Raw genomic sequence first — 57,671 nt, 5'->3', positions numbered from 1 at the left:
GACCTGGAACTTCACGGCCGTGCAGGTGCGCGGGGTGGTCGACAAGGTGGAGTCCGCCGAGGAGACGCTGTCCGTTGTGCGGTCCACCGTTTCGGTCCTCGAGTCCGATTTCGGATGCGGCTGGGACATGTCCGGGTCGATCGACTACTTCCGCAAGATCCTGCCCGCGGTGGGGGCCTTCCGGTTCACGGTCACCCACGCCAGGGCGATGTTCAAGCTCAGCCAGGAGCAGAGCAGCGAGGTGCGGGACCAGGTATGCAGCCACTTCACCCAGGGGGAATCCGGCAGGCAGCGGGAGACCGCGGAGTACATGAACAGGCTGACGGAAGTGAAGCGGCAGTGATCGCCGCCCCGGGGCCCGGCCGGGCGATCGGCACACGCCCTGGCGAACGCTCCGGTGGGCATACGACGGGTGCGAGGGGCGTCCTGTGAGAACCGTGAGCAGATTCCACGCGGGGTCGGCGGGGACCGGTGGTGAGCCCGTGCAGCGCGATGTGGTGCTGTCCTTCGTCGGGAATCAGGCACAGGTGCAGAAGTCGGGGATGATCTTCCCGCAGAACCTGCCGGAACGGTCCTGGGAGCAGATCGGGGCCAGCCTGCGCGAGCTCACGAAGTCCTCGGCATGGTGGCTCGCCGACTGGTTGATCTTCGGGGAGACCACCTACGGGCTGCGGCGTTACCGCGAGGCGATCGAGAGGACCGGGCTCGACTACCAGACCCTGCGCAACTACGCGTGGGTGGCTCGGCGGTTCGAGCACCGCCGCAGGCGGGACAGCCTCAGCTTCGCCCACCACGCCGAGGTGACCCGCTTGTCACCACCGGAGCAGGACTACTGGCTGCGCAAGGCCGAACAGCAGAAGTGGTCGCGCAACGAACTCCGCAGGACGGTGCGCGCCAGCCTGGCCGAGCAGCGCGCGACGACCGCGGTCTTCCCGGGCACCGGTGACGCGAAGCACGAGGTAGCCGATCCGGCCGGGACGGAGGCCACCGACAAGCGAATGCGGAAAGGCACCACACTCACCATCGAGTTGTCCGCCGGCCAACTCGACCACTACGCGAAAGTGGCCGCCGCGCACGGTCTGCCCGTCGACAAGTGGGTGGCCCAGGTGCTCGACGCCGCCGATGACCGGCGGACCGCCGAGAAGCACACCGCCAAGTGATGCCGGGCAGCCCCGCTTCCCGCAGTCACGTCGGCGGCCCGGCCGACCGGACACCATCTGTATCGGAGTCAGTTGATGATCCTTCAGGGTAAGCAGGTCGCGCTGCCCTCGGCACCCGTCGTCCACAAGCAGTTCGAGGGGCACGTGGCAGCCACCCCCGACGCCGTCGCCGTGTTCTGGGCCGGACAGCGGGTGACGTATGCGGAGCTGGACGGGAAGGCGAACAGGTTCGCGCACTTCCTCGCCCGGCGCGGACATGGCCGGGGTGCGAAGGTCGGCATCTGTCTCGACTACTCGATCGACATGCTCGTCGCCATCCTCGGCACACTGAAGGCAGGCGCGGCCTACGTGCCGCTCGATCCGGCCTACCCCGCGGCGAGGCTCGAACTGCTGTTGGGCCAGATCCCCGGTCTCGCTCTGATCGTGGCCTCCCGGGCGACAGCCGGGCTGGTCGGGCCGGCGGCCGCAGAGGTCATCGATATCGAGCGGCTGCCCGATCAGCCGGCCGGTCTTCCGTCGGCCGCCGGACCCGACGTGCCGGTCACAGGGGACGACGTGTGCTACGCGGTCTTCACGTCCGGGTCGACCGGTACGCCGAAACTGACCGCGGTGCGGCACGAGGGCTGGTTCAACCTGATGAACTGGCTGACGCTCGAGTACGGCCTGCACCGCGGGTCGCACCATCTGGTCGTCAGCGCCTTCGGGTTCGACTTGTCCCAACGCGCTTTGATGACACCGCTGTTCTGCGGCGCCACCCAGTACCTGATGGCGAGCCGGAGCTTCGACGCCATGATGGCCTACCGCATGCTGAACGAGCACGAGGTACGCGTCGTGCACTGTGCATCGAGCACGCTGTACCTGCTGGTGGACTGGGAGACCGCACGGGGCGGTGACGCGCTCACCCGGCTCGACTACCTGCTGTTCGGCGGTGAGCCGCTGAAGGCCGAACGGATCGCGGACTGGGCGCGGCGCGAGGGCAACACATGCACTCTCCTGCACCAGTACGGCGTCGCCGAGTGCACGGATGTCGCGACGTCGTACGACCTCGCCGGGCACCGGCCCGGCGATGAGGACATCGCACCGGTCGGCAGGCCGGCGTACAACACCGGGATCCACCTCCTTGACGAGCAGTTGCGCGGTGTCGGGGCGGGGGAGGAAGGCGAGATCTGCATCTCCGGGGCCGGCGTCGGCGCCGGCTACCTCAACGGCGCAGGCCCTGAATCCGAGAAGTTCACGACAGTCCTGGTCGACGGTGCGCCCCGCAGGCTGTACCGCACGGGAGACCGCGGCTACGTGACCGAGACCGGGGACCTCGTCGTCCTCGGCCGGATCGACGCCCAGGTGAAGGTGCGGGGCATGCGCATCGATCCCACGGACATCGAGCGCGCGCTCGGCAGGCTGGCCGGGGTCCGGGAGGCCGCCGTGGTCGTGACGTACGCCGACTCCGGAGAGGCAGAGCTGACCGCGTTCACCGTCCCTGAGGGGGACGGTCCCGCCGGGGACGACCTGCGCACGCGCCTCTCGGAGACGCTGCCGCGGAACATGGTGCCGGCCAGGTTCCTGAGCATTCCGCGAATTCCATTGAGCCCGCACGGGAAAGTGGACCGCGCGGCGCTGGCCGACGTATGCCGCAGCCAGTTCACCGGCAGTGGCACGGCGGCGTAGCCGAGGGAGCTTGATGACAATCGAGAGGACTGTGATGATCACCGACAGCGTGCAAAGCATCTGGTGCCGGGAACTCCAGCGCGAAGACATAGCGATGGACGATGACTTCTTCGCCCTCGGGGGCCAGTCCGTGATCATGGCCAGGATTCAATCCGCCTATATCGAAGAGTTGGGCGTCGAGGTCCCCATGGATCAGATGTTCCGTAACCCGACGGTGGCGTCGATCTCTGCATACATTGCATCCCTGGATTCGGTGGCCCCATAGCGTCGGACGCGGTTCCCGCAGTGTCCGGCCGTGGTCGCGGAGGATCCAAGAAACCATGAGTAGGAGAGGCGCCATGTACGACGTCATTGTCATAGGTGCCCGTTGTGCGGGTTCGCCGACGGCCATGCTGTTCGCGCGGCAGGGCTATCGCGTCCTGCTCCTGGAGAAAGCGCGGTTCCCGCAGGACACGCTGTCCTCGCACTACATCCACCAGCCGGGCGTGGCACTGCTCCATCAGTGGGGGCTGCTCGACAAACTCCGCGACGCGGGTTGCCGGCCCATCAGCCACCAGAGCTACGAGGCTCTCGGTGTCCGCCTTGACGGCTTCTCCCTGCCGGTCGACGGCCAGCGGACCACGTACGCTCCGAGGCGTTACGTGCTCGACCCGATCCTCGCGGACGGTGCCGTTGCGGCCGGTGTGGAGTTCCGGGATTCCTGCGCCGTCACCGACCTGATGTTCGAGGACGACCGGGTCGTCGGGGTGCGGTACACGACGGCCGGTGGTGCCCAGGCGACGGACCGGGCGCGGCTCGTGGTCGGCGCGGACGGCATGCGGTCCCTGGTGGCCCGCAAGGTCGGCGCGCAGAACGTCATCGAGCACCCGCGGATGACCTGCACCTACTACAGCTACTGGTCCGGGGTTCCCGCGCACTTCGAGCTGTACGAGCGGCCGGGGCGCTGGATCGGTGTCATCCCCACCAACGACGACCTCACGCTGCTCATGGCCTACTTTCCGCAGGACGAGTTCTCCGGCGTCCGCACCGCAGTGGAACCCGGCTACCTCGACGCCTTCCGCACGACGGCGCCCCAGCTGTACGAGCGGATGCAGGCGGGCGAGCGTGTGGAGCAGCTGTACGGCACGGGGCACCAGGAGAATTACTTCCGCAAGGCATTCGGACCCGGCTGGGCACTCGTCGGTGACGCGGTGAACCACAAGGACTCCATCACCGCACGCGGAATCAGCGACGCTTTCATCCAGGCCCGGACCCTCACCGAGCACATCGGAGCGCAATTGCACGACGACGCGGCGCTCGACGCGGCGCTGGAGTGCTACGAGGACGACCTGGAGGAGAACCACTTCAGCTTCTACCAGGCCGCGCTCAACGTGGCCGAGCTCAAACCCGAGGGGCGGACCGATCTCCTGCAGAAATTGGTCGGGAATCAGGAGCTGATCGACCGGTACTTCTCGACGCTCTCGGGTGCGTGCTCCATCGACGACTTCTACAACGCCGAACTCCTGACGCTGCTCGACCAGAGCTGAGTGGCGGCCCGCCCCGTGGTTCTGCCGATTTTGGAGAAACAATGATTCCGTTGTCGTTCGCGCAGCGCCGGCTGTGGTTCGTGGACCAGTTCGAAGGCCCTTCACCGACCTACAACGGCGCATTCGCCCTGCGGCTGACCGGTGAACTGAACGTGCGCGCGCTGGAGTCGGCGTTCCGCGACGTCATCCGCAGGCACGAGGTCCTTCGCACGGTGATCGTCGAGGACGACGAGGGCGTCCCGCATCAGCGAGTGCTGCCCTCGGCGGAGCATCCGTTCGTCCTGTCGGTCGTCGAGGTCACGGAGGAGGAGGAGCGGGCGGCGGCAATCGACGAGGTGGCCACCGGGGCTTTCGACCTGGCCGCCGACGTGCCGATCCGCTCCAGGCTGGTGCGGTGCGGACCGCGCGAGCACACCCTCGTCGTTGTGGCGCACCATATCGCTGTGGACGGGGAGTCCTTCGGGCCGCTGTTCCGCGATCTCACCAGGGCCTACGCGGCCCGCACCGAGGGCAGAGCCCCGGCCTGGGAGCCGCTCCCGGTGCAGTACGCGGACTACACGCTGTGGCAGCGGGACGTGCTCGGTGACGAGTCCGATCCGGACAGCGTGTCAGCCAGGCAGCTGGAGTACTGGCGCGAGGCCTTGGCCGACCTCCCGCAGCCGCTGGCCATGCCGACGGATCGCCCGCGCCCGAGGGCGATGAGCCAGGACGGCGACCGGGTCCAGTTCTCGATCGCCCCGGACCTGCTCGGTGCCGTGGAGAAGCTGGCCGCAGAACAGGACACCACGGTGTCGATGGTCATGCACTCGGCGCTGGCGGTGCTCCTGCACCACCTCGGGTGCGGTGACGATGTGCCGATCGGCGCGCCGATCACGGACCGCACCGACGAGGAGCTGCGGGACCTCGTCGGGTTCTTCGTCAACACCTGGGTGCTGCGCGTCGACCTTTCCGGAAACCCGACCTTCCGCCAGCTGCTCCAGCGGGTGCGGGACCGTTCCCTCGCCGCGTACGACAACCAGGACATGCCGTTCGAGCGGCTGGTGGAGCTGCTGAACCCGGACCGCTCCACCGCCTACCACCCGTTCTTCCAGGTGATGCTCTCCTGGCAGCCGCCCGTACCGGGTCTGGACCTCCCCGGCCTCGACGTCCGGGCGGAGAGGCTCGAAACCGGGACAGCCAAGTTCGACCTCTTCTTCGACCTGCTGCCGGACGGCTCAGGCGGTGCTCAATGCCGCCTGGAATACGCCACTTACCTGTTCGACAGGGACACGGCGGAGGGCATCGCGGACCGGTTCGTCCGCGTGCTGAAGCGTCTCGTGGCTGACTCCGGACGCGGCATCGGCAGCATCGACGTGCTCGACGCGGCCGAACGGGACCGGGTGCTGACCCAGTTCAACGACACTGCCACAGCGCTGTCCGAGCTGACCGTTCCGGAACTGTTCGAACGCCAGGCCGCCAGGACGCCGGACGCGCCGGCGGTGGTGTGCGAGGACCGGACGCTGACGTACCGGGAGCTCGACGACCGGGCGAACAGCGTCGCGTGGGAGCTGGTCCGGCGTGGTGCCGGGCCGGAAGATCTGGTGGTCCTCGCGCTGCCGCGCACCGAGGGCCTGGTGGCCGGGCTGCTCGGGATCCTCAAGTCCGGTGCCGGGTACCTGCCGATGGACCCGCAGTATCTCGGCGGACGGGCTCAGAGTGTGCTGTCCGAAGCACGCCCGCGCTTCGTGGTCACCGACACCGCGACGCGGAAGGACCTTCCGCAGAACGACATGTCGAGCATCAACCTCGACCACCACGCGGAATGGGAGCCGGTCAAGGGGGCGCCGGCCGCCGCGGGCCGGATCGCGCCGCCCAGGCCGGACAACCTGGCGTACGTGATGTACACCTCCGGTTCCACGGGCAAGCCGAAGGGGGCGGCGATCACCCACCGCAACGTCGTCAACGGGGTGCAGGAACTGGTGCGTGTGCTCGACGCGCCCCCCGGGTGGCGGATGCTGGCCGGTACCTCGGTGAACTTCGACGTCTCGGTATTCGAGCTGCTGACCACACTGTCCACCGGCGGCATCGCCGAGGTGGTGCCGAGCGCACTGGCCCTCGCCGAGCGGGACGGCTGGGACGGTCACGTGATCAGCGCGGTTCCGTCCGTGCTCGGGGAACTGGTGGGCCACCTGGACAGGACGACGAACCTGCGCACCGTCGTGCTCGCGGGCGATGTGCTCCCCGCCCGACTGGTGCGGCAGGTGCGCGAAGCCCTGCCCGGTGTGCAGGTCGTGAACTCCTACGGGCAGAGCGAGAGCTTCTACGCCACCACCTTCTCCCTCGAACCGTTCGAGGAATGGGCGGAGAGCGACGTCTCGCCCATCGGTACCCCGCTGGGGAACATGCGTGCCTACGTCCTTGGTCCGGGACTCGCCCCGGTGCCGCAGGGCGTGGTCGGTGAGCTGTACGTGGTCGGTACCTGCCTGGGCCGTGGCTACCACGGCCGCCCGGGCATGACCGCCGAGCGCTACGTGGCCAACCCGTTCGGCCCCGCGGGCGAGCGGATGTACCGCACCGGTGACCTGGCCCGCTGGAACGCGCGTGGCGAACTGGAGTGCGTCGGCAGGGCCGACGGCCAGGTGAAAGTGCGCGGCTTCCGCATCGAAACCGCGGAGGTCGAAGCAGCGTGCACGCAACACCCCGGGATCAGCCAGGCGGTGGTGATCAGCCGGGAGATGCCCTCGGGCGGGCGGCGGCTCGTCGCGTACGTGGTGCACACCGGTGACGGAGCCGTCGGCGACGACGGCCTCGGCGGTATCGGCGATGTGGACGTGCTGGCCGGAGCCTCGGCCGCCGAACTGCGCAAGTTCGTCGCGGCCCGGCTGCCCGACTACATGGTGCCGTCGGCCTTCGTCGCCCTCGGCCGGCTGCCGCTCGGACCGACCGGCAAGCTGGACCGCTCAGCGCTGCCCGAGCCGGAGTTCGTGGGCGAGGCCTACCGGGAGCCGCGTACCGAGGCCGAGACGATCATCACCGCGGCGTACGCCGACGTGCTCGGCGTGGAGCGGGTCGGTGTCGACGACGACTTCTTCGCGGTGGGCGGGGACAGCCTGCGGTCGATCCAGGTGGTCGCGCGGGCCCGGGCCCGGGGCCTGAAGCTCACCACGCGGGAGATCTTCGAGGGCCGCACGGCCGCCCGCCTCGCCGAGGCGGCCTCCGCCCGCCAGGACCGGGTGCCGGCTCTCGCCGAGGACGACAGCGGTGGTGTCGGCCCGATGCCGTTGCAGCCGGTGGCCCGGCACGTGTTCGAGCACGGTGGCGGGACGGACCGGTTCGCGATGGCGATGGCACTGGAGCTCCCTGCGGGCATCGATGCCGACGGACTCGCCGCGACGCTGGACGCCGTGCTCGACAGGCACGACCTGCTGCGCGCTCAGCTGGTGCGCGGCGAGGAGCTCTCCCTCGTCGTCCGTCCGGCGGGCGCCGTACGGGCGGCGGACCTGATCCGCCGGGTTTCCTGCGACGGCCGGTGGGACGAGCCGTCCTCGCTGGAAGCGGCGAAGGCGGAGCTGGACGACGCGGTCGGGCGACTCGCCCCGGAAGCCGGGACCATGGTGGACTGCGTCTGGTTCGCAGCGGAGTCGGGGGCGGGCAGGCTGCTCGTGGTGCTGCACCACCTGGTGGTGGACGGTGTCTCCTGGCGCATCCTCATGTCGGACTTCGCCGAGGCGTGGCAGCAGGTCCGGTCCGGCAAGACGCCCGAGCTGCCCGCGGTCGGGACATCGGCCCGCCGCTGGGCGTCGGCGCTGCAGGCCGAGGCGCTGTCCCCGGAACGGGAAGCGGAACTGGCCTACTGGCGCGACACGCTCGAGGCGCCGAACCCCCCGGTGGGCAGGCGGGCGTTCGACCCGGCGGTCGATGTGATGTCCACGCTCGACACCGTGCGGGTGGAGCTGCCCGCCGAAGTCACCGAGGCGGTGCTGACCAAGCTTCCCGCGGCTTTCAAGGGCACCGGAACCGACGTGCTGCTCGCCGCGCTCGCCCTGGCGGTGAACCGGTGGCACGGTGCGGACCGCCCGACCCTGGTCCGGTTGGAGGGGCACGGCCGTGAGGAGGACGTCGTCCCCGGTGCCGACCTCTCCCGGACCGTCGGATGGTTCACCAGCATGTACCCGGCCCTGGTCGACGTGAGCGGGGTGGACCTGGCTGACGTGCTGGCAGGCCGCCCCGCGGCAGGGAGGGCGATCAAGCTGGTCAAGGAGCAGCTGCGCGGGGTCCCGGACAAGGGCCTGGGGTACGGGCTGCTGCGCCACCTGAACCCGGAGACCGCCGGGCAGCTCGCCGGGCTCCCGGTGCCGCAGATCGGGTTCAACTACCTCGGCCGGATCTCTGACACCGACGTGCCGGAGCACCTGCGCGCGGACGGTTGGGGGCCGGCTTCCTGGGCCACCGAGCTGATCCCGGCGCCCGATCCGGACCTCCCCGCGCTGTCCGCGCTCGAGGTGAACTCGGTCGCCACGGACACCGCCGACGGCACCCGGCTGCAGACGGCTTTCATGTTCCCCACCGGGGTGCTGTCCCGCGAGCGGACCTCCGAGCTGGCCGAGCTGTGGGTCGAGGTGCTGCACGGCATGGCCGCGCACGCCGCACGCCCGCAGACCGGCGGGCTCACGCCCTCGGACGCCCCGCTGGTCGCGGTGCGGCAGGACGAGATCGAGGCATGGGAGGCGCGCTACGGCCGGCTGACCGAGGTGTGGCCGCAGGCCCCGGGGCAGTCCGGCATTCAGTTCCAGGCGGCGCTCGCCGATGGCTCCTTCGACGTCTACCACATGCAGTTCGTGCTGCATCTGTCCGGGGAGGTGGACCCGGAGCGCATGCGGTCGGCCGGGCAGGCGCTCCTCGACCGTTACCCGAACCTGCGCTCCGCGTTCCTCACCGGTGCAGGCGGTGAGCCGGTGCAGGTGGTGGCGGAACACGTCACCGTCCCCTGGCGGCACATCGACCTGACCGGCCGGGACGAGGCCGAGCAGGACGCGGCGCTCGACAAGGCACTTGCCGAGGACCGGGCCGACCAGCTCGATCCCACCCGGCCGCCGTTGCTCCGCCTGGCGCTCCTCACCTGCGGTACGCAGCGGGCGAAACTCATCTTCACGGCGCATCACACGCTGTTCGACGGCTGGTCGTCGCCGCTGGTGATCACGGACCTGGTGCGACTGTACTCCGGGACCTGCGAGCTCTCCCCGGCCCGAAGCTACGGTGACTATCTGGCCTGGCTGGCCACGCAGGACCGGGAGGTGTCGGCCGCTCGCTGGAAAGCTGAACTCGCCGGATTCGACCAGCCGACCCTGGTGGCACCGGACGCTCCGGTCCAGGAGGCGGCGTCCGCCCTCGGGCGGGTCGAGGTACCGCTGTCGATCGACAAGGGACGTGAGCTCGCCCGGCGCGCCGCGGAACTCGGGGTCACCCTGAACACGCTCCTGCAGGGCGCGTGGGCGATCCTGCTCTCGAAGCTGACCGGCCGGCAGGACGTGGTGTTCGGCGCCGTCGTCAACGGTCGCCCGGCGGACGTGGCCGGTTCCGACGAGATGGTCGGTCTGTTCATCAACACCCTGCCGACCAGGGCTCTCTGCCGACCCGAGCACAGCATGGCCGACGTCATCACCACGCTGCAGGAGCGGCAGACCGCGCTGCTCGACCACCACTACTACGGGCTTGCCGACATCCAGCGCGGCGTCGGGCTGCCCGCCCTGTTCGACACGATCGTCGTGTTCGAGAACTACCCGATCGACCGCGAGGGCATGGTCGACGCGAACACCTCCGCCGGGTTCACCATTGACGCCATCCGGCCGTACGCGGGCTCGCACTACCCGCTCACCCTCAACGCCTCCGACCCCTACTTGCGGCTCTCTCTCGACTACCAGAACAACCTCTACGACCGTGAGACGGCTGAGGCGATCGCCGCCCGGCTCGTCCGGGTGCTCGAGCAGCTGCTCGCTGATCCGTTGGTGGCGGTTGGTGGGGTGGAGGTGTTGGCGGAGGATGAGTGGGAGTGGTTGGTGCGGGGGGTGAATGAGACGGCGTGTCCGGTGGGTGGGGGGACGTTGCCGGGTGTGTTCGAGGCTCAGGTGGAGCGGACGCCTGAGTGTGTTGCGGTGGTGGGTGAGCGGGAGAGTCTGTCGTACGGGGAGTTGAACCGGCGTGCGAACCGGTTGGCGCATTGGCTGGTCGAGCGGGGTGCGGGTCCTGAGCGGCTTGTCGCGGTGCGTGTGCCGCGGTCGGTTGAGTTGCTGGTGGCGGTTTATGCGGTGGTGAAGGCGGGTGCGGCGTATGTGCCGTTGGATACCGAGCTGCCTGAGGACCGGGTGCGGCATGTGCTGGAGTGTGCGGAGCCGTTGCTGGTGCTGGATGGGGTGCTTCCGGAGGTGTCCGGGTATCCGGAGACGAATCCGGAGCGTTCGCTGTCGCCGGACAATGCGGCGTATGTGATTTTCACGTCGGGTTCTACTGGTGGGCCGAAGGGTGTGCCGGTGGCGCACCGGTCGATCATGAATCGGTTGCGGTGGGGTCTGGAGCATTTCCGGGTGGGTGCGCAGGACCGGGTGTTGCTGAGTACGTCGGCGAGTTTCGATGTGTCGGTGCCTGAGTTGTTCGCTCCGTTGCAGGTGGGTGCGGGTGTGGTGGTGGCGCGTCCGGACGGGCGGCGGGATCCGGCGTATTTGGCGGGGTTGATACGGCGGGAGCGGGTGACCGGTGCGGACTTTGTGCCTTCTTTGCTGGAGGCGTTCATTGCTGAGCCGGCTGCGAAGGAGTGTGTGAGTCTGCGCTGGATCGAGGTCGCGGGTGAGGCGTTCCCGGCGGCGTTGGCCGGCAGGGTCACCGATGTGCTGCCCGGGTGTGAGGTGCACAACCTGTACGGGCCCACCGAGGCGTCGGTGGAGGTGACGGCGGCGCAGTACGTGCCGGGGGCGGATCGGCTGCCGATCGGCACGCCGATCTGGAACACGCAGGTGTATGTGCTGGACGCGGCGCTGCGTCCGGTCGCGCCCGGGGTCGCCGGTGAGTTGTATCTGGCCGGGGTGGGTCTGGCGCGGGGCTACCTGGGGCAGGCCGGGCTGACCGCGGAACGGTTCGTGGCCTGCCCGTACGGTGCTCCGGGGTCTCGGATGTACCGCACCGGGGACCTGGTGCGATGGGCCAGGGACGGCCAGATCGAGTACCTCGGCCGGACCGACTTCCAAGTCAAGATCCGCGGATTCCGCATCGAACTGGCCGAGGTGGAGTCGGTGCTGACCGCGCATCCGGATGTCGACAGCGCGGTGGTCGTGGTCCGCGAGGACCGCGCCGGTGACCAGCGGCTGGTCGCGTACGTCGTGCCGGGCAACGGCAAGGCGGAGGCGACCGAGCCGGACCTCAAGGCCCTGACGGATCTGGCCCGGGCGCATCTGCCGGAGTACATGGTCCCCTCGGCGATCGTGCCTCTCGCCGAGCTCCCCGCGACACCGAGCGGGAAGCTCGACCGCAATGCGCTCCCCGCACCGGACCACACCGAAGCCGCCACCGGACGAGGGCCGCGCGACCACAACGAGCAGGTCCTCTGCCGGATGTTCGCCGAGCTGCTCGGGGTGGAGGAACCCGGAATCGACATCGACTTCTTCGAGCACGGTGGGCATTCGCTGCTGGCCACCCGACTGATCGGCCGCATACGCAATGAGCTCAACGTCGACGTGAAGGTCACGACCGTGTTCCGCAATCCGACCGTCGCGCAGTTGGCGGCCCGGATCGAGAAGCTGGCCACCAAGTCGAGCCGCCCCCAGCTGCGACAGATGAACGTTTAGGAGTAGCAACGATGATCCCGTTGTCCTTCGCCCAGCGTCGGCTGTGGTTCCTCCACCGTCTGGAAGGCCCGTCCGCGACGTACAACATTCCGTTCGTGCTGCGTCTGGAGGGGCCGCTGGACACAGGTGCTCTGTCCGCGGCGGTGACGGATGTCGTCACCCGGCACGAGAGCCTGCGCACCCTGGTGGTCGAGAACGCGGACGGTACGCCGGAGCAGCAGGTCCTGCCGCCGGAGGACGCGGCCCTCCCCTTCGGGGTGGTCGACGTCGCCGCGGACGCGGTGGATGCCGCACTGGGCGAGGTGGTGTGCGAGGGGTTCGACCTGGAAGCCGAGCTCCCCTTGCGGACCACCGTGTTCCGCGTCTCCCCACAGGAGCACGTGCTGGTGTTCGTGTTCCATCACATCGCGGCGGACGGTGCGTCGATGGCGCCGTTCATGCGGGATCTGCTGACGGCGTACGTGGCTCGCCACCAGGGGCGTGCGCCTGAGTGGACGCCCCTGGCGGTGCAGTACAAGGACTACACGGTGTGGCAGCGGCAGCTGCTGGGTGACGAGGAGGACCCGGAGAGCATCGTTGCGGAGCAACTGGACTACTGGCGCAAGGAGCTGGCCGGAGTGCCGCAGCCGGTGCAGTTGCCGCTCGACCGGCCACGGCCCACGGCGGCCGGCCACCGCGGCGGCCATGTCGACTTCGAGCTGGACCGGGAACTGCTCGCCGGAATCGGCAAGCTGGCCGCAGACCACGGTGCCACAGCGCCGATGGTCGCGCAGGCCGCGCTCGCCGCGCTCCTGCACCACCTCGGCGCCGGCAACGACCTGACGATCGGGAGCCCGATCGAGGGGCGCGCCGATGAGCAGCTCGAGGACCTGGTCGGGTTCTTCGCCAACACCTGGGTGCTGCGCGCCGACCTGTCGGGAAACCCGTCGTTCGGCGACCTGCTGGAGCGGGTGCGCGAGAGGGCTCTTGCCGCTTACGACAATCAGGATGTTCCGTTCGAGCGATTGGTGGAGCTGCTCGGACCGGACCGCACCACCTCCTACCAGCCGCTGTTCCAGGTGATGCTGGCCTGGCAGTTCGCGTGGTCGGAGATCGAGATACCGGGTCTGCGGGTCTCCTTTGTCCCGGCGGGCACCGGTACCGCGAAGTTCGACCTGTTCTTCAACATCGTCCCCGACCCGTCCGGGCATGCCTACGGGAGGCTTGAGTACGCGACGGAGCTGTTCGAGCACGCCACGGCCGAGAGTCTCGTCGACCGCTTCGTGCGGCTGCTGCGGCAGGTGGTGGCCGATCCCGGGGTACGGCTCGGTGGGGTGGACGTGCTCACCGTTTCGGAGCGGGACCGGCTGGCAGAGCTGAACGAGACGACGGTCCCGGTACGGGCCGCGACGGTGCCGGAGCTGGTCGCCGCCCAGGTGACGCGGACGCCGGATGCGACAGCGGTGACGTGCGGGCAAACCACCTTGTCCTACGCAGAGCTGGACGCCCGGTCCGACCGGCTGGCCGCGGTGTTGCGCGAACACGGGGTCGGTCCGGACGTACTGGTGGCGGTGGCTCTGCCGCGATCGGCGGACTTGGTGATCGCACTCCTGGCCGTACTCAAGGCCGACGGCGCCTACCTGCCGATCGATCCCGACTACCCGTCCGCGCGAGTCGGCCTCCTGCTCCGTACCGCCGATCCGGCACTGGTACTGATCGATCACGAAACGGCGGGGACAGCGGCACTGTGCCGGCAGCCGGTGCTTCACCTGGGCGACCTGGACCTCGACGGCCCCGTTCTCGACGCCCCGGATACCGGAGTCGGTCCGGACAATCTGGCCTATGTGATGTTCACTTCCGGATCGACCGGCACTCCCAAGGGTGTGGCCATCACCCACGCCAGCGTGGTCAACGGCGTGCGGGACCTGAGCCGGGCAGCGCGTGTCGATGCGGGATCCCGGATGCTCGCCGCGACCTCGGTGAACTTCGATGTCTCCGTATTCGAGATATTCACCGCGCTCGCTGCCGGGGCGAGTGTCGAGATCGTTCGTGACGTGCTGGAACTCGCCGAACGCCGCAGCTGGTCGGGTACCACGATCAGTGCTGTGCCGACGGTGTTCTCCGCGCTGCTGGACCAGATCGTCACCGAGGACGCGGGCAGCCTCGAGCTCGATGTGGAGACCGTGATCTTCGCCGGTGAGGCACTCTCGGCCGATCTGGTCCGCAAGGTTCGTGACGCCTTGCCCGGGGTTCGCGTCATCAACGCCTATGGGCAGACGGAGAGCTTCTACGCTTCCACGTTCACCCTGCCGCAGCAGTGGGCCGAAGGCGGGGCGATACCGGTCGGAAGGCCGCTGGCGAACATGCGCGCCTACATCCTCGGGCCGGAGCTGACGCCGGTGGCGCCGGGTGTGGTCGGTGAACTGTACGTCGCCGGTCTGCTGGCCCGCGGCTATCACCGGAGCGGTGGCGCTACCGCGGAGCGATTTGTCGCCTGCCCCTTCGGTCCCGCCGGTGCGCGGATGTACCGCACCGGTGACCTGGCGCATTGGGACGAGAACGGGCAACTGAGGTACACGGGACGTGCCGACTCCCAGGTGAAGGTCAACGGCATCCGTATCGACCCGACCGAGATCGAGGCGGTCGTCGCCCAGCATCCCGCGGTCAGCCAGGCGGTGGTCACGCTCTGCGAGGATCAGGCCGGCAGGCCACGGCTCGTGGGCCATGTGGTGCCTGTGGACGGCCGTACCGGAGAAGGCGATGCCAGTGTCCCGGTGCCGGATCTCCGGCGCTTCGTGGCCGAGCGGTTGCCGGACTACATGGTGCCCGCCCAGCTCGTGGTGCTTGACCGGCTGCCGTTGACCGCGAACGGGAAGCTGGACCGGGCCGCGCTGCCGGAGCCGGAGTTCACCGATGCCGCGTACCGCGCGCCGCGCAGCGAGGCGGAGCGGGTGCTGGCCGAGGTGTACGCCGATGTGCTCGACACCCAGCAGGCGGGCATCGACGACGACTTCTTCGCCAGTGGCGGGGACAGCATTCGGTCGATCCAAGTGGTCGCGCGGGCCAAGTCGCGCGGTGTCGCGGTCACGACGCGGGAGGTCTTCGAGCACCGTACGGTCGCCCGGCTCGCGGAGCTGGTCGAGGGCCGGGCCGAGAAGGAGCGGGTGTCCCTGGCCGAGCTGCCGGGAGGCGGCGTCGGCTGGGCGCCACTGACGCCGACCGCCGCGCACGTGCTCGCCCTGGGGGGCGGCATCGGCCGGTTCTGCATGTCCGGGATGCTGACCCTGCCCCGGGACATCGACCGTGCGGGTCTGGTCGCGACGCTGCAGACGCTGCTTGACAGGCACGACGTGCTGCGTGCCCGGCTCGACCGGGCTCATCCGGGCCTGCGGGTGGGGCCGGTGGGCAGCGTGGACGCCGACACGCTGGTGCGCGAAGCCGCCTACGGTGAAGCCGATGTGCAGGCCGAGCTGGATGCGGCTGCGGACCGCCTGGATCCGGACGCGGGCGTGATGGCGCAGTTCGTGTGGCTGACCTCCCCCGCGGAGGGGGACCGGTTGCTGATCGTGTTGCACCACCTGGTCGTCGACGGAGTGTCGTGGCGGATCCTGGTCCCGGACCTGGTGTCCGCCTGGCAGCGGGTCAGAGGCGGCAGCCGCAGCCCGCAACCGGCGAGGACGGGCACGTCGTTGCGGCGGTGGGCGCATGCCCTCGCCGACGAGGCGGCCACTCCCGAGCGGGTGGCGGAACTCCCCGTGTGGCAGGAGATCCTGGCCGGGGACGAGCCGGTGCTCGGGGCGCGGGAGCTGGACCTGACGTGTGATGTCGCGGCCACCGTTGACACGGTCCGCGTCCAGGTGCCGGCGGACGTCACGGAAACGCTGCTGAACACGGTGCCCGCCGTGTTCCGTGGAGGGGGCGACGACGGGCTGCTGGCCGGGCTCGCGCTGGCGCTGGCACGCTGGCGCGAGAAGCGGGGCGACATCGCCCCCTCCACTCTCATCCGGCGTGAAGGACATGGCCGCGAAGAGCACCTGGTGCCCGGCGCGGACCTGTCCGGCACGGTCGGGTGGCTCACCGCGATGTACCCGGTGCGCTTGGACGTATCGGGCATCGACGTGGCGGACGCGTTCGCCGGCGGCAAGGCCGCCGGGAAGGCGATCAAGGCCGTCAAGGAGCAGCTGCGGGCAGTCCCCGACGAGGGCATGGGTTATGGCCTGCTGCGCCACCTCAACCCGCAGACCTCCGCAGCCCTGACCGGGCAGCGGGAACCGCAGATCGGGTTCAACTACCTCGGCAAGTCCTCCGGCGCCGACATCCCCGAGGAACTGCGGGGGCTGGGCTGGGCACCGGACACCACGCACCGGGACCTGGTCGCCGCGCCGGATCAGGACATGCCGGTGCTGTCGGCTCTGGAGATCAACGCGGTGGCCACCCGTACGGCCGACGGGGAGGAGCTGACCGCCTACTTCGGCTTTCCCACCGGCGTCCTCTCCCGGGAGGAGGTGACCGAGCTGGCCGGACTGTGGGTCGACGCGCTGACCGCCCTGGCCCGGCACACCACCGGCCCTGACGCCGGCGGGCTGACTCCCGGCGACGCGCCCCTGGTCGACGTGGACCAGGAGGAGATCGATGCATGGGAGGCCCGCTTCGGCAAGCTGGCCGAGGTATGGCCGACCACCCCTGCGCAGTCCGGGATCCTCTTCCAAGCGATGCTTGCCGGGGCGTCGTTCGACCCCTACCACATACAGCTGGTGTTCCACCTGTCCGGCGAGGTCGACCCGAAACGGATGTCCCGGGCCGGGCAGGCGCTCCTCGACCGTTACCCCAGCCTCCGCGCCGCGTTCGTCGACCGGGCGGACGGTGATCTCGTGCAGGTCGTGCCGGAGGCGCTGACCCTGCCGTGGCAGTACCTCGACCTGACCGCCACCGGCGAGGCGGAAGCGACGTTCGAGCGCTTCCTTCAGCAGGACCGGACGACCTACTTCGACGCGGACGCCCCGCCACTGATGCGGCTGGCACTCGCCGTTCTCGGACCCGACCGGACCGAGCTCGTGCTGACCGCCCACCATGCGCTCTACGACGGCTGGTCCACGCCCCTGCTCATGCAGGACCTGCTTCTGCTCTACGCCTCCGACGGCGACCCGGCCGGTCTGCCCGGCCCCCGTGACTACGGCGACTTCCTCTCCTGGCTCAGCCGGCAGGACCAGGACGAGGCGGCACGTGCGTGGGCGGCCGAACTCGAAGGGGTCGAGGAACCGACCCTGCTCGCACCCGACTCAGCGAGCGCGGACGACGGTGGCCGCGACCAGGTCGACATCGCGCTCCCGCTCGACGAGGCGCGCGAACTCGTCCGGCGGGCGTCCGAACTGGGCGTCACCGTCAACTCCCTGGTCCAAGGCGCCTGGGCGCTGCTGCTCGGCCAGCTGACCGGTCGCCAGGACGTGGTGTTCGGCACCACCGTCTCGGGCCGCCCGCCTGCGGTGACGGGGGTCGAGTCGATGGTGGGCATGTTCATCAACACCCTTCCCGTACGCGTTGCGTACGCGCCCGGTGACACCCTCGCCGAGGTTCTGACCCGGCTTCAGAGCCGGCAGGCCGGCCTGGTGGAGCACCACTACTACGGGCTCGCGGAGATCCAACAGGCCGTCGGTGTGCGGTCTCTCTTCGACACGCTGGTCGTCTTCGAGTCGTACCCGGTCGACCGGAAGGGTCTGGGCGCGGCCAGCGATGCCGCGGACGGAATCGCTTTCACCGGCCTCCGCCCGTTCGCGGGCAACCACTACGCACTGTGTCTGACGGCGGCGGCCGACCCGCACCTCCAACTCGCCATTCAGTACGCGCCGGGTGTCTTCGACCGGGACACGGTGGTGACGTACGCGGCCCGCCTTGTCCGCTTCCTGAAGCAACTGGCGGTCACCCCCGAGCTCAAGGTCGCGCAGGCCGACTCCCTGGAGCCGGCCGAACGCGAGCTGCTGGCCCGGTTGGACGAGACGGTCGGCGCGGCCCGGGACGTCACGATCACCGAGCTCGTCGAGGCACAGGTGGTGCGGACCCCCGACGCGGTCGCCGTGGTCGCCGGGGGCGAGTCACTCACGTACGCCCAGCTGAACGCCCGCGCCGATCGGCTCGCGGCCGAGCTGGCGGGGCACGGGGTCGGCCCGGAGACAGTGGTGTGTCTGCTCCTGCCACGCACCGTGAACATGGTGGTGGCCATCCTGGCTGTGCTCAAGGCGGGCGGGGCCTATCTGCCCGTCGACCCCGCCTACGCCGCTTCCCGCCTTCCGCAGGTCCTCCCCGGGGCCCGGCCCCATCTGCTCCTCGCCGACGCCGACACCCGCACGCTCGTCCCCGCCACGGACATCCCCGTTCTTCTCCTCGACGACATCGATCTCCAGACCACGGCTCGGGTCGCCACGGGCGCCGCGGAAACCGCGTCACGTCCGACGGCCCGCCCCGGGAACCTCGCCTACGTCCTCTACACCTCCGGTTCCACCGGCGTGCCCAAGGGCGTGGGCGTCACCCAGGCCACCGTCGTCAACGCTGTGGACGCCCTGGTCGCGCATGCGGGAATGGAATCGGGCCGGCGGGTGCTGGTCGCCGCCTCGTTCGGCTTCGACGTCGCCACCTTCGAGACGTTCGCCGCGCTCACCACGGGTGGCACCGCCGAAATCGTGCGCGACGTGCTGGAGCTGGCCGAACGCGACACCTGGGACGTCGACGTCATCTGCTCGGTGCCGTCGGCCTTCGCCGAGCTCGTCGACCAGCTCGCCGGCCGCATCAGGCCCACGGCGCTGAACATCTCCGGCGAGGTGCTGACCCCGGTCCTGGCGGAGCGGGTGCGCACGCGCTGGCCCGAAGCCCGTGTCATCAACAGCTACGGCCCCAGCGAGACCTTCTACGCCACCGGCCACCTCCTGGACCCCGACGACCCCTACGCCACCGGGGTGCCCATCGGCCGCCCCTTTCCCGGCGTACGCGCCTACGTCCTCAGCCCCGGCCTGGCGCTGCTGCCCCCGGACACACCGGGCGAGCTCTACCTGGCCGGCGCCGGACGCGGCTACCACCGTCAGCCCGGCATGACCGCCGACCGCTTCGTCCCTGACCCCTACGGGCCTCCCGGCTCCCGGATGTACCGCACCGGCGACCTCGCCCGCATCACTCCCGACGGTGAGCTGCACCACCTGGGCCGCATCGACACCCAGGTCAAGATCCGTGGCTACCGCGTCGAACCCGGCGAAGTCGAAGCCGCCCTGACGGCCCATCCCCACATCGCGCAGGCCGCCGTGGTGACCCGCCGAACCGGCGACACCACCCCCTGCCTGGCCGCCTACTTCGTCCCTGCCCCCGGCGACCCCGTCCCGGACCCGGCTGCTCTGCACGAGTACCTGAGCGAGCGGCTGCCCGACTACATGGTCCCCGCCGCCTGCGTACCGGTCGACCGGCTGCCCCTGTCCCCCAACGGCAAGCTCGACCTCAAGGCCCTGCCTGCCCCTGACCTCACCACCAGAACGCCCTTCCGGGCGCCCCGCACCGCTCGCGAGAAGGCCCTGGCAAAGCTGTTCGCCGAGGTGCTCGGCCTGGAGAGGGTCGGCATCGACGACGGCTTCTTCGAGCTCGGAGGGCACTCTCTGCTCGCCACCCGGCTGATCACCCGGGCCCGCGCAGAGATGCGGACAGAGATTCCCATCCGCAAGCTCTTCGACCTGCCGACGGTGGCCGCGCTCGCCGCGTGGTCGGAGGAATCCGCAGTTCCCCTTCGGCCCAGTCTCCGCAAGATGATCGTAGAGGAGTAACGCCAGTGCTTCCGCTCTCGTTCGCACAACGCCGTATGTGGCTCACGCACCAACTGGAGGACGGGGCAGAGACCTACAACATTTCCCCGGCGTTCCGACTGACAGGGCCACTGGACCGGGCCGCCCTCGTCGCGGCGATCCGCGACCTGGTCGACCGGCACGAGATCTTGCGCACCGCGTACGTGACGGACGACGACGACGAGCCGCACCAGCGGATCCTGCCGTCGGCGGAGGTGGTGCTGCAGGTGCCGGTGGTCGACGTGGCGCCCGAGGACCTCTCCGGCGCGGTCGACGAGTTCATCGCGCACCGGTTCGACCTGGCGGCCGGCATTCCGATCCGGGCGCGCCTGTTCCGCTGTGCGCCCGAGGAACACGTCCTGGTCCTGCTCATCCACCACATCGCCGCGGACGGCGTCTCGGGAGGGCCGCTGGCCCGGGACCTGACCGCCGCTTACACCGCCCGGCGGAACGGTGCGGCACCGGCCTGGGCGCCGTTGCCCGTGCAGTACAAGGACTACGCGATGTGGCAGCGCGAGTTGCTCGGCGACGTGGCCGATCCTGGCAGCCTGGCCGCGGCACAGGCCGACTACTGGCGCGCGGAGCTGGCCGGGGTACCGCAGCCGTTGAACCTTCCGCTGGACCGCCCGCGGCCACCGGAGAGAAGTTCGCAGGGCGACTCGGTCGACGTTGTCGTGGAACCGGAGGTGGCGGCCGGGCTGCAGAAGCTGGCCGACGAGCGCGGAATGACCATGTCGATGGTCCTGCAAGCCGCGCTGGGGGTGCTTCTCCGCAAGCTGGGCGGCGGGGACGATGTGACGATCGGCACTCCGATCGCCGGGCGGACCGACGAGGCGCTGGCCGATATGGTCGGGTTCTTCGTCAACACCCAGGTACTGCGGGTCGAGCTCTCCGGCAACCCGTCGTTCGTGGACCTGCTCGCCCGGGTGCGGGACAAGGCGCTGGCAGCCTACGAGCACCAGGACGTGCCGTTCGAGATGCTGGTCGAGTTGATCAACCCCGAACGCTCCACGGCGTACCAGCCGCTGTTCCAGGTGATGTTCGCCTGGCAGAACTTCGAGAAGCAGAACTTCGAACTACCCGGGCTGAAAGTGGAGTTCGAGCAGTTCCTCACACAGACTTCGCTGGCCGATCTGTTCTTGAGCATTGCCATGGACGACTCCGGCGCACTGCGGGGCGACCTCATGTACGCGACCCAGCTGTTCGACCGTGAGACGGCTGAGGCGATCGCCCGTCAGTTCGCGCGTGTTCTGGAACAGGTGGTCGCTGATCCGTTGGTGGCGGTTGGTGGGGTGGAGGTGTTGGCGGAGGATGAGTGGGAGTGGTTGGTGCGGGGGGTGAATGAGACGGCGTGTCCGGTGGGTGGGGGGACGTTGCCGGGTGTGTTCGAGGCTCAGGTGGAGCGGACGCCTGAGTGTGTTGCGGTGGTGGGTGAGCGGGAGAGTCTGTCGTACGGGGAGTTGAACCGGCGTGCGAACCGGTTGGCGCATTGGCTGGTCGAGCGGGGTGCGGGTCCTGAGCGGCTTGTCGCGGTGCGTGTGCCGCGGTCGGTTGAGTTGCTGGTGGCGGTTTATGCGGTGGTGAAGGCGGGTGCGGCGTATGTGCCGTTGGATACCGAGCTGCCTGAGGACCGGGTGCGGCATGTGCTGGAGTGTGCGGAGCCGTTGCTGGTGCTGGATGGGGTGCTTCCGGAGGTGTCCGGGTATCCGGAGACGAATCCGGAGCGTTCGCTGTCGCCGGACAATGCGGCGTATGTGATTTTCACGTCGGGTTCTACTGGTGGGCCGAAGGGTGTGCCGGTGGCGCACCGGTCGATCATGAATCGGTTGCGGTGGGGTCTGGAGCATTTCCGGGTGGGTGCGCAGGACCGGGTGTTGCTGAGTACGTCGGCGAGTTTCGATGTGTCGGTGCCTGAGTTGTTCGCTCCGTTGCAGGTGGGTGCGGGTGTGGTGGTGGCGCGTCCGGACGGGCGGCGGGATCCGGCGTATTTGGCGGGGTTGATACGGCGGGAGCGGGTGACCGGTGCGGACTTTGTGCCTTCTTTGCTGGAGGCGTTCATTGCTGAGCCGGCTGCGAAGGAGTGTGTGAGTCTGCGCTGGATCGAGGTCGCGGGTGAGGCGTTCCCGGCGGCGTTGGCCGGCAGGGTCACGGATGTGCTGCCCGGGTGTGAGGTGCACAACCTGTACGGGCCCACCGAGGCGTCGGTGGAGGTGACGGCGGCGCAGTACGTGCCGGGGGCGGATCGGCTGCCGATCGGCACGCCGATCTGGAACACGCAGGTGTATGTGCTGGACGCGGCGCTGCGTCCGGTCGCGCCCGGGGTCGCTGGTGAGTTGTATCTGGCCGGGGTGGGTCTGGCGCGGGGCTACCTGGGGCAGGCCGGGCTGACCGCGGAACGGTTCGTGGCCTGCCCGTACGGTGCTCCGGGGTCTCGGATGTACCGCACCGGGGACCTGGTGCGATGGGCCAGGGACGGCCAGATCGAGTACCTCGGCCGGACCGACTTCCAAGTCAAGATCCGCGGATTCCGCATCGAACTGGGTGACATCGAGCATGTGCTGACCGGACATCCCGGTGTAGCACAGGCGGCTGTGGTGGCCCGCAAGGACCAGAAGGGCGAGCAGCGCCTCGTGGCATACGTCGTACCTGACCCGGACGCCGCGGTGACCGATGCCGACGCACAGGTGGATGAGTGGCGTCACGTCTACGACGAGAGCTATGCCGACTCCGGCGACGCGGCCTGGGGCGAGGACTTCGGGCTGTGGAACTCGGTGTACGACGGTCGGCCGATTCCGCTTGAGCAGATGCGGGAGTGGCGGGACGCGGCGGTGGCACAGGTGCTGCGCTTCGCACCCCGGCGGGTGCTGGAGATCGGCGCGGGTTCCGGCCTGCTCCTCGCCAAGATCATCGGCGATGTCGACGCGTACTGGGGCACTGACATCTCGCCCACGGTCGTGGACCGCGTCCGGGCCCAGGCCGAGCAGGCAGGCCATGGCGACCGGGTCCGGCTCAGCGCCCAGGCGGCCGACGACATCTCCGGGCTGCCCAAGGGCGGGTTCGACACCGTGGTCATCAACTCGGTGGCGCAGTACTTCCCGAGCGTCGAGTACCTGGACCGGGTGCTGCACGGACTCATGGAACTCCTCGCGCCGGGGGGCCGGCTGATCGTCGGTGACGTCCGCAACGCCGCTACGCTCCGTCTTCTGACGACCGCGGCGAAGCGGACGGCGCAGCCCCACGCCTCGCACGAGGAGGTGCGGGCACTGGTGGAGCAGGCGCTCCTTGCCGAGCGGGAGCTCGTGGTCGCCCCGGAATGGTTCGCTCAGTGGGCGGCGGACCGTTCCGTCGGAGTCGACATCCGGCTGAAGCCGGGCCAGGCGCACAACGAGCTGACCCGGCACCGCTACGAGGTCGTGCTGCACAAGGAGCCGGCCGACGTGCTCGACCTGACCGGTGTGCCCACGGTGCCGTGGGGCCGGGAGGTGTCCGACCTGGCCGGCCTGGGCAGCTGCGCGGAGCGGGCGGGCGGCCCCGTGCGGGTGAGCGGGATACCCAACGCGCGGCTGGTGGACGAGGCCGCCGCGGCTGTCTCCGCCGGTGTCCTGAGCGCGGACGCCCCCGTCGGCAGACCGGTCGATCCGGAGGACCTCGCCGCATGGGCGCGGCAGCAGGGCCGGGACGTGGTCCTCACCTGGTCGGGCCGGGCCGTTCACAGCTTCGACGCGGTGCTGCTGCCCGAGGGGCGGTCCGTCTCCGGAGGATTCGTTCCCGGCGGTGCGGACGAGAGGACCTGGGCGAACGCCCCCGCTCTCGCCAAGGCAATCGGTCCGCTGCTGGCCGAGCTGCCCGAGTACCTGCGCAAGAGCCTCCCGGACTACATGGTCCCGGCCGCGGTGGTGCCGCTCTCGGAGATTCCGCTGAATCCGGCCGGCAAGCTCGACCGGGGAGCGCTGCCGTCGGAGCACGCGACCATCGTGAGCAGCGGAGAGCCGCGCAACTCCCACGAAGAGAAGCTGTGTGCCTTCTTCTGCGATCTGCTCGGCCTGGAGCGGGTCGGCATCGACGACAACTTCTTCGTCCTCGGCGGGCACTCGCTCCTGGCCACCCGGCTCAGCGCCCGCATCCGCAAGCAGTTCGGCGTCGACATGCCCCTGAAGACGATCATCCAGTACCCCACGGTGGCCGAGTTGGCCGCGCTGGTGCTCATCGGCGGCGTACCCGGTGAAGAAGCCGGTTCGTTCGAGGTCGTGCTGCCGTTGAACAGGGATCCCGGTACGGGAAAACCACCGGTGTGGTTCTTCCACGGAGGGGGTGGCCTCGGCTGGGCGTACTTCACCTTCGTTCCGTACGTGCCGGACCGGCCGGCCTACGCCTTGCAGTCCCGCGGCTCCAACGGCACGGACCCGCTGATGGGGTCGGTGCAGGAGATGATCGACGACTACGTCGATCAGATCCTGGAGACCCAGCCGGAAGGGCCCTTCCACCTGGTCGGCTGGTCCTACGGCGGCCCGCTGGCGCACGCCGCCGCGGAGGTACTGGACCGGCGTGGGCACGAGGTCGCCCTCGTGGCCGTCCTCGACGCCCAACCGGCGACCTCCCATCCGGAAAGCGGGTTCAAGCAAGTCTCCGGCAGGACGCCGGACCTTTACCGGGCCGACGTCGAGGAAATCTTCGGCCAGTTCATGAGCACCGAGAACATGGACAGCTTTCTGAGCAACATGTCGAAGGTGGGAGCCAACAACCTCAACAAGATGGGTGACTTCGAATCACCGGTCTACCGCGGAGACCTGCTGTACTTCAACGCCAAATTGGACAAGACCGAGGAGGTGTCGTCGTGGGGGCCCGACTGGCGACCTTACGTCCTCGGTTCCATCGAGGAGTACGGGGTGGACGCCACGCACCACGACCTGCACATGCCCAAGCCCGCAGGCCGCATCATGGAGATCATCGCACGCAAGCTGGCGCAGTGATGGGCCGGCTTCCTCGTTACCACAAGGATGATTGGGGTTGGTCGGGGTGAGAGAACCCGGCATGTCCGGTGAGGACCGGGACCGTACCGCGCTGCTGTGCGTGCCGTTCGCTGGGGCGGGAACTGCGTTCTTCCACCCGTGGCGGGCGCTGGCCGCCGACCGGTGGCGAGTGGTCCCGGTCGAGCTGCCCGGCAGGGAGCGGCGGATTCTGGAGACTCCGTACCGGAACGTCGTCGAAGCGGCCAAGAACTCGGTCGACGACATTGTCGCGGACCTCGGGGAAGGGACGCGGACCGTGCTGTTCGGGCACAGCCTGGGCGCGGTGCTCGCGTACGAGCTGGTACATCTGCTGAGCACGCGCGGTGTGCGCGTCGAGCGGCTGGTCGTCAGTGGTTCGCCGGGCCCGTGGACCCAGCGGGAGAAGCGGGCGACAGGGCTTCCGGATGAGGAGTTCCTCGCCCGGGTCGAGGAGTTCGCGGGGTTCCGGCACGAGGCTCTGGACCACCCGGAAATGCGTGATCTGATTCTCCCCGTGCTGCAGGCGGACTGCGAAATGCACGAGAACTACGTTCCGAGCACCGACGAACCGGTGTCGGTGCCGATCTGCTCGCTGCGGGGCAGCGCCGACGGCCTGGTCACCGCGGACCAGGCTCAGCAGTGGCGGGACGCGACCAGGAGCGACTTCAGCTATGTGGAGCTACCGGGCGATCACATGTACCTGGTCGACCGCGGCCGGGAGGTACTGGACGTGATCGAGAGGAGATCCTCCGGCGGTCGTTAGGGGCTGTCACCGCGCAGCGTCGCCGGGTTGTTCCGGCCGCTGTTTCGAGAAGGGCATCCGTCTCAGTGGCGGATGCCCTTCTCGCTCTGGCGCGGGCGGGTCCCCCGCGTTCGGCGCTGCCCCCTCGGCCTGAACCGGCTGGGGCGGTCACGCGCCGGCTGTGCGCACGCTCCGAGCAGGGACGGTGTGGTCCATCACGGAGCCGGCCGGCGCGTCAGGGGCGCGTCAGGGGCGTGACAGGTCGGTGTCAGATCTGGCAGGGACGGTAGCGGCATGAAAAGTCTGGCGATCGCAGTTTCCGGGCTGCGCAAGGCATACGGCGACAAAGTCGTGCTCGACGGCATTGACTTCGAAGTCGCCGCGGGATCGGTTTTCTCCATGCTCGGCCCGAACGGGGCGGGCAAGACCACCACGGTGAACGTCCTGGCGACGTTGCTGAAGGCTGACGCCGGGACGGTCCACGTCGCCGGGCACGACGTGGCCACCGCGACCAAGCAGGTGCGCGCGGCCATCGGTGTGACCGGTCAGTTCGCCGCGGTGGACGAGCTGCTGTCGGGCCGGGAGAACCTGCAGATGATGGCGGACCTGAAGCGCGTGGAGTCCGGTGAGCAGCTGGTCTCCCGCCTCCTTGAGCGGTTCGACCTGGCGGAGTCGGCGGACAAGATGGCGTCGGCCTACTCCGGCGGTATGCGTCGGAAGCTGGACCTGGCGATGACGCTGGTCGGCAACCCGAAGATCATCTTCCTGGACGAGCCGACGACGGGGCTCGACCCCCGCAGCCGGCGCGCGATGTGGGAGATCGTCCGCGAGTTGGTGGCCGACGGCACCACTGTCTTCCTCACCACCCAGTACCTCGAGGAAGCCGACCAGCTCGCCGACCGGATCGCGGTGCTCGACCAGGGCCGCCTCGTCGCCCAGGGCACTCCTGAGGAGCTCAAGCGCCAGGTTCCCGGTTCCCATGTCCGGCTCCGGTTCGCCGACCTCGACGACCTCGACACGGCGGCGCGGGTCCTGGCCGGGTCCACGCGCGACGACCAGGAGCTGACCCTGCGGGTGCCCAGCGACGGTGAGTCCAGTTCGTTGCGGGCCCTGCTCGACCGGCTCGACGAGAACATGCTCAATGCCCAGGAGTTCTCCGTGCACACTCCCGACCTCGACGACGTCTTCCTCGCCCTGACCGGAAACAAGAGCACGGAGGTGAGCGCGCAGTGAGCACTGTCTCGACGTCGCTGGGCGATTCGGCGATCATGCTGCGCCGCAACCTGAAGCACACCCTGCGGAACCCGACCACGGTGTTCAACGCGGTCCTGTTCCCCATAGTGATGATGTTCATGTTCGTCAAGGTGCTCGGCGGCGGGTTCGACGTCGGCGTGAACTACATCGACTACGCGACACCCGGTCTGCTCGTGATGGCCATCAAGTATGGACTCGGGGCCACCGCGACGGCCGTGAACGACGACATGACCAAGGGCATCATCAACCGGCTGAAGGTCATGGACGTCTCCCGAGGGGCCGTGCTGACCGGACATGTCGTCGTCACCATGCTGCGCTGCCTGGTGGCCTGCACGGCCATCATCGGGGTGGCCTTCGCGATGGGATTCCGCCCCGCCGCGAACGCCCTCGACTGGCTCGGCGTCATCGGTCTCGTCCTCCTGCTGAGCTTTGCGGTCAGCTGGCTCACCGTCGCCCTGGGGCTGGCCGCGAAGACCGTCGAGTCGGCCGGCATGGCCACCGTGCCGCTGATCATGCTGCCGTTCCTCAGCACCGCGTTCGTGCCCGCGGACACCATGGGAACCGGCGTGCGGCAGTTCGTGGAGTACCAGCCCTTCACCCCGATCATCGAGACGCTGCGGGGTCTCTTCGAGGGCAACCCGTCGAGCGGCGACGCCATCGTGGCTCTCGCCTGGTGCGTCGGGATCGCCGTCCTCGGCTACGTCTGGGCGGTCTCCACCTTCAAGAAGCGAGCGTGATCGCGGCCAGCTGAGACCAGTTGGCCCGCGTCCCCTCCCGAGCCGCCTCGGCGTACCCTCCCTCGCCGAGGCGGCGTCGCACGTTCCTCTCGATCCGGGCCGCGTCCGGGTGGGAGCGGTCCTGCAGCCCGCGCACACCCGCGCTCGCCGCGAGCAGCCGCGCGGCCTGCGCGTGCTCGTCGCGGCGCAGTGCCAGATCTGCTACACCGACGAGCACCTGCGCGATCAGCGGCGCGTGTCCCGCCTCCGACGCCGCTGCGCAGGCCGCCGCGCGGTGCTCCCGTGCTTCGCCGAGGTCGTCGACGAGGTAGCCGAGGAGGTCGTGTGACACCGCGCGAATGTGTGCCTGCTCCGCTTCGTGGCCCAGCAGGGCCGTCGCGACACCGAGTTGCTTGTGCGCCTCCTCGGCGTCGCCGCTCCACCGGGCGAGTTCCGCCTTCGACAGGGCCAGCACGGACAGCGCGCCCGGCCAGGTGACGCGCTGCGCGTACCGCTCTGCCTCGGTGATGGCGGCCGCACTGGCGTCCTTGTCGCCGAGGAGCCAATGCAGCTGCGCCTGCCGTGACCGCATGTGAATGACGTCCTCGGTGGCCCCGGCCTCGGTGACGACCGCGATCGCCTGATCGTAGTACCGGCACGCGTCGGCGAAGCGGCCGCGCACGGCTATCCGGTCCGCCAGCTCGGTCAGGGCGAACGAAATCCCGAACCGCTCGCCGATCACCCGGAACTCGGCGAGCGCCGTCTCCAGGTACGCGTCCGCGTCCCTGCCGTCCTGTCCGGCACTGCCGAGGACGATGCGCATCTTGCCCAGTTGCAGCCGGGCCAGCGCGCGCGCCCAGGGATCCTCGTCCTCCAGCAGTGGTTCGAACGCGGGCAGGAACGCGTCAGGCGCCTGCAGCATGCGTTCCAGCGGGGCCACGAACCCGATCAGCGGGTGGCTGCACCGGCTGCGCCGGCTGGACCGGTACGCCTTGTGGATCCACTCAGCGGCCAGGTGCTCGTCGCCCGGACCCGAGTTCAAGAACAGCACGATGAGGGCGTACACCGTCGCCCGGATCTCCTCGGTCACCTCCCCGGGCTTCCTGGCGGCTGCGGTGATCAGCTCCATGCCCTCGGCCCGGTGTCCGCTGAGCCACCAGTACCAGCCGCTCCCCGCCGCGAGCCGCATCGCCGCCTGCGCCTTGCCGTCCGCGAGCGCGCCGCGCATCGCGGAACTGATGTTGTCGTGCTCGGCCCCGAGCACGGCCAGCCACTCCAGCTGTTCGGCGCGGCGCAGGTGCGGCTCCGCGGTCTCGGTGAGTTCGGTGAAAAACGCCAGGTGCGCGCGGCGCGCCAATTCCGATTCCCCGGCCTCCGCGAGCCGGTACCCGGCGTACTCCCTGATCGTGCCGATCATGCGGTGGCGCGGTGCCCTGTCCCCCTCGGCGAGCAGCAGCGACTTCTCGGTGAGCGAGGTGAGCAGCTCGAGTACCTGCTCCGGCTCGACCGTGCCGCCGGCACAGACCCGTTCCGCAGCTTCCAGGCTCGCCCCACCGGAGAACACCGAGAGCCTGCGCAGCACCGTCCGCTCGGCGGCCGAGAGCAGCTCCCAGCTCCAGTCGACGGCCGCGCGCAGTGTCCTGTGCCGTGGCAGCGCGGTCCGGCTGCCGCTGGTCAGCAGGTGGAACCGGTCGTCGAGCCGGTTGGCGAGCTGTTCGAGGGACATGGTGCGCAGCCTGGCCGCGGCCAGTTCGATCGCCAGCGGCACCCCGTCAAGCGCCCGGCAGACGCGGGCCGTCATCGTCAGCGTGTGGGCGTCTTCCGTGAGATCCCGGCGCACCGCCCTGGCCCTTTCCCGCAGCAACTGGACGGCGGGTGAGGACGCGATCTCGGACGGGTCCGCGTCCCCGTCCGGCACCGCCAGCGGCTCGACCAGCCACAGTGCCTCGCCGGTGATGCCGAGCGGTTCCCGGCTCGTCGCCAGGATCCGCAACCGCCGGCACTCCCCGAGTACCCGGTGGGCGAACACCGCCGCGGACTCGATCACGTGCTCGCAGTTGTCCAGGATCAGCAGTGCTTCCCGCTCACGTATCGCGGCGATGAGCCGGTCCGTCGGCTCCGCGTTCGGGGCCCCGCCGAGCAGGGCGTCCCGCAGGCCGAGGGCAGCGAGCGTGGACTGCGCCACGTCGCCGTCCGTGCCGATGGCGGCGAGCTCCACAACCCAGACCCCGTCCGGCAGGTCATCGAGCAGTGTGCGCCCGGTCTCCGTGGCCAGCCTGGTCTTCCCTGCGCCGGCCGACCCGATCACAGTGGTGAGCCGGTACTCGGCGACGAGGTCGCGGACCGCGGCCACGTCGGTGCCCCTGCCGACGAAGGTGGTCAGCTCGGCACGCAGGTTGGTCCTGCGGGGCTCCTCCCGACACCCCAGCTCCCCCCGCAGCAGCCCGACGTGCAACGCGGCCAGTTCCGGTGAGGGGTCGACGCCAAGTGAGTCGGCCAGAGCCTCCCTCGCCCGCTGGTACGCCTGCAGCGCCTCGTTGTTGCGTCCGGCCGCGACGAGGGCGCGCATCAGTGCGGCGACGAGCCGCTCCCGCACCGGGTGCACGGCCACCAGGTCGGTGAGCTCCGCAATCACCTCAGCACCGCGCCCGAGGGCGACTTCCGCGTCGACCCGCTCCTCGGTGGCGGTCAGGCGCAGCCGCTCGAGCCGGACCACCGCGGCGTCGAAGGCGGCGCTGTCCTGCAGACCGACGTCCTGCATGGCCGCACCGCGCCACAGTCCGAGGGCCTCACGCAGCAGCCGTACCCGACGGGGACTGTCCTCGTTGCGGGCCTGGCCCGCGATGACGAGGCGTTCGAACCGCACGACGTCGACGCAGTCGGGCTCCACCGTCAACCGATAGCCGTCCGTCTGCCCCTCGACCGAACCGTCCGGCAGCACCTTCCGCAGCCGGGAAACCAAGCGCTGCAGGGCGTTCGCGGAGTCGGAGGGCGGGTGCTCACCCCAGATCCAATCGACGAGCGACGCCTTCGGGACCACGTGACCCGGCTGCAGCGCGAGGGCGATCAACAGTCCGCGCAGCCGCGCGCCCGGCACGTCGACCAAGCTGCCGTCGCCTGCGTGAACCTCGAATGGACCCAGCATTCCGATCTGCACTCGCTGATACTGCCATGGGCCTTCGGCGGGCCTTCAACACTGCACAGTCTTTGCGAGTGGAAACTCTGATTGCTCCTCACGCGAGTGCCGAGCCGGCCCCACCGGCGATCAGCCGAGGTGACCGGCCAGGCCGGCTGAAGGGCGAACGTGACCGACTCGTCGGACGGCCCCCATTCCTTTCGCTGGCGTGCACGCACCGCGGGCGCCGGGTCGTGCGGCTCCGCGGCCCCGCGGCTCCGCAAGAGGGTGAGCTGCTCCGCTTCGCCGACGCTCCGCTCAGCGCCCGGCAGGGGTGGCCGGCGGCCTCGCGGTGTCTCGTCGGCGGGACAGGGCGGGTTGCCGTCGGACCGGCCCCCCGCCGGCCGGAAAGGGGAATGCGTGTTCGTTGTTGCGCTCCGCGCTCGCCTTTCACAATTACGGACTTCGCTGCTTCTGGGCAGGGGCGCCGGACGGCGTTGCGGCCTGCCTCGGGCACACCAGGGGCGATCACGACGGGGGATGTCCCCGGCGCTGCGGGGGCCTGTGGGAATGCTTGACGTGTGATGTCCCGGCGGAGAGCTTTCAGGCCCTTGGGACGTTGACACCCTCTTGCGCGGCGGACAGAGTATGGGACTGTCGGCGGACAGAAAACAGGACTGCTGGGAAACGGCGAGAAGGCACGGGGCGTGCTCCCACGACTGTCCCGGCGTGACCCGGACCGGCGGATCGTCATGGGGTGTGAGCCTCGATCTCTGTGCACGCAGACGAGCCACTGGAATCGTTTTCCACCGGTAGCAGAGCCGTTCGCAGGAACGCCCTGTCGGCCGACAGTGACTGCGCATCAGTTTTGGTGTCGCGTCGACACCCTGCTTCGCATCACCTCTACGTTTCCAGAGCTGTATTCCAGGAGCCGGCGTCGGGAGAGAGTGGCGGATCCACGTACTCGTTCCGCACGGCAAGCAGTATCTGGCACCCCTGAGAAGGAGCTGACGCATGAACAAACTCGGCGATAGCGTTCTGGAGAAGGCTGCGGCGGAATACGCCGAACAGGGCTTCTCCATCATCCGCAATGTCGTGCCACCAGAGATCCTGAGTGAGGCACGCGCTCACGTCGACTGGCTCACCAACAAGTATCCGGATCTGCGTCCTGAGCACTTCCACCACCCCCTTATCCGCAATGACGCGTTCTGGGCACGTCTGGTCTCGGACCCCCGCCTGGTGGACATCGCGGAGTTCTTCCTCGGCCCGGATGTGGCCTGCTTCACCGCCCACTACATATGCAAGCCCCCGTACGACGGACAACCCGTGCTGTGGCACCAGGACGGCGCGTACTGGTCGCTGAGTCCGATGGAGGCGCTGACGGTGTGGCTGGCCGTCGACGAGAGCACCACGGAGAACGGCTGCCTGCGGATGATTCCGGGCAGTCACACCCTGCCGCTGCACAAGCCGTCGATCCGCACGGACGAGCCGAACATGCTGTTCTCCGCCTCGGACGAGACGCTCGTGCGGGAGTGGGCGGAGAAGCGCGGCATTGTGGAGATCGAACTCCAGCCGGGCGATGTTTCGATCCACCATCCCCATCTGCTGCACTGCTCGGAGGCGAACACGTCCCCCAAGCGACGGTGCGGTCTCGACATCGGCTACATCTCGACGACCACGCGGATCCACAGTGAAGGGGTCTACCTCGACCCGCTGCTCGTACGGGGATCCGACGGCGATGGCCTGAACAGCTACCGCCCGTTCCCCGCCCACCAGGTGGGTGAGACGATCCCCTTCGCCGGCCAGGACGAGTGGAACGACAAGGTGGCCGCACTCAACGAGGCGCTGCCGGCGCGTTCGCGGGAGCTCTCCGAGGAGAGCCCGATCGAGACGACTCGGCACATGATCGACCGTCTGCGCGACGGCACGGTGAAGAGCTGACCGCTGCCGCACCGGTCGATGGCACGCCGCTCCTGTGCGGCGGGCCATCGACCGGCGGACATCATGCCGGATTCGGTCCCGTTATTTCGGGTCGCGGTTGAACAGCGACTTGGACCAGAGGTAGCCGAGCACGGTCAGTGCCACGCACCAGGCCACGGCCAGCCACCCGTTGTGGCCGATCTCGGTGCCCAGCAGGAGGCCGCGGAGGGTCTCGATGGCGGGCGTGAAGGGCTGGTACTCGGCGATCGGCTGGAACCAGCCCGGCATCGCGTCGACCGGGACGAAGGCGCTGGAGATGAGCGGCAGGACCATCAGCGGCATGGCGTTGTTGCTGGCTGCCTCGACGTTCGGGCTGGACAGGCCCATCCCGACCGCGATCCAGGTGAGCGCCAGGGAGACGAGTGTCAGCAGCCCGAGCGCCAGGACCCAATCCACGGCGGTGGCGTCGATGGATCGGAATCCGATGGCCACGGCCACAGCTGCGACGAGGAGCACGCTCAGCACGCACTGCAGCACGCTGCCGATGACGTGCCCGATGAGCACCGATCCGCGGTGGATCGCCATGGTGCGGAAGCGGGCGATGATGCCTTCGGTCATGTCTGTGGAGACGGACACCGCGCTGCCGATGGTGGTGCCGCCGATGGTGAGCATCAGGATGCCGGGGAGGATGTAGGCGAGGTATGCGGACCGGTCCGCGCCACCTTCACCGATGCCCGCGCTCATGGTGTCGCCGAAGATGTAGACGAACAGCAACAGCAACATGATCGGGGTGAGCAGCAGGTTCAGGGTGAGCGACGGATAGCGCCGCGCGTGCAGGAGGTTGCGGCGCAGCATCGTGGAGGCGTCGCGCGCGGCGAGGGAGAGGGAGCTCATCGGTCGGTCTCCTTGGGCTGGTGGGGGACGTGCCGGCTGCCGCCGCCGGTCAGGGCGAAGAACACGTCATCGAGGTCGGGTGTGTGCACGGTCAGTTCGTCCGCCTCGACGCCGGCCGAGTCCAGCCAATCGAGGAGCGAGCGCAGCTCGCGCTGGGTGCCGTCGCTGGGGATCTGCAGTGTCAGTGCCTCGTCGTCGCGGGTTACCTCGCGCAGCGCGAGGGCCGCGCTCTGGTAGGCGGCCGGGTCGGTGAAGCGGAGCCGGACGTGCCCGCCGGGGATCATCCGCTTCAGTTCCTCGGCGGTGCCCTGGGCGGCGATCTTGCCGTCGTGGAGCACGGCGATACGGTCGGCGAGCTCGTCCGCCTCCTCCAGGTACTGGGTGGTGAGGAAGACGGTGACGCCACCCATGACCAGCTCGCGGATGATCTGCCACATGTTGTGCCGGGAGCGTGGGTCGAGGCCGGTGGTCGGCTCGTCGAGGAAGATGATCCTCGGGTTGCCGACCAGCGTCATGGCGAGGTCGAGGCGGCGCTTCATGCCACCGGAGTAGGTGGAGGCGGCTTTCTTCGCGGCGTCCGTGAGGTCGAAGCGCTCCAGCAGTTCGGTGGCGACGCGGCGGCCTTCCTCCTTGGACAGGTGGTGCAGGTCCGCCATGAGGAGCATGTTCTCCTCGCCCGTGATCAGGTTGTCGACGGCGGAGAACTGCCCGGTGACGCCGATCGCGGCACGCACGGCCTGCGGGTCGGTGGCGAGATCGTGGCTTGCGATCCGGGCCTGCCCGCTGTCGGCGTGGATGAGGGTGGAGAGGATCTTCACGACGGTGGTCTTACCGGAGCCGTTGGGTCCGAGCAGGGCGAACACGGACCCGGCCGGGATGGTGAAGTCGATGCCGTCGAGGACGGTCTGCTCGCCGTAGGACTTGCAGAGACCTACGGCGGAGACGGCGGCCGGTGACGCGTGGCCGTCTCCGTGGGGGGATGTGGGCATGACAGAAGAAGGCATAGGGCCCTCCCGTTCGAAGGCTGAAGTGGCTGGGGGAGTTGAGCGAGCGAGGTGAGGCGGGGTCTTCCGGGGTCAGGCCTTGGCCCGGCGGATGTCGATGTTGCCCCAGTTGGTCCGCGCGCGGACCCTGACGGAGTCCTCGGCCTGCTCCGGGGCTTCGGACTCGGCCAGCGTGTTGCGTACCTGCCCGCGGTTGGAGCGGACGTCGAGCCAGGCGGCGGTGCCTTCGCGGACACCGACTTCGATGGAGCCGTTTGACGTCTCCAACTGCACGTTGCCGGATACGACTTCGGCGACGCGAAGATGGCCGTTGGTGGTGGTGCCGGTGACCGACGCCTCGGCGCGCGCGATGTCGATACCACCGTTGGCGCCGCTCACCCGCAGCTCGCCGGTCACGGCGCCGACGGTCGTGGTGCCGTGCGAGTTCTTCAGGACGGCGGGGCCGTCGACGAGGCCGACGCGCACGTTGCCGGTACTGCTGGTGATCTCGGCCATGCCCTCGACCCGGTCAACGCTGCTCAAGCCGTGCGACGCCGTCAGCTGCAGCGGGCCGGTGGTGTCGAGGCGGACATCGCCGGATGACGTCTTGACGCGGACTTCGCCGAGCCGGCCCTCGCCGAGCACCTGGGCCCCGTCGCCGGTCACATCGATGCGCGAGCCCGCGGGCAGTTCGACCGTTACGTCGACGGAGCCCCCGCGCCCGAGCAGATTGGCCTTGGGTGTGGTGACGGTCAGGACGCCGCTCGCGTAGGTGACCTCGGTCTGGTCGGCTGTCCGTACGTCCAGGTCCTTCTTCGGGTCGCGGGGCCGCACCTCGACTGCGGTGTCGAGGCGGTCGTCCGCGGTGAACCGGATGGAACCGTCGTACACGTAAGCGGTGACCGAGATCGGTTCGGTGGTGTCGAAAGTAGGCATGGCTGTCCCGTCCTCTTGGGTCTTCAGGACGTCCCGCTGCTGGGACGTGGTGTGGGTGGGGTGGTGCGGCCGGGGGCGCGGTCAGCGCACCCAGCCCGAAAAGCTCTGTCCCATGGTCCGGGTCTTCTCCGTCGTGCGCGGCCGGGTACTGCTGTCGACCGAGGCGGACACGGTGCGCACCAGCCATGCGTTGACCGACAGGCCTTCACGGGCCGCGGCCTCCTCGGCGCGGGCCTTGAGGTGGGCCGGCAGCCGCAGGTTGACGCGGGCGGTGCCGCCCTCTTCACCGTCGGCCGGGCTGAGGGGCCTGACCGGTGCGACAGGTTCGGTCGGCTCGGTGGTGGCACCGCTGGTGGGAGGCGGCGTCACCACGAAGTCCGGGTCGAGTCCGCGCAGCCGTACGTCCACCGAGCCGGGGGCGAGCTCGCGGGTGACCTCGTCCATCGCGGCGGAGAGCACGTTGAGCATGGTCATCCGGGTCGCCGACTCGAGGGGAGCGGTGAGCCTCGCGGCCAGCTCACGGGCTTCGTCGCCGCCGGCTGCGGCGGCCACCGCGAGTTCGCGGTGGAGGGCGTCGACATACGGCGTCAGGTCCATAAAGCCATTATGGCACCAGTGTGGCGCCATGCGCAATGGCGCATGGCGCTGTGCGTGTCGCGAAGAAAAGCGACGGCTCTGACCTGGGAGAACCGCGACGGAGTGGCCTGAGTGAGGGTGGCGCGGGCGGGTCGGCACGCTGATGGCAAGGGAGGGCTTGGCGCCGGGTGGCACCGGTTGGCGCGACCCGGCGCCATGTCAGGGCGCGGCGGCGCATGGTGCTCAGCGCCTGGTTCGCGAGACGGGAGAGCGCGCCGGACGGGGTGCGGCCTTCCCGCCGGGCGCGCATCCTGGGCGGCCCGCGCATCGCCGAGGCGGGTGTTCCACCGAGGCTGCACGTGGCAGCGGGGCGGAGCCCCGCGAACCTGAAGCCCTGCGCGTCCAGGACCCCGGAGTGAAAGAGGCGGCGGTGTTCGGGGCGGAGCGGGCCGCCGGCGCGACGGAGCCGCACGCGGCGCTGACGGGAACCGTCGTCCGGCCACGAGCCGCGACGAGGGCTGCCGGCCGAACTCGCCGCCCTACCGGGTGCCGATGCGCCGGTGCGTGAGGGGTGGGCCCCCGCACCCGGCCGTGACCCTCACCAGTGGAATGCCTCCCCGTCGCTCCGCTTCTCGATGCAGTACGTGCGGAAGGCCTGGGCCTTCGCGACCATCTCGGCATTCCCGGTACGCCGCACGGCCTCTATGTACCAGTCGAACGCCGCAGTGGCATGCGCGCGCCGCTCGAAGTGCAGCTCAGCGAAGCGACGGAATTCCGGCCGCATGGTCGCTGGGGTCAAGTTCCTGCCGGACTCGATGAGTTCTTCGATTTCCGCGTCGGTCGGCTCGGGCCGTTCCATGATGCGGATCGGCTCGGCCGCGGGAATGTCGTCGCGGATGGCAATGGGCTCCTCGGCGCCCGCGAAATCCAGACAAAGGGAGAGCCGGGCCGTCCCGGAGGTACTGCGTGCAGAATGGGGGTCAGTCGTGTGAATCTTCCACACCTCACCGCGCCGGATGTGATAGACGGTGTCGTTCTCGGAATGGAGGGATTCTTCACTGGTACGCAGCGGAATCTGCAACCTGGTCCCCGGCTCGGCCCATTCGAGAAAGTCCACGTGCGGGGAGATGATTCCGTCACGGAGGCTGAAGATGCGCACCCACTGCAGCCGGTCCAGAGGGAAATGACTGGTGACGAGGGACATGATGCCCTGCAGTTGCTTGCCCAGTCCGGTGAGGGCCAGACTCCCGACGTGGGGGCGGAAGGCGGTGTCGGAATCGGCGCCGCTGCCGTTGGCCAGCACATGGGACGACCACGACCCGAAGGTGAAGGTGTCATATTCGCCGCCGTACTCGTGGCGGTCCACGATGGACAACTCGGAGTCCAGGTCGTACGAGTCGATGGGCAGCACCGCAAGCCGCTGTGACTTAAGCAAGGAAACCACCTTCAATGCATGTTTGTTTGGCGTACCCGGAAGCCGCTGGGCGATTCTCCCGGTGGTCAACCTAACTTTTCGGTGATGTGATGGCAATGGCGTGGTTGTGCACGGGGCCGTGTGCACACATTGCGGATTATGGCCAGGGCGTGCAGCCGTCCGCATTGAGCATCGCCGATCCTCGGGTGAGGACGGGGGATACCGGTGGTGGCGTGCACCGGTCCGGTGATCCGGATCGGGCCGGCCCGCTCCCCGGCCGCGGTCATGATGTGTGAGCGGGGGCGGCCGGGGGACTCAGCCCTGGCACGGCACAGCCGACCGCAGCCGCGGTACCCGATCGCCGAAGGATCGGCGGCCGCTGCTGTCCTGTCGGCGGGACAGCGGATGCCGGCAGCGGTTTGCGCTGTCATCTCTTGCGCGCGGTTTCCCCGGCTACTTACCTTGGCCTCATCATGGCCTCCTGGGGGCGCCCCGTTGAATACGCCGCCAATGCCGGGAGACGTCAACCGGAGGTGCCAGGAGAAGGAGCCTGGCCACCTTCCGTAATCCGTGGCCGAGCCCTAGCTTCGTCTCGTACCTGCACGGCGCCGGCCGGTGAACGCCGAGAACACCGGTTGTCCCCTCGGGCAGGCAGGATTTCCCTCATCACCTGGAGTGGTCGGTCTCCCGCCTCGGGTCCGGGTGGGACGCGGCCACAGATCACGAGACACTCGTCCGGTTTTCACATGGCTGGGCCGGCAATGGCGTGTGCGCATTCCCGTTCGGCGGAGAAAGGAAAGGCTGGCAATGGAATCGAGGCCGCGGGGCCACCAGCGAGGTGGGCAGGACGAGGCGCAGGAACCACAAGCGGCGCCCCCGGGCGCGCCGGCGTCGCTCGTGCAGGAAATCTCGGCACTGTGGGGGGAGTACCTCACCGGCTGCAAAGTCGGGGCGGACGACGACTTCTTCGCGCTCGGTGGGAATTCGCTGATCGGCATCAAGATCATCGACAGGGTGACCCAGGACTACGGCGTCGCACTGTCCGTGCGCGACTTCTACCTGGCGCAGACGCCGGCCCGGGTCGCCGAGCTGATCGAGCAGGGGAGGACGCGGCGGTGAGGTTGACGCCGGGTGCTGGGGCCGGCATCGACCTCGACTGCGTCGACCTGTTCGACCTGGATCTCTACACCTCGGGTGATCCGCACCCGATCTGGGACGTGATGCGGGCGAAGGTCCCCTTGCACCACCAGACCCTGCCGGACGGCCGGGAATTCTGGTCGGTGACCCGCTACGACGACGTCTGCCGTGTGCTCGGCGACCACCAGGAGTTCACCTCGGAACGCGGCACGGTGGTCACGCACCTGGGCCAGGACGACGTCGCGGCCGGCAAGCTGCTGACGTCCACCGACCCGCCACGGCACACCGAGGTCCGCAGGCCGCTCGGTGCCAAGCTCACCGCACGGGCGGTGAAGTCCTGGGAGGACCGCATCCGGCGGTCGATCGTGCGCTTCCTCCAACCGGCGCTCGACGGCGGCACCTTCGACCTGGCCGAGCGGGCACTGCTCCTCCCCGCGATCGTCACGGGCCCGCTCCTGGGGATCCCGGAGCGGGACTGGGAAGAACTGGTGCAGCTGACCGCGATGGTGACGGCCCCCTCGGATCCGCACTTTCAGCAGGGCAGCGAAGCAGCGACCCTGGCCATCTCCCACCACGAGCTGGTCACCTACGTCACCGAGTGGGTCAAGCGGCGACGGAGGACCGGAGGCGAGGACGACAGCCTGCTCGACCACCTCATGAGCGTCCGCGCGGGAGGTGCGCCGCTGACCGACGAGGAAATCGCCCTCGACGGCTACAGCATCCTCCTGGGCGCCAACGTGACGACGCCGCACACCGTTTCGGGCACGGTGCACGCGCTCATCGAGCGGCCCGAGCAGTTCGCGAAGGCGCAGGCCGACCCTTCGCTGATCCCGAACCTGGTCGAGGAAGGACTGCGCTGGACATCGGCCGCGTGCAACTTCATGCGGTACGCGGTGAACGACACCCGGATCGGTGGGGGCACCGTCCCGGCCCGTGGCGCGGTCGTCGCGTGGATCGGGTCGGCCAACCGGGACGAGTCCCTGTTCACCGATCCGCACGAGTTCGACATCACGAGGAGCAACGCGAAGCGCCAGGTGGCGTTCGGGTTCGGGCCGCACTTCTGCATCGGGGCACCGCTGGCGCGGCTGACCCTGCGCATCTTCTTCGAGGAACTGCTCCAGCGGTTCGGGTCGATCGAACTCGACGGCGAACCCCAGCATCTGCGGTCGTACTTCATCGCCGGGATGACCCACCTCCCCATCGTCGCCCAGAAACGAAAGACGCCATGACATCCGGCTCCAGCACCGCCACGTCACCGTGGTTCGTCCGGCCGCAGTCCACCGGTCACCCCGCCCGGCTCTTCTGCTTCCCCTTCTCCGGGTCCGGGGCCTCGGCCTTCAGCGCCTGGCCGGCCGCTGTCGACGACGTCGAGGTCTGCCCGGTGCAGTTCCCCGGACGTGAGAACCGGATGGCCCACCCCCACTACGGCACCTACGAGGACCTCGCCGTCGGCCTGGTCGAACCGCTCGCGCCACTACTGGACCGGCCGTTCGCGTTCTTCGGGCACTGTGCGGGTGCGCTGCCCGCGTACGAGACCGTGGTACGGCTCGCCGAACGGGGCCTGCCCCGTCCGGACTGCTTCTTCGTGTCGGGCCAGCCGGCACCGCACGACGCCTCGAGCGATCCGATGCTCACCATGACCGAGCCCGAGCTGCGCGCCGAGTTGGAGTCCTTCCTCCGCGGCCGGGGGCTCGAGCCACGGCCGGACATGATCGATATGGGGATGGCCGTGCTGCTCCGTGATCACGCCGCCGCGCGTGCGTACCGGCGGGTGGAGCCGGTCCCGGTGCCGTGCCCCATCGTCGTACTGCACTGGCGGGACGACCCCGAGGTGAGCCTCGACCAGCTCCAGGGGTGGCGTCAGTACTCGGACTCGGTCGACGTCCGGGTGGTCGACGGCGGCCACTACGACTTCATGAACGCGCCGGACGAGCTGCGGAAGTTGTTGACCTCTTGGCGGTGAAAGCGGTGCAGCCCGTGAGAGCCGGACGCCCAGGAAACCGGAAGGGACACGTATGAGTGGCGCAGCCACCGATATTGCCGTCATCGGGATGTCGTGCCGCTTCCCCGGCGTGCACAACCCGGCTGAGTTCTGGCGCTTGCTGCGGGACGGGAAGTCGACCGTCGGGCGGTTTCCCGAGCAGCGGGCGGGCGGATCGAACCCCTCGTCCCACCCGGACGCCGCCACTCTGCACTCGGGTTCGTTCTTCGACTCCGTCGACGGCTACGACGCGGAGTTCTTCGGCACGGGTGCAGCGGAGGCGGCCGCCATGGACCCCGTGCAGCGCCTGGGACTGGAGCTTGCCTGGGAGGCCGTCGAAGACGCCCGTCTTCCGGCGACCGCGCTCGCGGGCCGCGACATCGATGTGGTGGTCGGCACTGCGCCCTCGGGGTACGAACAGCTGCGCAAGCTGTCCGGCAGCGACCAGGACGACCACTACGCCGCGCTCGGGTCGAGCGGTGCACTCATCGCGAACCGGATCTCGAGCCTGTTCGACGTCCGTGGCTGGAGTTTCTGTGCCGACTCGGGCCAGTCCTCCTCACTCGTGGCGCTGGCGCTGACATGCGAACGGATACGGAGTGGCGCGGTCGACATGGCACTCGCGGGCGGCGTGCACCTGATCGTCGATCCGGAAGGGGGACTCGGCCTGGCGAATCTGGGCGTCCTGTCGCCGGACGGCCGCTGCTTCGCCTTCGACGAACGCGCCAGCGGTTTCGCCCGGGGAGAGGGTGGGGCGTTCGTCCTGCTCAAACGGCTCGACCTCGCTGTCGCCGACGGTGATCACATCTACGCGGTGGTGCGCGGCTGGGGCGTCGGCAACAGCGGCGCGTCCACCCGGATGCCGGATCCCAGCCCCGGCGCGCAGGCGGCAGTCGTGCTCTCCGCTCTGGAACGCGCGGCTGTTCCGTTCGAGGGTGTCGACTACGTCGAGGCCCACGGCACCGGCACGCGTCTCGGTGACCCGGCTGAGATGTCCGGTCTGCGTGAGGTGTTCCGGGAAACCGGCCGGAGCCGCCCCCTGGTGATCGGCTCGGTGAAGACGAACGTCGGGCACCTGGAGCCGGCAGCGGGAATCGTCGGGTTCGTGAAGGCGGTGCTCTGTGTGGACCGCGCGCACCTGGTTCCGAGTCTGAACTTCCGGTCCCCGAACCCTGCGGTCCCCGATTTCCACGAGGACTTCGAGGTACTCCGGGCCGCGCGGCCCTGGCCGAGCGCACCCGGGCGGCCGCGGCGGGCCGGGGTGTCGGCGTTCGGCATGGGCGGCACCCATGCGCACGTCATTCTCGAACAGGGTCCCGGGAAGCGGACGGAGCCCCGGGCCGGAGAGGGGGACGTGACCCCCACGGGCGTGTCCGGGGTGCTGCCGTGGGTGCTGTCGGCGCGGTCGGAACCGGCGCTGCGCGAGCAGGCGGCGCGGCTGCGGGAGCTCGTGGCCGCGGACCCGTCCCTGCCGGCGGCCGACGCGGGGTACTCGCTGGTGTCGACGCGGTCGCTGTTCGAGTACCGGGCGGTGGTGCTGAGCGGTGACCGTGAGGAGTCACTGGCCGGTCTCGACCTGGTGGCGGCGGGCGGTGCTTCGGAGCGGGTGCTTCGAGGGGTGGCCACCGGGCCGGTGGGGCCGGTCGTCTTCGTGTTCCCCGGCCAGGGGTCCCAGTGGCCGGGCATGGGCAGGCAGTTGTACCAGGAGTCGGAGGTCTTCGCGCGCAGCATCGATGAGTGCGCGCGGGCTCTGGCGCCGTGGGTGGACTGGTCCCCGGTGGACGTGGTGACCGGTGCGGACTCGGCCGCCTCACTTGACCGGGTGGACGTGGTCCAGCCGGTGCTGTTCGCGATGATGGTGTCGCTGGCACGGGTGTGGCGGTCACTGGGAGTGGTCCCCGACGCGGTGGTGGGGCACTCGCAGGGTGAGATCGCCGCGGCGTGCGTGTCCGGCGCGCTCTCACTCGAGGACGCGGCGCGGGTCGTCGCCGTGCGCAGCCGGGCACTGACCGAGCTCGCCGGCTCGGGTGGGATGAGTGCGGTGGCTGCGTCCCCCGCATGGGTTCGGGACCGGCTGCGGCGGTGGTCCGGTCGGCTCTCCACGGCAGCGGTCAACGGGCCTGCGTCGGTGGTGGTCTCCGGGGACGACGAAGCGCTCGACCGGTTCGCCGCGATGGCGGCCGACGAAGGTGTCCGGGTGCGCCGGGTCAAAGTGGACTACGCGTCGCACTCCCACCAAGTCGAACGCATCCGGGACCGCCTGCTCGCGGCCACCGCTGGTCTCTCGCTGAAGGCATCGGCGGTGGAGTTCCACTCCACGGTCACCGGGGGACCGCTCGACACCCACGGGCTCGACGGCGCGTACTGGTACGACAACCTGCGTTCCACGGTGCGGTTCGGCGAGGTGGTCGAGCACCTGATGCGCGACCGCGGTGGGGTGTTCCTGGAAGTCGGTCCGCATCCGGTGCTCGAGGTGGCGATGGAGGAGACCGCCGACGCGCTGGAGGCCTCGCCGGTGGTGGCGGGCACCCTGCACAAGGACGACGGGAGCACGAGCAGAATTCTGGCGTCGCTGGCCGAACTGCACGTGCGCGGTGTGCCGGTGAACTGGGAGGCGGTGTTCGCCGCCGACCGGCCGCGCCGGATCGGCCTGCCGGCCTACCCGTTCCAGCGGCAGCGGTACTGGCTGACGGCGCCCGGCGACACCGGCACCGCGAACTCGGGCTCAGCCGCGCATGCGACCGGTCCGGGCCCGCACCCGCCTGCCGCCGTCGGCATGGAGGCGGCGGCACCGGACTCGGAGTCATCGGTGCTCAGCCTTGTGTGCGCCGAAGCGGCAGCCCTGCTGAGCGCGAAGGACGCCGGTCTGACGGGCGCCGATCTTGCGGCTAGGTCGACCGAGACCTTCAAGGACCTGGGCTTCGACTCCTCGATGGCCGTGCGGCTCCGCAACCGGCTCACCGCGGCGGTGGGTGTGCGGCTGTCGGCCACCGTCGCGTTCACCTATCCCACTCCGCGGACGCTCGGTCGCCACCTCTTCTCCCTCCTTGAGCCGGAGGCGCCCGAACCCGGCCCAGCGATGGAGGAGACGAGGCCCGCAAGCCGCAGTGACGAGGATCTGTACGCATTGATCGACCGCGGATACGTGTAGCAACCCCGTTCTTCTTAGCAACCGTTGAGGGAGGCCCTGGTGGAGGATGTCGACAAGCTCCGGTCCTACTTGCGTCGCGCCGTCGGCGATGCGCAGGAACTGCGTGAGCGGGTGCGTGAGCTGGAGGAGTCCGCTCGTGAGCCCATCGCGGTCGTGGGCGCGGGGTGCCGCTTCCCGGGCGGGGTGACGTCCCCCGAAGCGCTGTGGGGCGTGGTGTCCGGTGGTGTGGACGCGATGGGGGATTTCCCGCAGGACCGGGGGTGGGACGTTGAAGGGCTGTACGACCCCGATCCGGAGGCGCGAGGGAAGACGTACACGCGGTCCGGTGGATTCCTGCCTGATCTCGCCGAATTCGACGCGCCGTTCTTCGGCATCAGCCCGCGAGAGGCGCTGGCGATGGACCCGCAGCAGCGGTTGCTGCTGGAGACGTCGTGGGAAGCGCTGGAACGTGCGGGGATCGATCCCGCCGCATTGCGGGGTTCGGCGACCGGGGTGTTCACGGGGATCTACGGGGTCGACTACGGCCCCCGGATGGGCGGCGGGGCAGCCGCCCAGGTGGAGGGTTTCGGCCTCACGGGGACGTACACGAGCGTGGCCTCGGGCCGGGTGGCGTACGTGCTGGGTCTGGAGGGCCCGGCGGTGTCGACGGACACGGCCTGCTCGTCGTCCTTGGTCGCGGTTCACCAGGCCGTGCGGTCCCTGCGTTCCGGGGAGTGCGGGTTGGCGTTGGCCGGCGGGGCGTCGGTGCTGCCGAGTCCGGGGCTGTTCGTGGAGGTGTCCCGGCAGCGGGGTCTTTCCGCCGACGGGCGGTGCAAGTCGTTCGCGGAGGCGGCCGACGGAACCGGCTGGGGCGAGGGCGCGGGCGTGCTGGTGCTTGAGCGGCTGTCGGACGCGCGGCGCAACGGGCGCCGGATCCTTGCGGTGATCCGGGGTTCGGCGATCAACCAGGACGGGGCGTCCAACGGTCTGACGGCGCCGAGCGAACTTGCGCAGCAGCGTGTCATCCGGGCGGCCCTGGCCGATGCCGGGCTGGCGCTCGGCGAGGTGGACGCGGTGGAGGCGCACGGGACCGGCACGAAACTGGGTGACCCCATCGAGGCGGAGGCGCTGCTGGCCACCTACGGGCAGGACCGGGCCCCCGGCCGGCCGTTGTGGCTGGGCTCGCTGAAGTCGAACATCGGTCACACGCAGGCCGCCGCGGGCGTCGGCGGGGTGATCAAGATGATCATGGCGATGCGCCACGGCGTGCTGCCCAGGACGTTGCACGTGGACCGCCCGAGCCCGCACGTCGACTGGTCGGCCGGAACGGTGGCGCTGCTGACCGAGGCCCGGGAGTGGCCCAGCGCACCGCGACGGCCCCGGCGCGCGGGCGTGTCGTCCTTCGGGGTCAGCGGCACCAACGCGCACCTCATCATCGAGGAAGCCCCCGGGGCCGCCGAGCAGGCAACCGGGGCGGAGGAGGCCGCTACGGGTCCGGCCGCGGACCCCGCCGCCGGCCGGACGTCCACCGGTGGCCCCGGAGCGGTGCCGTGGGTGCTGTCGGGACGGTCCGACGAGGCGTTGAGGGAGCAAGTGCTGCGGCTGAGGGACAGGGTCGACGCGGACGCGGACCTGCCGCTCGCGGGGGTGGGGTACTCGCTGGTGGCCACCCGATCGCTGTTCGAGCACCGCCAGGTGGTGATCGGCGCGGACCGGGAGCAGCTGCTCGCCGGTCTGACCGCCGTGGTCGAGGGGGCCAGGCCTCCCGCCGGTGTGGTCTCCGGCGTCGCGAAACCGGTGGGCCGGACGGTGTTCGTGTTCCCGGGCCAGGGCTGCCAGTGGGTCGGCATGGGACGCGAGCTGTGGGAGTCGAGCCCTGTCTTCGCCGAGCAGCTGCTCGCGTGCGCGGAAGCGCTGGAGCCATGGGTGTCCTGGTCGTTGATCGACACCGTGTGCGGGGGGCCGGAGGCGGCGGACCTGGACCGCATCGACGTCGTCCAGCCGGTGCTGTTCTCGGTGATGGTGTCGCTGGCGCGGGTGTGGCGTTCCCTGGGGGTGACTCCGGACGCGGTGCTCGGCCATTCCCAGGGCGAGATCGCCGCGGCCTGCGCCGCGGGCGCCCTGACCCTGCCGGACGCGGTCAAAATCGTGGTCGCCCGGTCCCGACTCCTTGCCACGGCGACGCAGGACGGCGGCATGGCCGGGATTGTGGCAACCGTGGACCGGGTGCGGGAGCTGCTGGGGCCGTGGGAGTCCCGGGTCGCGATCGCCGCGGTCAACGGACCGTACTCGACGACGGTCTCGGGTGAGACAGAAGCGGTCAGGGAACTGGTCGCACACTGCGATTCCCAGGGAGTCCGCGCCCGGTGGATCCCGGCGAGCGTCCCCGGGCACTCGCCGCTGATGGACCGGTTCAAGGACCGGCTTCTGGACGAACTGGGCCGGATCACCCCCGTGACCGCACCGGTGGCGTTCTACTCGACGGTGACTGGTGGACTGATCGACACCGCGGAGCTGGACGCGGCCTACTGGTTCCGGAACATGCGGGAACCCGTCCAGTTCGAGGCCACCATGAAGCACCTCTTCGAACGGGGACACGGCGCGTTCGTCGAGGTCAGCCCGCACCCACTGCTCACGGTCAACATTCAGGAGATGCTCGACACCCCCGGCGCCGACGGGGTGGTGGTGGGTTCGCTGCGCCGCGGCAACGGCGGCCTCGCGCGGTTGTACCGGTCGGCGGCCGAGGCCTTCGTGGCGGGGGTCCCGGTGTCGTGGGAAGCGGCGTACCCGGGCGAGGAAGGCCGGTGGGTCGATCTGCCCACGTACGCCTTCCAGCGGCAGCGCTACTGGCTGGACACACCCCGCGAGGCCACCACGGAGAGCACGTCGGACCATCCGCTGCTCGATGCCGTGATCGACCTGCCCGATGACGGGGAGAGCGGTGGGGTGGTGGGCAGCGGGCGCTTGTCGCTGCGGCGCCACCCGTGGCTCGCCGACCATGTGGTGCACGGCGCCGTCGTGGTGCCCGGAGCGGTCCTGGTGGAGATGGCGGTGTGGGCGGCGGGCAAGGCGCGCTGTGACGTCGTCGACGAACTCACCCTGGAAGCGCCGCTGGTGCTGTCCCGAACAGCCGATCGCGAGATCCGGGTCGTGGTCGACGGCAAACGCGTGATCAGCGTGCACTCCCGGGGCGAGGGCGACCCCGGGTGGACGCGGAACGCCGTCGGCGTCGTCGGCTCCGGCTCCGGAGGAACCCCTCGGGAGGAGGACCTCGCCGTGTGGCCCCCCACGGGTGCGGTCGCCGTGCCCGTCGAAGGCGAGTACGCCGGATTGTCCGCCCTCGGGTTCGACCACGGGCCCCTGCTCCGCGGCCTGAAGGAGGTATGGCGCCGCGACGGCGCGCTTTTCGCGGAGGTGGAGCTGCCCGCGCACGGCAGCGTGGATCCGGGCAGGTTCCGGGTCCACCCGGCTTTGCTGCACGCCGCGCTTCTCCCGGTCGGCCTGCGGCAGGGCGTCGACGATCCCCGGGCCGAAGGCCGGCTGCCGTACCGCTGGACGGGCGTCCGCCTGAGGTCCGCCGAGCCGACAGCGCTGCGCGTCCGTCTCGCGCCCGCGAGGGAGAACGCACTGTCCGTGACCATCGCGGATCAGGACGGAGTACCTGTCGGCGGCGTCGAGTCGCTGACCCTGCGCTCTGTGGACGTCGAGGAGCTGACCGAGCTGAGCTTCGACCACCGGGACTCGCTGTTCCAGGTGGACTGGGTCCCCTTCCCGGTACCGGCCGGGGAAGCCCCGGGCCGGCACGCGGTGCTGGGTGCGTCCGCCACGATCACCGCGTCCTCGGCGCAGGGCGGGAAGGTCTTCGCCGACCTCGACGAACTCGCCGCCTCCGGTGGGGAGATACCCCCGGTCGTGATCGCCGCCTTCGACCGGGCGGACGCGGCTGCCGGTGACACCCCGGCCGTCGTCGAGCGGAACCTCCACCGGGTGCTGCGGTGGACCCAGGGCTGGCTTTCCGACGACCGGTTCTCCGACTCACGCCTGGTCATCGTGACGCGGAAGGCGCTCCACGACGACCAGGTCCCCGGCACCGGCACCGACCCCGCGGCCGCCGCGGTCTGGGGATTCGTGCGCAGCGCGCAGACCGAGAACCCGGGCCGGTTCATGCTCGTGGACACGGACGACCAGCCCGCTTCGTGGGCGGGCATCCCGGTGGTGGCCGCAAGCGGAGAACCCCAGCTCAAGATTCGGGCCGGCCTCGTGACCACCCCACAACTGGCTCACGCCTCCGGTGCGTCCGCCGGCGGCGGGTCCCTCGACGGGGCGGCGGACGGTTCCGCCCTCGGAAACGGGACGGTGCTGATCACCGGTGGTACCGGCGGCCTGGGGGCGATGCTGGCCCGGCACCTCGTGGCCCGGTACGGGGTGCGCCGGCTGGTGCTGACCAGTAGGCGGGGGCCGGCGGCGCCGGCGGCGGCAGGGCTGCGGGAGGAGTTGGCCGCGACGGGAGCGCAGGTCGAGGTCGTGGCGTGCGATGTGACGGACCGTGCGTCCCTCGCCGAGCTGATCGCCGCGGTACCGGACGAGCACCCGCTGACGGCGGTGATTCACTGCGCGGCCGCGCTGGACGACGGGATCGTGCCGGCGTTGACCGAGGACCGTGTGGACTCGGTGCTCGCGCCGAAGGCGCACGGCGCCTGGCACCTGCACGAGCTGACAAGGCATCTGGACCTGTCCGCGTTCGTGCTGTTCTCCTCGATCGCGAGCGTGCTCGGGACGGCGGGGCAGGCCAGCTACGCGGCGGCCAACGCGTTCCTCAACGGTCTCGCGGAAGCCCGCCGGGCCGAAGGGCTGCCTGCCGATTCCCTGTGCTGGGGTTACTGGGCGGAACGCAGCGAGCTGGGCGCCGACCTCAGTGAGGTGGACATCGTGCGCCTGCAACGGCAGGGCGTGCAGCCGATGGCGTCGCACGAAGGGCTCGCGCTGTTCGACGCGGCGATCTCGCGGCACGAGCCGGTGCTGGTGCCGGCGCGGCTGAACCTCCCGGCGCTGAAGGCGTCGCAGGCCGGCCGAACGGGTTCACCGCTCCTGCGCGGTCTGCTCGGGACGCCCCCCGTACCTGGCGCCCCGGAGACCAGGGAGTCCACCGACATCAAACTCGCGCAGCGGATCAGATCGCTGCCGCGGGCCGACGCGGAGGCGGTGCTGCTCGATGCGGTCCGGGAGCATACCGCGATGGTCCTCGGCCACGCCGATGCCGGGCGGGTCAGCCCCACGGTGGCGTTCAGCGATCTGGGGATCGATTCGCTCACGGCCCTGGAGCTCCGGAACAAGATGTCGGCGGTGACCGGCTTGAAGCTGTCCGCCACACTCGCGTTCGATTACCCGAACCCGAGCGCCTTGGCGCGATTCCTGATCGGAGGCATCGACCCCGGCGGCGGTGACGCGGAATCTCCGGCCGATCGGCTGACCAAGGAGATCGAAGGACTGGGCGCTCGGCTCGAGGACGCGTTCCTCGGTCTCGCGGACGGGGAAAAGGCCACCATTGCCACGCTGCTCGGCGAGTTGCAGGGGCGAGTCCGTTCGATGGTGGGCGAGGGATCACCGGTCGGCATCGTCGACCGGATCAGTTCGGCGTCAGCTGGAGAGCTTCTCTCCCTGCTGGACAAAGAGCTCGGCTAGGGGAGAGCGATGACAGACGACAACAACGCCGATGTCCTGGAGTACCTGAAGCGGACATCGATCGAGCTGATCGAAACGCGTCACCGCTTGGAGGAGCTGACGGAGGCCGCTGCCGAGCCCATCGCGGTCGTGGGCGTCGCCTGCCGCTACCCGGGCGGGGTGGCTTCCCCGGAGGCGCTGTGGGACCTGGTCAAGGCAGGCCGGGACGCGGTGTCGGGCTTCCCCGGGGACCGCAACTGGGACCTGGAGGGTCTGTATGACCCGGATCCGGACAGGCCCAACACCTGTTACACGCGCTCGGGCGGGTTCCTGCGTGACGCGGGTGACTTCGACGCCGAGTTCTTCGGGATGAACCCGCGCGAGGCGCTGGCTGCCGACCCGCAGCAGCGGTTGCTCCTCGAGTCCTCGTGGGAGTCCCTGGAACGAGCCGGTATTGATCCGCGGACCCTGCGCGGCAGCGAGACGGGGGTCTTCGCCGGTCTTGCGTACTTCGGTTACGGCAACCACTTCGCCACCCCCGAGAGTATCTCGGGCTACGGGCAGACCGGTTCCCTGCTGAGCGTGGCGTCCGGGCGTGTGGCGTACGTGCTGGGCCTGGAGGGCCCGGCGGTGTCGACCGAGACCGCGTGCTCCTCGTCGCTGGTGGCGGTGCACCAAGCGGTGCAGTCGCTGCGGCAGGGCGAGTGCGGGCTGGCGCTGGCCGGGGGTGTCACCGTCATGGCGACGACGCAGGTGCTCCGGGAGATGTCACGGCAGCGGGGCCTGGCGGCGGACGGCCGGTGCAAGGCGTTCGCCGACGCGGCCGACGGCGCCGGCTTCTCCGAGGGAGTCGGGGTCCTGGTGCTCGAGCGGCTGTCGGACGCGCGGCGCAACGGGCGTCGGATCTGGGCGTTGATCCGCGGCTCGGCGGTCAACCAGGACGGCGCGTCCAACGGGCTGACCGCGCCGAACGGGCCGGCACAGCAGCGCGTCATCCGGGCGGCGTTGGCGAATGCCCGGATACAGGCGGCCGATGTGGACGTGGTCGAGGCCCACGGGACCGGCACGAGGCTGGGCGATCCGATCGAGGCACAGGCGCTGCTGGCCACCTACGGGCAGGACCGGGACCCCCACCGGCCCCTGTGGCTCGGGTCGTTGAAGTCGAACATCGGCCACGCACAGGCGGCCGCAGGCGTCGGCGGGATCATCAAGATGATTATGGCGATACGCCACAGGACGATGCCCAAGACGCTGCACGTGGACCTCCCCTCGACGCATGTGGACTGGTCGGCCGGGGCGGTGGAACTGCTGACCGGTGCCATGCAGTGGCCGAGCGCCCCGGGACGGCCTCGGCGGGCGGGTGTGTCCGCTTTCGGGGCCAGCGGTACCAACGCACACCTGATTCTGGAGGAGGCGCCCCAGGAAGAGAAGGCGCCCGGTGGCACCCAGCACATGCCCGGTGGAGCTGCCGGGCTGGTGCCGTGGGTCGTCTCGGCACGGTCTGCGGGGGCGCTGCGGGCGCAGGCGGAGAAGCTGCGTGCTTTCGCCACCGCCGACGCGGGCGCGGATGTCGCCGACATCGGGTGGTCGCTGGTGTCGGGCCGGGCGCTGTTCGAGCACCGCGCGGTGGTGCTGGGCCGCAATCGGGAGGAGTTGCTGAGCGGTCTGGCGTCGGTGCGCGACGGTGCGGAGTCCGCCGGGGTGGTGTGCGGTGTCGCCGGGGACCTCGGAGGAACGGTCTTCATGTTCCCGGGACAGGGGTCGCAGTGGGTCGGAGTGGCCCGGCCGTTGTACGACGCCTTCCCCGCGTTCGCGCAGAGCCTCGACGAGGTCTGTGCACATCTCGACGCACATCTGCCGTACGCCCTGAAGCCCCTGCTCCTCGCCGACACGCCCGATGAAGCCCACGTCCGGCGGACCGACATCGCACAGCCCGCGCTGTTCGCCCTGCAGGTCAGTCAGTACCGGCTCCTGGAGCGTTACTGCGGGAAGCCGAACCACCTGATCGGTCACTCGGTCGGTGAGATAGCCGCCGCCCACGTGTCCGGCGCCATCGACCTGGAGGGTGCGGCCAGGCTCGTGGCCGCCCGCGGGCGGGTCATGCAGACGGTCACCGAGCGGGGGGCCATGCTGTCGGTGCGGGCCTCGGAAGCCGAGGTGAGCGCACTGCTCCGTCCGTGCGAGGGCATCGGCATCGCCGCCGTCAACGGCCCGGAATCGGTGGTGGTGTCGGGCGACCGCGACCGGATCCACGAACTGCGGGACCAGCTCGTCGCCGACAGAACACCGGCGAAGCTGCTCGACGTGGACCACGCCTTCCACTCGCCGCTCATGGACCGGATCCTGGACGACTTCGCGGGATCGATCGGCGAGCTCCCCGCGGGCCACATGTCGGTTCCCGTCGTCTCGACCAGATTGGGCCGTGAGGCCACGCTCGAAGAGCTGACGTCCGTCACCCACTGGGTTCGCCACGTCCGCGAGCCCGTTCGCTTCTTCGGGGCGGTGGAGTGCGCACGGACGGCCGGTGCGAGTGTCTTCCTCGAGGTGGGGCCGGGGTCGACCCTCACAAGCATCACCGGGGAGGCATTCGCCAGTGCGGGCGTGGACGACGCGTTGGTGTTGTCGGCGTCGCGGCGGAACCGCGGTGCGGTGGAGACGCTGGTCGGCGCGCTGGCCCGGTTCCATGTCCGGGGCGGGGCCGTGGACTGGGGTGCGCTCGTCGGGGAGCGTCGGCCCGTCGATCTCCCGACCTACGCGTTCCAGAAGCGCCGGTACTGGCTCGACTTCCTGGCCGAGATGGGTACGACGGACGTGGCCTCTGCCGGTCTCACAGCTCCGCGGCACCCGCTGCTCGGCGCCGCGGTGGACCACCCCGGCAACGACGAGGTGGTGTTCACCGGTCTGTGGTCCCTGCGGACCCACGCTTGTCTGGCCGACCACTCCGTGCACGGTGCGGCCGTCGTACCGGCGACGGCCTACCTGGACCTGGCGCTGTGGGTGGGCGACTTCGTCGGGTGTGCGGCGATCGGGGAACTCTCCCTGGAAGTTCCCCTGACCCTCCCTGGCACGGGCGACGTGCACGTGCGGATCGCCGTCGGTGCGCCGGACGAGACGGGACACCGCCCCCTGGACGTGTACTCGCGTCCCGGCGGGGACGACCGCACGGTCGGCGGCTGGACCCGTCACGCGACCGGGAATCTGGCACCGGGCACAGCGTCGACGGCCGGGCGGAGCGACGACGCGCGCTCACTCGCCGTGTGGCCACCCGCCGGGGCGGAGCAGCTCGGCATCGAAGCTCTGTACGACACCTTCGCGGACGCGGGTTTCGATTACGGTCCGGCGTTCCGAGGGCTGCGCGAAGTGTGGCAGCGCGGTGCTGACCTCTTCGCGACGGCCACGCTGCCGACCACCGCCGACGTGCCGGCCGGCGGAGAGTTCGCCCTGCATCCGGCGTTGATCGACTCCGTGCTGCACGCGGTGGTGGCCGGCGGTGTCATCGAGGTCAGCGGCGACCAGGGGTGGATGCCCTTTTCGTGGTCCGGGGTGGACCTCGTCGGGGAGTGCGGCTCGACCGTGCGGATCCGCGTCTCCCCGGTCGGCGACGGTGTCGTGTCCGTGACGATTGCCGATGAGCACGGTCGCGAGATCGCTCGCATCGGGGCGCTGACGTTCCGGCCGGTGAGCGCCGAGCAGCTGCGCTCGGTGCGCGGCGGGCACCAGCAGTCGCTGTTCGAACTGGAATGGCGACCGGTCCCGCAGAGCGAACGGACATCACACCGCGCGCCGTGGGCCGTACTCGGCGCGAAGGACGGTCTGGCCTCCCGGGTCTGCGGGGCAGCTGACGGGAAAGCCGTGCTCCATGAGTCCTTGGACGCTGTCCTTTCCGCAGAGGCGCCCCCGCACATCGTCCTCTGCCTGGACGACTTCACCGACACCGGCACCGATCTGCTCGCCACGGTCGCAAGCACGGACACCCAGGTGCTGGGTCTGGTCCAGCGCTTCCTCATGGAGGAGCCGCTCGCCGGATCCACCCTGGTGGTGCTCACCCGCCTGGCCCTCGACACCGGTGGAGGGGAGAGCGTCGAAAGCCTCCCCGGTGCGTCCGTGTGGGGCCTGGTCCGGTCCGCCCAGACAGAACACCCCGGCAGATTCCGGCTGGTGGACGTCGACGACGAGGAGTCGTCCTGGGCACACCTCCGGGATGCGCTCGCCCTCGGCGAGGACCAGCTCGCGCTGCGCGGCGGCGCGTACCTCGTGCCCCGCATGACGGCGGCGTCACCCGCGATCAACCAGATCGGGCCACCGGCGGCCGGCGCTCACCGGCTGGGTGTACCGACCAGGGGGACGCTGGAGAATCTGACGTGGATCCCCTGCCCTGAGGTGGCGGCACCCCTGACGAGCGGCCAGGTACGCATTGCCGTGCACGCAGCAGGACTGAACTTCCGGGACGTCACGATCGCCCTGGGCCTGGTGGAGAGGACGGCCATCGACACGGGGCTCGGCAGCGAGGGCGCCGGAACCGTGCTGGAGGTGGCGGACGACGTCACCGGTCTCGCCCCCGGTGACCGGGTGATGGGCATCTTCACCGGCGCCTTCGGCAAGGTGACCGTGGCGGATCGCCGCATGCTCATGCCCATCCCCGACGGGTGGAGTTACGCTGAGGCGGCGTCCGTGCCGGGTGTCTTTCTCACCGCCTACTACGCCCTCTTCCACGTGACGAACCTCAAGAAGGGGCAACGGATCCTCATCCACGCCGCGGCAGGCGGAGTGGGAATGGCCGCCGTGCAGCTGGCGCAACACATCGGTGCCGAAATCTACGGAACCGCGAGCCCTGCCAAGTGGCCCACCCTGCGTGAGCTGGGGCTGGACGACGCGCACCTGGCGTCGTCCCGGGATCTGGCGTTCGCGGAGACGTTCCTGGACTCCACAGGCGGTCACGGTGTGGACGTCGTTCTGAACGCCCTCGCACACAAGTTCGTCGATGCCTCGCTGACGCTGCTCCCCGAGGGCGGCAACTTCGTCGAGATGGGGAAAACGGACATCCGCGATCCCCGGCAGGTGGCAGCCGACCACCCCGGGGTGACGTACGAGGCCTTCGACCTCTACGAGGCGGGTCCGGACATGATCCACGAAATGTTCCGCGCCGTCATGAAGCTGTTCGCCGACGGGCGGTTGCACCTGAATCCGATCACCGTCCGGAACGTCCGCGACGCCCGGAAGGCGTTCCGCGAGATGAGCCGAGGCCAGCACATCGGAAAGATCGTGCTTGAGCTGGGCGACGGCCTCGGCGGCGGGACTGTGCTGATCACAGGCGGTACCGGGGGAGTGGGGTCGCTGGTGGCGCGGCACCTCGTCGCCGAACACGGTGTGCGGAGTCTGGTCCTGTCGAGCCGTCGGGGCCCGGCTGCCGACGGGGTACCCGAGTTGGTCTCGGACCTGGAAGCGGCAGGCGCGCTGGTCAAGGTAGTGGAGTGCGACGTCGCGGACCGCGACGCGATGGCGGACCTGCTCGCGGACATGCCGCCGGCGTATCCGCTGACGGCGGTCATACACGCTGCGGGCGGCCTTGCGGACGGCACGGTCGAGTCGCTGACCGCGGAGAGCCTCGACCGCGTGCTGCACGCCAAGGTTGGCGGTGCGGTCAATCTGCACGAGCTGACCCGACATCACAATCTGTCGGCCTTCGTCCTGTTCTCCGCGCTTGCGGGCACACTCGGCACCGGAGGGCAGGCGAACTACGCGGCGGCGAACACGTTCCTGGACGGTCTCGCGGCTCGGCGCCGGGCATCCGGCCTGGTCGGCACGTCGCTGTGCTGGGGCTGGTGGGAGCAGCGCAGCGGCATGACCGAGGACCTGGACCGGGCCGACTTCTCACGGATCCGGCGCCTGGGCATCACCGCGATGCCGACACCCGAGGCACTGGCCCTGTTCGACTCGGCGTACGCAATCAACAAGCCCGTGCTCATCCCGGCCCGGGTGAACCCGGCCGTGCTGCGGAACAAGCCCGGTGACGAGCTGCCGCTCCTCCTGCGCGACCTCGTCGACGCCGGTCGCCCCCGCCGGAACCGGACGAGTCCGGGCAGGGACAGCGGCCCCCTCGGCCTGACCGCCAGGCTGGCCGTCCTGCCGGAGGACGAGGCGGAGGCAGCCGTGCTCGACTGGGTCCGCGAGCAGGCAGCCATCGTGCTCGGACACCCGTCCAGCGCGGCTGTCGACCCCGACCAGGCGTTCACCCACCTCGGACTCGACTCGCTGACCTCGGTCGAACTGTGCAACCGGCTCGCTTCCTCGACCGGCCTGCGCCTGCCGTCCACCCTCGTCTTCAGCTACCCGACGACACGGGAGCTGGGCGCCCACATATTCGGCCTGCTCCGCCCGGAACCGTCGCCCCGCACGAGCTCGGACGAGGAAGCGGCGACCCGGGAAGTGCTGCGCAGCATCCCGATCGACAGACTGCGGGCCGCGGGCCTCCTTGAGCCGATTCTGGCCTGTGCCGACCCGGCCCGGCCGGACACCGACGGGCAGGCGCCGGACGCGGACACCGGCTCGGATCAACTGGCGGCAATGGACCTGGAAGCACTGGTCGACCTGGCTCTGGACGAGAGGGGCAAGTGACATGGACGACGCCGCGGATCGCACAGCGGACGGCGGTGACCGGGTCCAGCGGGCACTGCGCATGCTGCTGGAGGAGCGGGACCGCCTCCGGCAGGAGAACGACGCTCTGAAGGCCGGCCGTGGGGAGCCGATCGCCCTGGTGGCCATGGCGTGTCGCTACCCGGGAGGTGTGTCGTCGCCCGAGGACCTGTGGGACATGGTCCGCGACGGCGTCGACGCCATGGAGGACTTCCCGGCGGACCGCGGCTGGCGGGATGTGTACGACCCGGATCCCGACACGGTCGGCAGCTCGTACGTGCGTCACGGAGGATTTCTGACGGACGTCGCCGACTTCGACGCGGAGTTCTTCGGCATCAGCCCGCGGGAGGCGTTGGCGATCGACCCGCAGCAGCGCCTGTTGCTGCAGACCTCGTGGGAGGCCTTCGAACGGGCAGGCATCGTCCCCGCCAGTGTCCGCGGAACCGATGTCGGTGTCTTCACCGGGGTGAGCTCGACGGAGTACGGCTGGCGCTTCCTGGAGGGGAGCAGCAGCGAGCTGGAGGGCTACCTGATGCACGGGAGCGCGCTGAGCGTCGCGTCCGGCCGGGTGGCGTACGAGTTGGGGCTGACCGGGCCGACGCTGTCGGTGGACACGGCGTGCTCGTCATCGCTGGTGGCCCTGCACCTGGCGGTGCAGTCCCTGCGTGCGGGGGAGTGCTCGCTCGCGTTGGCGAGCGGGGCGCTGGTGATGTCGACACCGGCGATCTTCGTGGAGTTCTCGCGGCAGCGCGGTCTGTCGGCTGACGGCCGGTGCAAGTCCTTCGCGGACGGTGCCGACGGGACCGGCTGGGCGGAGGGGGTGGGGGTGCTGCTCCTTGAGCGGTTGTCGGACGCCCGCCGCAACGGCCATCCGGTGCTTGCCGTCATTCGCGGCACCGCGGTGAACCAGGACGGGGCCAGCAACGGGCTGACCGCTCCCAACGGCCGCGCCCAGGAGAAGGTGATCCGGCAGGCACTGGCGAACTCGGGGGTCGCGGCCTCCGAGGTGGACGCGGTCGAAGCCCACGGCACCGGAACCGTGCTGGGGGACCCCATCGAAGCAGGTGCGCTGATGGCGACCTACGGGCAGGACCGGGCCGAGGACAGGCCGCTCTGGCTGGGGTCCATGAAGTCGAACATCGGCCATGCCCAGGCGGCGGCCGGGGTCGCCGGCGTCATCAAGATGGTGATGGCCATGCGCCACGGCTACCTCCCGAAGACCTTGCACGTGGACACACCTTCACGGCACGTGGACTGGTCCTCCGGCGCGGTTGAGCTGCTGGTCGAGGGACGGGAGTGGGCCCGGGCGCCCGGTCCGCGCCGGGCCGGGGTGTCGTCGTTCGGAGTCAGCGGCACCAACGCGCACGTGATCCTGGAGGAGGAGCCGCCGCTGGAGCGGACGGACGGGCCCGGTCCGGGCCCGGCGGTCGCCGGCGGGCTGACGCCGTGGGTGCTGTCGGGCAGGAACGCGGCGGCCCTGCAGCGGCAGGCAGCGAGGCTGCGTGAGTTCGCCGCCGCCGATCCGGTTGCTGACATCGCCGACATCGGCTGGTCACTGGTGTCGAGCCGGTCGCGGTTCGAGCACCGAGCGGTGGTGCTGGGTCGCGGTCGGGAAGAGTTGCTGAGCGGTTTG

Annotated in this window: 24 protein-coding genes and 1 pseudogene (2 of these 25 cut by a window edge); 19 read left to right on the top strand and 6 right to left on the bottom strand. The window is 69.9% G+C overall.

The window, feature by feature from the left end:
* The 11 genes from PJ985_RS05380 to PJ985_RS05330 all read left to right on the top strand — a co-directional run.
* Positions 1 to 343, top strand: the 3' portion of a protein-coding gene (locus PJ985_RS05380; protein ID WP_271682367.1) for an FMN-binding negative transcriptional regulator. The gene continues 317 nt to the left of window position 1, outside the view; the window shows 343 of its 660 coding nt (coding positions 318-660); the start codon falls outside the window, past its left edge; its stop codon occupies positions 341 to 343.
* 94 nt (positions 344 to 437) lie between these two features.
* Positions 438 to 1,160 (top strand): LmbU family transcriptional regulator, encoded by a 723-nt coding sequence (locus tag PJ985_RS05375; protein WP_271682366.1) that lies wholly within the window; start codon positions 438 to 440, stop codon positions 1,158 to 1,160.
* Between the two features lie 75 nt (positions 1,161 to 1,235).
* The gene (locus PJ985_RS05370; protein ID WP_271682365.1) at positions 1,236 to 2,825 is read left to right on the top strand and encodes an amino acid adenylation domain-containing protein; all 1,590 of its coding nucleotides are present in this window, start codon (positions 1,236 to 1,238) and stop codon (positions 2,823 to 2,825) included.
* A gap of 34 nt (positions 2,826 to 2,859) precedes the next feature.
* Positions 2,860 to 3,090 (top strand): phosphopantetheine-binding protein, encoded by a 231-nt coding sequence (locus PJ985_RS05365; RefSeq protein ID WP_271682364.1) that lies wholly within the window; start codon positions 2,860 to 2,862, stop codon positions 3,088 to 3,090.
* Positions 3,091 to 3,163: 73 nt separating this feature from the next.
* Positions 3,164 to 4,351 (top strand): NAD(P)/FAD-dependent oxidoreductase, encoded by a 1,188-nt coding sequence (locus PJ985_RS05360; RefSeq protein WP_271682363.1) that lies wholly within the window; start codon positions 3,164 to 3,166, stop codon positions 4,349 to 4,351.
* Between the two features lie 41 nt (positions 4,352 to 4,392).
* The gene (locus tag PJ985_RS05355; RefSeq protein WP_271682362.1) at positions 4,393 to 12,165 is read left to right on the top strand and encodes a non-ribosomal peptide synthetase; all 7,773 of its coding nucleotides are present in this window, start codon (positions 4,393 to 4,395) and stop codon (positions 12,163 to 12,165) included.
* A gap of 11 nt (positions 12,166 to 12,176) precedes the next feature.
* Positions 12,177 to 19,940 (top strand): non-ribosomal peptide synthetase, encoded by a 7,764-nt coding sequence (locus tag PJ985_RS05350; protein ID WP_271682361.1) that lies wholly within the window; start codon positions 12,177 to 12,179, stop codon positions 19,938 to 19,940.
* Positions 19,941 to 19,945: 5 nt separating this feature from the next.
* Positions 19,946 to 24,928, top strand: a complete 4,983-nt coding sequence (locus PJ985_RS05345; protein ID WP_271682360.1) for a non-ribosomal peptide synthetase — start codon at positions 19,946 to 19,948, stop codon at positions 24,926 to 24,928.
* Positions 24,929 to 24,989: 61 nt separating this feature from the next.
* Entirely contained in the window at positions 24,990 to 25,709 is a 720-nt protein-coding gene (locus PJ985_RS05340; protein ID WP_271682359.1) for a thioesterase II family protein, read from the top strand.
* Between the two features lie 273 nt (positions 25,710 to 25,982).
* Positions 25,983 to 26,921 carry an ATP-binding cassette domain-containing protein gene (locus PJ985_RS05335; protein ID WP_271682358.1) on the top strand — a complete coding sequence of 313 codons (939 nt, stop codon included), beginning with the start codon at positions 25,983 to 25,985 and terminating at the stop codon, positions 26,919 to 26,921.
* A complete protein-coding gene (locus tag PJ985_RS05330; protein ID WP_271682357.1) occupies positions 26,918 to 27,679 on the top strand; it encodes an ABC transporter permease in 762 nt (253 codons plus the stop codon). Before PJ985_RS05335 ends, PJ985_RS05330 begins: the two co-directional genes overlap by 4 nt.
* Here the strand turns inward: PJ985_RS05330 and PJ985_RS05325 are convergent.
* Complete coding sequence (locus PJ985_RS05325) at positions 27,663 to 30,815, bottom strand: BTAD domain-containing putative transcriptional regulator (RefSeq protein ID WP_271682356.1); 3,153 nt, start codon at positions 30,813 to 30,815, stop codon at positions 27,663 to 27,665. The genes PJ985_RS05330 and PJ985_RS05325 overlap by 17 nt on opposite strands.
* Positions 30,816 to 31,787: 972 nt before the next feature.
* Here PJ985_RS05325 and PJ985_RS05320 point away from each other — a divergent pair.
* A complete protein-coding gene (locus PJ985_RS05320; RefSeq protein ID WP_271682355.1) occupies positions 31,788 to 32,714 on the top strand; it encodes a phytanoyl-CoA dioxygenase family protein in 927 nt (308 codons plus the stop codon).
* A gap of 81 nt (positions 32,715 to 32,795) precedes the next feature.
* Here the strand turns inward: PJ985_RS05320 and PJ985_RS05315 are convergent, their stop codons facing one another.
* From PJ985_RS05315 to PJ985_RS05295, 5 genes are all read right to left on the bottom strand, one after another.
* Entirely contained in the window at positions 32,796 to 33,587 is a 792-nt protein-coding gene (locus PJ985_RS05315) for an ABC transporter permease (RefSeq protein WP_271682354.1), read from the bottom strand.
* Positions 33,584 to 34,576 (bottom strand): ATP-binding cassette domain-containing protein, encoded by a 993-nt coding sequence (locus PJ985_RS05310; protein WP_271682353.1) that lies wholly within the window; start codon positions 34,574 to 34,576, stop codon positions 33,584 to 33,586. The genes PJ985_RS05315 and PJ985_RS05310 overlap by 4 nt, the downstream gene beginning before the upstream one ends.
* Before the next feature lie 87 nt (positions 34,577 to 34,663).
* Positions 34,664 to 35,506, bottom strand: a complete 843-nt coding sequence (locus PJ985_RS05305) for a DUF4097 family beta strand repeat-containing protein (protein WP_271682352.1) — start codon at positions 35,504 to 35,506, stop codon at positions 34,664 to 34,666.
* An 81-nt stretch (positions 35,507 to 35,587) separates the two neighbouring features.
* Positions 35,588 to 36,103 (bottom strand): toxin-antitoxin system HicB family antitoxin, encoded by a 516-nt coding sequence (locus PJ985_RS05300; RefSeq protein WP_271682351.1) that lies wholly within the window; start codon positions 36,101 to 36,103, stop codon positions 35,588 to 35,590.
* 577 nt (positions 36,104 to 36,680) lie between these two features.
* On the bottom strand, positions 36,681 to 37,682 hold the full coding sequence (locus PJ985_RS05295) for a putative nonproteinogenic amino acid hydroxylase (RefSeq protein ID WP_271682350.1): 1,002 nt from the start codon (positions 37,680 to 37,682) through the stop codon (positions 36,681 to 36,683).
* Positions 37,683 to 38,303: 621 nt separating this feature from the next.
* Between PJ985_RS05295 and PJ985_RS05290 the strand changes: the two genes are divergently transcribed.
* The 7 genes and pseudogenes from PJ985_RS05290 to PJ985_RS05260 all read left to right on the top strand — a co-directional run.
* Entirely contained in the window at positions 38,304 to 38,615 is a 312-nt protein-coding gene (locus tag PJ985_RS05290) for a phosphopantetheine-binding protein (RefSeq protein ID WP_271682349.1), read from the top strand.
* Complete coding sequence (locus tag PJ985_RS05285) at positions 38,612 to 39,862, top strand: cytochrome P450 (RefSeq protein WP_271682348.1); 1,251 nt, start codon at positions 38,612 to 38,614, stop codon at positions 39,860 to 39,862. Before PJ985_RS05290 ends, PJ985_RS05285 begins: the two co-directional genes overlap by 4 nt.
* On the top strand, positions 39,859 to 40,596 hold the full coding sequence (locus PJ985_RS05280; RefSeq protein WP_271682347.1) for a thioesterase II family protein: 738 nt from the start codon (positions 39,859 to 39,861) through the stop codon (positions 40,594 to 40,596). Before PJ985_RS05285 ends, PJ985_RS05280 begins: the two co-directional genes overlap by 4 nt.
* Positions 40,597 to 40,648: 52 nt before the next feature.
* A complete protein-coding gene (locus PJ985_RS05275) occupies positions 40,649 to 43,765 on the top strand; it encodes a type I polyketide synthase (RefSeq protein ID WP_271682346.1) in 3,117 nt (1,038 codons plus the stop codon).
* 51 nt (positions 43,766 to 43,816) lie between these two features.
* Positions 43,817 to 49,426 (top strand): annotated as a pseudogene (locus tag PJ985_RS05270) (SDR family NAD(P)-dependent oxidoreductase); the annotation flags it as partial.
* Positions 49,427 to 49,435: 9 nt separating this feature from the next.
* Positions 49,436 to 56,020, top strand: a complete 6,585-nt coding sequence (locus PJ985_RS05265) for a type I polyketide synthase (protein WP_271682344.1) — start codon at positions 49,436 to 49,438, stop codon at positions 56,018 to 56,020.
* A 1-nt stretch (position 56,021) separates the two neighbouring features.
* Positions 56,022 to 57,671, top strand: the 5' portion of a protein-coding gene (locus tag PJ985_RS05260; protein WP_271682343.1) for a type I polyketide synthase. It continues 1,470 nt past the right edge of the window; the window shows 1,650 of its 3,120 coding nt (coding positions 1-1,650); its start codon is at positions 56,022 to 56,024; its stop codon lies beyond the right edge, outside the window.

The organism is Streptomyces sp. ACA25 (assembly GCF_028200735.1).
Taxonomy (GTDB): Bacteria; Actinomycetota; Actinomycetes; order Streptomycetales; family Streptomycetaceae; genus Streptomyces.
The sequence above is the reverse complement of the archived record's forward strand: the minus strand, read 5'-3'. Positions and strand labels throughout refer to the sequence as shown.

Excerpts from the sequence above, each read along its gene's own strand:
- PJ985_RS05360 (WP_271682363.1), top strand. The coding sequence starts at position 3,164 with ATGTACGACGTCATTGTCATAGGTGCCCGTTGTGCGGGTTCGCCGACG.
- PJ985_RS05295 (WP_271682350.1), bottom strand. The coding sequence starts at position 37,682 with ATGCGGACGGCTGCACGCCCTGGCCATAATCCGCAATGTGTGCACACG.
- PJ985_RS05310 (WP_271682353.1), bottom strand. The coding sequence starts at position 34,576 with ATGCCCACATCCCCCCACGGAGACGGCCACGCGTCACCGGCCGCCGTC.
- PJ985_RS05290 (WP_271682349.1), top strand. The coding sequence starts at position 38,304 with ATGGAATCGAGGCCGCGGGGCCACCAGCGAGGTGGGCAGGACGAGGCG.
- PJ985_RS05280 (WP_271682347.1), top strand. The coding sequence starts at position 39,859 with ATGACATCCGGCTCCAGCACCGCCACGTCACCGTGGTTCGTCCGGCCG.
- PJ985_RS05365 (WP_271682364.1), top strand. The coding sequence starts at position 2,860 with ATGATCACCGACAGCGTGCAAAGCATCTGGTGCCGGGAACTCCAGCGC.
- PJ985_RS05305 (WP_271682352.1), bottom strand. The coding sequence starts at position 35,506 with ATGCCTACTTTCGACACCACCGAACCGATCTCGGTCACCGCTTACGTG.
- PJ985_RS05300 (WP_271682351.1), bottom strand. The coding sequence starts at position 36,103 with ATGGACCTGACGCCGTATGTCGACGCCCTCCACCGCGAACTCGCGGTG.
- PJ985_RS05355 (WP_271682362.1), top strand. The coding sequence starts at position 4,393 with ATGATTCCGTTGTCGTTCGCGCAGCGCCGGCTGTGGTTCGTGGACCAG.
- PJ985_RS05315 (WP_271682354.1), bottom strand. The coding sequence starts at position 33,587 with ATGAGCTCCCTCTCCCTCGCCGCGCGCGACGCCTCCACGATGCTGCGC.
- PJ985_RS05340 (WP_271682359.1), top strand. The coding sequence starts at position 24,990 with ATGTCCGGTGAGGACCGGGACCGTACCGCGCTGCTGTGCGTGCCGTTC.
- PJ985_RS05370 (WP_271682365.1), top strand. The coding sequence starts at position 1,236 with ATGATCCTTCAGGGTAAGCAGGTCGCGCTGCCCTCGGCACCCGTCGTC.
- PJ985_RS05350 (WP_271682361.1), top strand. The coding sequence starts at position 12,177 with ATGATCCCGTTGTCCTTCGCCCAGCGTCGGCTGTGGTTCCTCCACCGT.
- PJ985_RS05335 (WP_271682358.1), top strand. The coding sequence starts at position 25,983 with ATGAAAAGTCTGGCGATCGCAGTTTCCGGGCTGCGCAAGGCATACGGC.
- PJ985_RS05320 (WP_271682355.1), top strand. The coding sequence starts at position 31,788 with ATGAACAAACTCGGCGATAGCGTTCTGGAGAAGGCTGCGGCGGAATAC.
- PJ985_RS05275 (WP_271682346.1), top strand. The coding sequence starts at position 40,649 with ATGAGTGGCGCAGCCACCGATATTGCCGTCATCGGGATGTCGTGCCGC.
- PJ985_RS05265 (WP_271682344.1), top strand. The coding sequence starts at position 49,436 with ATGACAGACGACAACAACGCCGATGTCCTGGAGTACCTGAAGCGGACA.